The organism is Aeromicrobium sp. SP1 (genome assembly GCF_055663785.1).
Window position 1 is genome coordinate 1,183,723 of the sequence record NZ_JBQVVK010000001.1, and the last position, 57,671, is coordinate 1,241,393.

Annotated in this window: 51 protein-coding genes, 1 tRNA gene and 3 pseudogenes (2 of these 55 only partly in view); 30 read left to right on the forward strand and 25 right to left on the reverse strand. The window is 65.6% G+C overall.

Translation table 11 applies throughout. The features are described from left to right. Positions 1 to 3,282 carry the 3' portion of a methionine synthase gene (gene metH / locus ACT26F_RS05850; protein WP_471669562.1) on the forward strand. The gene continues 450 nt to the left of window position 1, outside the view, so 3,282 of the gene's 3,732 nt are visible here — the last part of the coding sequence; its start codon lies beyond the left edge, outside the window; it ends in the stop codon at positions 3,280 to 3,282. 9 nt (positions 3,283 to 3,291) lie between these two features. Further along, positions 3,292 to 4,140, forward strand: coding sequence for a PAC2 family protein (locus ACT26F_RS05855; protein WP_471669563.1), 849 nt, complete (start codon positions 3,292 to 3,294; stop codon positions 4,138 to 4,140). Between the two features lie 19 nt (positions 4,141 to 4,159). Here the strand turns inward: ACT26F_RS05855 and mshC are convergent, their stop codons facing one another. Continuing rightward, positions 4,160 to 5,383, reverse strand: a complete 1,224-nt coding sequence (gene mshC, locus ACT26F_RS05860) for a cysteine--1-D-myo-inosityl 2-amino-2-deoxy-alpha-D-glucopyranoside ligase (protein ID WP_471669564.1) — start codon at positions 5,381 to 5,383, stop codon at positions 4,160 to 4,162. Positions 5,384 to 5,424: 41 nt separating this feature from the next. Between mshC and ACT26F_RS05865 the strand changes: the two genes are divergently transcribed. Next, positions 5,425 to 6,384: a magnesium and cobalt transport protein CorA gene (locus ACT26F_RS05865; protein WP_471669565.1), complete on the forward strand. Its 960-nt coding sequence runs from the start codon at positions 5,425 to 5,427 to the stop codon at positions 6,382 to 6,384. 74 nt (positions 6,385 to 6,458) lie between these two features. Here ACT26F_RS05865 and ACT26F_RS05870 read toward each other — a convergent pair whose 3' ends face one another. After that, on the reverse strand, positions 6,459 to 7,340 hold the full coding sequence (locus ACT26F_RS05870; protein WP_471669566.1) for a DMT family transporter: 882 nt from the start codon (positions 7,338 to 7,340) through the stop codon (positions 6,459 to 6,461). Positions 7,341 to 7,370: 30 nt separating this feature from the next. On the opposite strand from ACT26F_RS05870, the gene ACT26F_RS05875 reads away from it, so the two are divergent. Next, positions 7,371 to 7,862, forward strand: a complete 492-nt coding sequence (locus tag ACT26F_RS05875; protein WP_471669567.1) for a MarR family winged helix-turn-helix transcriptional regulator — start codon at positions 7,371 to 7,373, stop codon at positions 7,860 to 7,862. A gap of 1 nt (position 7,863) precedes the next feature. On the opposite strand, the gene ACT26F_RS05880 is transcribed toward ACT26F_RS05875, so the two are convergent. Then, positions 7,864 to 8,697: an undecaprenyl-diphosphate phosphatase gene (locus ACT26F_RS05880; RefSeq protein ID WP_471669568.1), complete on the reverse strand. Its 834-nt coding sequence runs from the start codon at positions 8,695 to 8,697 to the stop codon at positions 7,864 to 7,866. 48 nt (positions 8,698 to 8,745) lie between these two features. On the opposite strand from ACT26F_RS05880, the gene ACT26F_RS05885 reads away from it, so the two are divergent. Together ACT26F_RS05885 and ACT26F_RS05890 are read left to right on the forward strand one after the other, a co-directional pair. Beyond that, entirely contained in the window at positions 8,746 to 9,699 is a 954-nt protein-coding gene (locus tag ACT26F_RS05885) for an aldo/keto reductase (protein WP_471669569.1), read from the forward strand. Continuing rightward, positions 9,696 to 9,881, forward strand: coding sequence for a DUF5703 family protein (locus ACT26F_RS05890; RefSeq protein ID WP_471669570.1), 186 nt, complete (start codon positions 9,696 to 9,698; stop codon positions 9,879 to 9,881). Before ACT26F_RS05885 ends, ACT26F_RS05890 begins: the two co-directional genes overlap by 4 nt. Positions 9,882 to 9,899: 18 nt before the next feature. On the opposite strand, the gene ACT26F_RS05895 is transcribed toward ACT26F_RS05890, so the two are convergent. The 4 genes from ACT26F_RS05895 to ACT26F_RS05910 form a co-directional block, all read right to left on the reverse strand. Beyond that, positions 9,900 to 10,304: a phage holin family protein gene (locus ACT26F_RS05895; RefSeq protein WP_471669572.1), complete on the reverse strand. Its 405-nt coding sequence runs from the start codon at positions 10,302 to 10,304 to the stop codon at positions 9,900 to 9,902. Next, positions 10,301 to 10,510: a hypothetical protein gene (locus ACT26F_RS05900; RefSeq protein ID WP_471669574.1), complete on the reverse strand. Its 210-nt coding sequence runs from the start codon at positions 10,508 to 10,510 to the stop codon at positions 10,301 to 10,303. Before ACT26F_RS05900 ends, ACT26F_RS05895 begins: the two co-directional genes overlap by 4 nt. Before the next feature lie 67 nt (positions 10,511 to 10,577). Then, positions 10,578 to 11,870, reverse strand: a complete 1,293-nt coding sequence (locus ACT26F_RS05905; protein ID WP_471669575.1) for a M20/M25/M40 family metallo-hydrolase — start codon at positions 11,868 to 11,870, stop codon at positions 10,578 to 10,580. A 9-nt stretch (positions 11,871 to 11,879) separates the two neighbouring features. After that, positions 11,880 to 12,269: an SRPBCC family protein gene (locus ACT26F_RS05910; RefSeq protein WP_471669576.1), complete on the reverse strand. Its 390-nt coding sequence runs from the start codon at positions 12,267 to 12,269 to the stop codon at positions 11,880 to 11,882. Between the two features lie 22 nt (positions 12,270 to 12,291). On the opposite strand from ACT26F_RS05910, the gene ACT26F_RS05915 reads away from it, so the two are divergent. The 4 genes from ACT26F_RS05915 (at position 12,292) to ACT26F_RS05930 (ending at position 15,359) form a co-directional block, all read left to right on the forward strand. Further along, positions 12,292 to 13,176 carry an AAA family ATPase gene (locus ACT26F_RS05915; RefSeq protein WP_471669577.1) on the forward strand — a complete coding sequence of 295 codons (885 nt, stop codon included), beginning with the start codon at positions 12,292 to 12,294 and terminating at the stop codon, positions 13,174 to 13,176. After that, on the forward strand, positions 13,173 to 14,573 hold the full coding sequence (locus ACT26F_RS05920; protein ID WP_471669579.1) for a VWA domain-containing protein: 1,401 nt from the start codon (positions 13,173 to 13,175) through the stop codon (positions 14,571 to 14,573). Before ACT26F_RS05915 ends, ACT26F_RS05920 begins: the two co-directional genes overlap by 4 nt. 50 nt (positions 14,574 to 14,623) lie before the next feature. Continuing rightward, on the forward strand, positions 14,624 to 15,082 hold the full coding sequence (locus ACT26F_RS05925; RefSeq protein ID WP_471669580.1) for a hypothetical protein: 459 nt from the start codon (positions 14,624 to 14,626) through the stop codon (positions 15,080 to 15,082). A 91-nt stretch (positions 15,083 to 15,173) separates the two neighbouring features. Further along, a complete protein-coding gene (locus tag ACT26F_RS05930) occupies positions 15,174 to 15,359 on the forward strand; it encodes a DUF6458 family protein (RefSeq protein WP_471669581.1) in 186 nt (61 codons plus the stop codon). A gap of 62 nt (positions 15,360 to 15,421) precedes the next feature. Here the strand turns inward: ACT26F_RS05930 and ACT26F_RS05935 are convergent, their stop codons facing one another. Continuing rightward, positions 15,422 to 16,234 carry an MBL fold metallo-hydrolase gene (locus tag ACT26F_RS05935; protein WP_471669582.1) on the reverse strand — a complete coding sequence of 271 codons (813 nt, stop codon included), beginning with the start codon at positions 16,232 to 16,234 and terminating at the stop codon, positions 15,422 to 15,424. A gap of 271 nt (positions 16,235 to 16,505) precedes the next feature. On the opposite strand from ACT26F_RS05935, the gene ACT26F_RS05940 reads away from it, so the two are divergent. Continuing rightward, positions 16,506 to 17,357 carry a hypothetical protein gene (locus tag ACT26F_RS05940; RefSeq protein WP_471669583.1) on the forward strand — a complete coding sequence of 284 codons (852 nt, stop codon included), beginning with the start codon at positions 16,506 to 16,508 and terminating at the stop codon, positions 17,355 to 17,357. Between the two features lie 8 nt (positions 17,358 to 17,365). Here ACT26F_RS05940 and ACT26F_RS05945 read toward each other — a convergent pair whose 3' ends face one another. The 3 genes from ACT26F_RS05945 to ACT26F_RS05955 form a co-directional block, all read right to left on the reverse strand. After that, entirely contained in the window at positions 17,366 to 19,498 is a 2,133-nt protein-coding gene (locus tag ACT26F_RS05945; protein WP_471669584.1) for a DEAD/DEAH box helicase, read from the reverse strand. A gap of 265 nt (positions 19,499 to 19,763) precedes the next feature. After that, entirely contained in the window at positions 19,764 to 21,113 is a 1,350-nt protein-coding gene (locus tag ACT26F_RS05950; protein WP_471669585.1) for a sensor histidine kinase, read from the reverse strand. After that, positions 21,110 to 21,796 carry a response regulator transcription factor gene (locus ACT26F_RS05955; protein ID WP_471669586.1) on the reverse strand — a complete coding sequence of 229 codons (687 nt, stop codon included), beginning with the start codon at positions 21,794 to 21,796 and terminating at the stop codon, positions 21,110 to 21,112. Before ACT26F_RS05955 ends, ACT26F_RS05950 begins: the two co-directional genes overlap by 4 nt. A 135-nt stretch (positions 21,797 to 21,931) precedes the next feature. Between ACT26F_RS05955 and ACT26F_RS05960 the strand changes: the two genes are divergently transcribed. Then, positions 21,932 to 22,246: a PepSY domain-containing protein gene (locus ACT26F_RS05960; protein ID WP_471669587.1), complete on the forward strand. Its 315-nt coding sequence runs from the start codon at positions 21,932 to 21,934 to the stop codon at positions 22,244 to 22,246. A gap of 183 nt (positions 22,247 to 22,429) precedes the next feature. Here the strand turns inward: ACT26F_RS05960 and ACT26F_RS05965 are convergent, their stop codons facing one another. Then, on the reverse strand, positions 22,430 to 22,948 hold the full coding sequence (locus ACT26F_RS05965) for a hypothetical protein (RefSeq protein ID WP_471669588.1): 519 nt from the start codon (positions 22,946 to 22,948) through the stop codon (positions 22,430 to 22,432). Positions 22,949 to 23,188: 240 nt separating this feature from the next. On the opposite strand from ACT26F_RS05965, the gene ACT26F_RS05970 reads away from it, so the two are divergent. The 3 genes from ACT26F_RS05970 to ACT26F_RS05980 are packed head-to-tail and all read left to right on the forward strand — an operon-like array spanning position 23,189 to position 24,994. Then, complete coding sequence (locus tag ACT26F_RS05970; RefSeq protein ID WP_471669589.1) at positions 23,189 to 23,815, forward strand: helix-turn-helix domain-containing protein; 627 nt, start codon at positions 23,189 to 23,191, stop codon at positions 23,813 to 23,815. After that, positions 23,808 to 24,554 carry a B3/B4 domain-containing protein gene (locus tag ACT26F_RS05975; protein WP_471669591.1) on the forward strand — a complete coding sequence of 249 codons (747 nt, stop codon included), beginning with the start codon at positions 23,808 to 23,810 and terminating at the stop codon, positions 24,552 to 24,554. Before ACT26F_RS05970 ends, ACT26F_RS05975 begins: the two co-directional genes overlap by 8 nt. 44 nt (positions 24,555 to 24,598) lie before the next feature. Beyond that, positions 24,599 to 24,994 (forward strand): hypothetical protein, encoded by a 396-nt coding sequence (locus ACT26F_RS05980; RefSeq protein WP_471669592.1) that lies wholly within the window; start codon positions 24,599 to 24,601, stop codon positions 24,992 to 24,994. A 435-nt stretch (positions 24,995 to 25,429) separates the two neighbouring features. On the opposite strand, the gene ACT26F_RS05985 is transcribed toward ACT26F_RS05980, so the two are convergent. Further along, positions 25,430 to 26,122, reverse strand: a complete 693-nt coding sequence (locus ACT26F_RS05985; protein ID WP_471669593.1) for a DUF6994 family protein — start codon at positions 26,120 to 26,122, stop codon at positions 25,430 to 25,432. Positions 26,123 to 26,584: 462 nt separating this feature from the next. Here ACT26F_RS05985 and ACT26F_RS05990 point away from each other — a divergent pair, with 462 nt between their 5' ends. Next, positions 26,585 to 27,082: a hypothetical protein gene (locus ACT26F_RS05990; RefSeq protein WP_471669594.1), complete on the forward strand. Its 498-nt coding sequence runs from the start codon at positions 26,585 to 26,587 to the stop codon at positions 27,080 to 27,082. 152 nt (positions 27,083 to 27,234) lie between these two features. Here the strand turns inward: ACT26F_RS05990 and ACT26F_RS05995 are convergent, their stop codons facing one another. Both ACT26F_RS05995 and ACT26F_RS06000 read right to left on the reverse strand, forming a co-directional pair. Then, positions 27,235 to 27,354, reverse strand: coding sequence for an IS3 family transposase (locus ACT26F_RS05995; protein WP_471671657.1), 120 nt, complete (start codon positions 27,352 to 27,354; stop codon positions 27,235 to 27,237). Between the two features lie 12 nt (positions 27,355 to 27,366). Further along, complete coding sequence (locus ACT26F_RS06000; protein ID WP_471669595.1) at positions 27,367 to 28,290, reverse strand: hypothetical protein; 924 nt, start codon at positions 28,288 to 28,290, stop codon at positions 27,367 to 27,369. A 389-nt stretch (positions 28,291 to 28,679) separates the two neighbouring features. Between ACT26F_RS06000 and ACT26F_RS06005 the strand changes: the two genes are divergently transcribed. From ACT26F_RS06005 to ACT26F_RS06020, 4 genes and pseudogenes are all read left to right on the forward strand, one after another. Next, complete coding sequence (locus ACT26F_RS06005; RefSeq protein ID WP_471669596.1) at positions 28,680 to 28,976, forward strand: IS3 family transposase; 297 nt, start codon at positions 28,680 to 28,682, stop codon at positions 28,974 to 28,976. A 23-nt stretch (positions 28,977 to 28,999) separates the two neighbouring features. Then, positions 29,000 to 29,494, forward strand: a pseudogene (locus tag ACT26F_RS06010) (DDE-type integrase/transposase/recombinase); the annotation flags it as partial. Between the two features lie 898 nt (positions 29,495 to 30,392). Next, positions 30,393 to 30,656, forward strand: a pseudogene (locus tag ACT26F_RS06015) (IS3-like element IS987 family transposase); the annotation flags it as partial. A 140-nt stretch (positions 30,657 to 30,796) separates the two neighbouring features. Further along, the gene (locus ACT26F_RS06020; RefSeq protein WP_471669598.1) at positions 30,797 to 31,240 is read left to right on the forward strand and encodes a hypothetical protein; all 444 of its coding nucleotides are present in this window, start codon (positions 30,797 to 30,799) and stop codon (positions 31,238 to 31,240) included. Between the two features lie 73 nt (positions 31,241 to 31,313). Here ACT26F_RS06020 and ACT26F_RS06025 read toward each other — a convergent pair whose 3' ends face one another. Beyond that, complete coding sequence (locus ACT26F_RS06025; RefSeq protein WP_471669599.1) at positions 31,314 to 31,484, reverse strand: hypothetical protein; 171 nt, start codon at positions 31,482 to 31,484, stop codon at positions 31,314 to 31,316. A gap of 54 nt (positions 31,485 to 31,538) precedes the next feature. Next, positions 31,539 to 31,865: a Mu transposase domain-containing protein gene (locus ACT26F_RS06030; protein ID WP_471669600.1), complete on the reverse strand. Its 327-nt coding sequence runs from the start codon at positions 31,863 to 31,865 to the stop codon at positions 31,539 to 31,541. Between the two features lie 51 nt (positions 31,866 to 31,916). On the opposite strand from ACT26F_RS06030, the gene ACT26F_RS06035 reads away from it, so the two are divergent. Next, complete coding sequence (locus ACT26F_RS06035; RefSeq protein WP_471671658.1) at positions 31,917 to 32,882, forward strand: MvdC/MvdD family ATP grasp protein; 966 nt, start codon at positions 31,917 to 31,919, stop codon at positions 32,880 to 32,882. Positions 32,883 to 33,517: 635 nt separating this feature from the next. Here ACT26F_RS06035 and ACT26F_RS06040 read toward each other — a convergent pair. Beyond that, positions 33,518 to 33,661 (reverse strand): annotated as a pseudogene (locus tag ACT26F_RS06040) (IS256 family transposase); the annotation flags it as partial. A 448-nt stretch (positions 33,662 to 34,109) separates the two neighbouring features. Here ACT26F_RS06040 and ACT26F_RS06045 point away from each other — a divergent pair. Together ACT26F_RS06045 and ACT26F_RS06050 are read left to right on the forward strand one after the other, a co-directional pair. Continuing rightward, the gene (locus ACT26F_RS06045) at positions 34,110 to 34,427 is read left to right on the forward strand and encodes a hypothetical protein (RefSeq protein WP_471669601.1); all 318 of its coding nucleotides are present in this window, start codon (positions 34,110 to 34,112) and stop codon (positions 34,425 to 34,427) included. 111 nt (positions 34,428 to 34,538) lie between these two features. Then, a complete protein-coding gene (locus tag ACT26F_RS06050; RefSeq protein ID WP_471669602.1) occupies positions 34,539 to 35,669 on the forward strand; it encodes a hypothetical protein in 1,131 nt (376 codons plus the stop codon). A 534-nt stretch (positions 35,670 to 36,203) separates the two neighbouring features. On the opposite strand, the gene ACT26F_RS06055 is transcribed toward ACT26F_RS06050, so the two are convergent. Beyond that, on the reverse strand, positions 36,204 to 36,716 hold the full coding sequence (locus ACT26F_RS06055; RefSeq protein WP_471669603.1) for a hypothetical protein: 513 nt from the start codon (positions 36,714 to 36,716) through the stop codon (positions 36,204 to 36,206). A 108-nt stretch (positions 36,717 to 36,824) separates the two neighbouring features. Then, a complete protein-coding gene (locus ACT26F_RS06060) occupies positions 36,825 to 37,346 on the reverse strand; it encodes a hypothetical protein (protein ID WP_471669604.1) in 522 nt (173 codons plus the stop codon). Positions 37,347 to 37,409: 63 nt separating this feature from the next. On the opposite strand from ACT26F_RS06060, the gene ACT26F_RS06065 reads away from it, so the two are divergent. From ACT26F_RS06065 to ACT26F_RS06080, 4 genes are all read left to right on the forward strand, one after another. Next, positions 37,410 to 37,607: a hypothetical protein gene (locus tag ACT26F_RS06065; RefSeq protein ID WP_471669605.1), complete on the forward strand. Its 198-nt coding sequence runs from the start codon at positions 37,410 to 37,412 to the stop codon at positions 37,605 to 37,607. A gap of 256 nt (positions 37,608 to 37,863) precedes the next feature. Beyond that, a complete protein-coding gene (locus ACT26F_RS06070) occupies positions 37,864 to 40,929 on the forward strand; it encodes a hypothetical protein (protein WP_471669606.1) in 3,066 nt (1,021 codons plus the stop codon). Positions 40,930 to 40,938: 9 nt separating this feature from the next. After that, positions 40,939 to 46,305 (forward strand): DEAD/DEAH box helicase, encoded by a 5,367-nt coding sequence (locus tag ACT26F_RS06075; protein ID WP_471669607.1) that lies wholly within the window; start codon positions 40,939 to 40,941, stop codon positions 46,303 to 46,305. Positions 46,306 to 46,385: 80 nt separating this feature from the next. Continuing rightward, positions 46,386 to 47,597, forward strand: a complete 1,212-nt coding sequence (locus tag ACT26F_RS06080) for a hypothetical protein (RefSeq protein ID WP_471669608.1) — start codon at positions 46,386 to 46,388, stop codon at positions 47,595 to 47,597. A gap of 31 nt (positions 47,598 to 47,628) precedes the next feature. On the opposite strand, the gene ACT26F_RS06085 is transcribed toward ACT26F_RS06080, so the two are convergent. Both ACT26F_RS06085 and ACT26F_RS06090 read right to left on the reverse strand, forming a co-directional pair. Next, complete coding sequence (locus tag ACT26F_RS06085; protein ID WP_471669609.1) at positions 47,629 to 49,017, reverse strand: DNA cytosine methyltransferase; 1,389 nt, start codon at positions 49,015 to 49,017, stop codon at positions 47,629 to 47,631. Positions 49,018 to 49,096: 79 nt separating this feature from the next. Then, on the reverse strand, positions 49,097 to 49,843 hold the full coding sequence (locus ACT26F_RS06090; RefSeq protein WP_471669610.1) for an HNH endonuclease: 747 nt from the start codon (positions 49,841 to 49,843) through the stop codon (positions 49,097 to 49,099). A gap of 132 nt (positions 49,844 to 49,975) precedes the next feature. On the opposite strand from ACT26F_RS06090, the gene ACT26F_RS06095 reads away from it, so the two are divergent. Then, positions 49,976 to 51,628 (forward strand): nuclease-related domain-containing DEAD/DEAH box helicase, encoded by a 1,653-nt coding sequence (locus tag ACT26F_RS06095; RefSeq protein ID WP_471669611.1) that lies wholly within the window; start codon positions 49,976 to 49,978, stop codon positions 51,626 to 51,628. 145 nt (positions 51,629 to 51,773) lie between these two features. Here ACT26F_RS06095 and ACT26F_RS06100 read toward each other — a convergent pair whose 3' ends face one another. After that, a complete protein-coding gene (locus ACT26F_RS06100) occupies positions 51,774 to 54,362 on the reverse strand; it encodes a UvrD-helicase domain-containing protein (protein ID WP_471669612.1) in 2,589 nt (862 codons plus the stop codon). A gap of 1,072 nt (positions 54,363 to 55,434) precedes the next feature. Then, a tRNA-Leu gene (locus ACT26F_RS06105) sits at positions 55,435 to 55,519 on the reverse strand. 99 nt (positions 55,520 to 55,618) lie between these two features. On the opposite strand from ACT26F_RS06105, the gene ACT26F_RS06110 reads away from it, so the two are divergent. Continuing rightward, on the forward strand, positions 55,619 to 55,843 hold the full coding sequence (locus ACT26F_RS06110; protein WP_471669613.1) for an RNA-binding S4 domain-containing protein: 225 nt from the start codon (positions 55,619 to 55,621) through the stop codon (positions 55,841 to 55,843). 327 nt (positions 55,844 to 56,170) lie between these two features. Here ACT26F_RS06110 and ACT26F_RS06115 read toward each other — a convergent pair whose 3' ends face one another. Then, the gene (locus tag ACT26F_RS06115; protein ID WP_471669614.1) at positions 56,171 to 57,433 is read right to left on the reverse strand and encodes a DUF445 domain-containing protein; all 1,263 of its coding nucleotides are present in this window, start codon (positions 57,431 to 57,433) and stop codon (positions 56,171 to 56,173) included. An 84-nt stretch (positions 57,434 to 57,517) separates the two neighbouring features. Between ACT26F_RS06115 and ypfJ the strand changes: the two genes are divergently transcribed. Beyond that, on the forward strand, positions 57,518 to 57,671 hold the 5' portion of the coding sequence (ypfJ, locus tag ACT26F_RS06120) for a KPN_02809 family neutral zinc metallopeptidase (RefSeq protein ID WP_471669615.1). The gene runs 752 nt beyond the window's last position; only the first 154 of its 906 coding nucleotides appear in the window; it begins with the start codon at positions 57,518 to 57,520; its stop codon lies beyond the right edge, outside the window.

Here is a 57,671-nt window from a genome sequence, read left to right on the forward strand (position 1 = left end):
GCCTCCATCTCGCCCGACGTCAACGACCCGGGTGCCCGCAACGTCTCGTGGGACGACCTCGTCGACGCCTACCTGACCGCCGCGCGCGGTCTCGTCGACGGCGGTGCCGACCTGCTGATGATCGAGACGATCTTCGACACGCTCAACGCCAAGGCGGCGATCTTCGCGGTCGAGACGCTCTTCGAGGAGACGGGCCGGCGCTGGCCCGTCGTCATCTCCGGCACGATCACCGACGCCTCGGGCCGCACGCTCTCGGGCCAGACGGTTGAGGCGTTCTGGCACTCGATCCGGCACGTCCGTCCCCTGCTGGTCGGACTCAACTGCGCGCTCGGCGCCGACGAGATGCGGCCCTACATCGCCGAGCTCTCGCGGATCGCCGACTGCCACATCTCCTGCTACCCCAACGCCGGTCTGCCGAATGCGTTCGGCGAGTACGACGAGGCGCCCGACCAGACCGCCGCGATCCTGCGCGAGTTCGGCGACAGCGGCTTCCTCAACCTCGTGGGCGGCTGCTGCGGCACGACGCCCGACCACATCGCGCACATCGCTCAGACGGTCGAGGGGCTCACGCCCCGGGCGCTGCCGACGATCGCCCCGGCCCTGCGGCTGTCCGGACTCGAGGCCCTCACGGTCACCGAGCAGTCCCTGTTCGTCAACGTCGGCGAGCGCACCAACATCACCGGATCGGCGCGGTTCCGCAACCTCATCAAGGCCGAGGACTACTCCGCGGCCCTCGCGGTCGCGTTGCAGCAGGTCGAGAACGGCGCGCAGGTCATCGACGTCAACATGGACGAGGGCATGATCGACGGCGTCGCCGCGATGGACCGCTTCACGAAGCTCATCGCCGCCGAGCCCGACATCAGCCGGGTCCCCGTCATGGTCGACTCGTCGAAGTTCCCCGTCATCGAGAAGGGGCTGCAGGCGATCCAGGGCAAGTCGATCGTCAACTCGATCTCCATGAAGGAGGGCGAGGAGAAGTTCGTCCGCGAGGCCCGGCTGTGCCGCAAGTACGGCGCGGCAGTCGTCGTCATGGCGTTCGACGAGGACGGCCAGGCCGACAACCTCGAGCGCCGCAAGCAGATCTGCGAGCGGGCCTACCGGATCCTCACCGAGGAGGTCGGCTTCCCGGCCGAGGACATCATCTTCGATCCGAACGTCTTCGCCGTCGCCACGGGCATCGAGGAGCACGCCGAGTACGGCGTCGACTTCATCGAGGCCACCCGGTGGATCAAGCAGAGCCTGCCTGGCGCGCTCGTCTCCGGCGGCGTCTCGAACGTCTCCTTCTCGTTCCGCGGCAACAACCCCGTGCGCGAGGCCATCCACGCCGTGTTCCTCTTCCACGCGATCGCCGCGGGGATGGACATGGGCATCGTCAACGCGGGCGCGCTCGTGCCCTACGACACGGTGCCGACCGAGCTGCGCGACCGGATCGAGGACGTGATCCTCAATCGCCGTGACGACGCCACCGAGCGGTTGCTCGAGATCGCCGGCAACTACGCGGGCACGGGCGAGCAGGTCGAGGAGTCGGTCCAGGAATGGCGTTCCATGCCGGTCTCGGAGCGGATCACGCACGCCCTCGTGAAGGGCATCGACGCGCACGTGGAGGACGACACCGAGGAGCTCCGCAAGGAGATCTCCGAGCGCGGTGGACGGCCCATCGAGGTCATCGAGGGTCCGCTCATGGACGGCATGAACGTCGTCGGCGACCTGTTCGGCGCCGGCAAGATGTTCCTGCCCCAGGTCGTGAAGTCGGCGCGCGTCATGAAGAAGGCCGTCGCGTACCTCATCCCGTTCATCGAGGCCGAGAAGCACCCCGACGACGCCAGCCGCAGCAACGGCACGGTGATCATGGCGACCGTCAAGGGCGACGTGCACGACATCGGCAAGAACATCGTCGGCGTCGTCCTGCAGTGCAACAACTACGACGTGATCGACCTCGGCGTCATGGTGCCCGCCCAGAAGATCCTCGACGCCGCCCGCGAGCACGACGCCGACGTGATCGGCCTGTCCGGGCTGATCACGCCGTCGCTCGACGAGATGGAGAACTTCGCGGCCGAGATGGCCCGCCAGGAGTTCGACATCCCGTTGCTGATCGGTGGCGCCACGACCTCGCGCGCGCACACCGCGGTCAAGGTCGACCGCAAGTACTCGGGCCCGGTCGTGTGGGTCAAGGACGCGTCGCGCTCGGTTCCCGTCGTCGCCTCGCTGCTGTCGGACGAGCGCCGACCGGTGCTGATGGCCGAGATCAAGGCCGACTACGACGCGCTGCGCGAGCGGCACGCGGCCCGCGGTGACGCCCGCACGATCCTGCCGCTGGACGCCGCCCGCGCGGACGCCAGCCCGATCGACTGGAGCGACTACACGCCGCCCAAGCCGAACCTCGTCGGCGTCGAGGTCCTCGAGGAGTACCCGCTCGGCGAGCTGCGCGACTACATCGACTGGCAGCCGTTCTTCAACGCCTGGGAGATGAAGGGCTCGTTCCCCGACATCCTCAACTCCCCCACCACGGGCGAGGCCGCGCGCCGGCTCTACGACGACGCGCAGGAGATGCTCGACAAGATCGTGGCGGAGGACTGGCTGACCGCGAGCGGCGTGTTCGGGATCTTCCCCGCCGACCGCGACGGCGACAGCACGATCGTCTGGTCCGACGAGTCGCGCACGCAGGAGCTGACCCGATTCCACCACCTGCGCCAGCAGACCGAGCACCGCGCCGGCGTTCCCCACCGTTCGCTGGCCGACTTCATCGCGCCCGAGGGCGACCACGTCGGCGCGTTCGCCGTCACGGCCGGTCTCGGCAGTGCCGAGCGCGTCAAGGCGTTCAAGGCCGAGCTCGACGACTACTCCGCGATCCTGCTCGAGGCGCTCGCGGACCGGCTGGCCGAGGCGTTCGCCGAGCGTCTGCACGAGCGCGTCCGCACCGAGTTCTGGGGCTACGCCCCCGACGAGTCGCTGTCGAACACCGATCTCATCAAGGAGAAGTACGCCGGCATCCGGCCCGCGCCGGGCTACCCGGCGTGCCCCGAGCACACCGAGAAGAGCACGATCTGGGATCTCCTCGACGTCGAGGAGCGCACCGGGATCGAGCTGACGGAGAGCATGGCGATGTGGCCCGGCGCCTCCGTCAGCGGTCTGTACTTCTCCCATCCGCAGTCCCAGTACTTCGTGCTCGGGCGCATCGGCCGCGACCAGGTCGAGGACTACGCCGGGCGCAAGGGCTGGACGATCGCGGAAGCCGAGCGCTGGTTGTCGCCGAACCTCGGGTATCGCACCGAGGATGAGTAGGCTGGCGGGGTGACCGAAGCCCAGATCCCCGCCTTGCGGAACCCGTGGATGGTCGCGGCCTTCGAGGGCTGGAACGACGCCGCCGACGCCGCCACCAGCACGGTGGACCACTTGCTCGAGGAGTGGGACGCGGAGGTGTTCGCCGAGCTCGATCCGGAGGACTTCTACGACTTCCAGGCCGTCCGTCCGGTCATCCAGCCGACCGAGACCGGCCTGCGCGAGATCGTGTGGCCGACGCCGATGCTCTACGTGGCCCACCCGCCGCGCCAGGACCGGGACGTCCTGCTGCTGCGCGCGATCGAGCCGAACTACCGGTGGGCGACCTTCTGCGGCACCGTCGTCGAGCTCGCGAAGACGGCGGGCGTCACCGAGCTCGTGACGCTCGGCGCCCTGCTGGCCGACACGCCGCACTCGCGTCCCGTGCCGCTGAGTGGCATGACGAACGACCCGATCATGCTGGAACGACTCTCGCTGGACCAGTCGCGCTACGCGGGTCCGATCGGGATCACCTCCGTGCTCAACGACGTGGCCTCACGCGAGGGGCTCGTCACGGCCAGCCTGTGGGCCGCCGTGCCGCACTACGTCGCGGAGCCGCCCTGCTACAAGGCGACCCTGGCGCTGCTGGGCGCGCTCGAGGACGCGATCGGGGTGGGTCTGCCGCAGGGCGTGCTGCGCGAGATGGCCGATGCGTGGCAGCGCGGCGCGGACGAGCTGATGGAACAGGACGAGGAGCTCGCCGAGTACGTCACCTCGCTGGAGACCGAGCGGGACGCCGGTGAACTGCCCGAGGCGTCCGGAGACGCGATCGCGCGCGAGTTCGAGCGCTACCTGCGGCGTCGTCCGACCGAGGAGGGCTAGGCCCCACCGCGCGAGCGGCTCAGACCCGGATGCCGAGCAGGGCGTCGATCGCCAGTGCCGCCATGCCGCTCGCGGCCTGGTCGGAGCCGTCGGCAGCACACCAGGCGTCGACGGCGGCGAGTGCGGCCGGGGCGTCGAGGTCGTTCGCGAGGGCTTCTCGCAGCGCCGCGACGAGCTCGGTGCCCGAGGGTGCTGCCGCCCGTGCGAGACCCGCCCGCCACCGCTCGAGGCGTGCCTCGGCGTCGCCGATCGCCTCGGGGAACCACTCCCAGTCCTCCCGGTAGTGGTGCGCGAGCAGCGCGAGCCGGATCGCCATCGGGTCGTGCCCTTCGGCGCGCAGCCGTGACACCAGGACGAGGTTGCCCTTGGACTTGCTCATCTTCTCGCCCTCGTAGCCGACCATGCCGGCGTGGACGTACGTGCGGGCGAGGGGCTCGCCGGTGGCGGCCTCGGCCTCGGCCGCCGACATCTCGTGGTGCGGGAAGACGAGGTCCGATCCGCCGCCCTGCACGTCGAAGGAGGTACCTAGGTGGTGCAGCGCGATCGCGGCGCACTCGATGTGCCAGCCCGGGCGGCCGCGCCCGAGGGCGGTGTCCCACGCCGGCTCGCCGGGGCGCTCGGCCTGCCACAGCAGGCAGTCGAGCGGATCGCGCTTGCCCGGTCGGTCGGGGTCGCCGCCGCGCTCGGGGAAGATCCGCGCCATCTCGGCGTCGTCCCAGCACGACACCTCGCCGAAGGATCGCGCCGCGCGGACCTCGAAGTAGAGGTCGTCTTCGACCCGGTACACCGCGCCGGTGGTCTCGAGTCGCTGCACGAGGTCGACGACGAGCGGGATCGACTCGACGGCGCCGACGTAGTGCTCGGGCGGCAGGATCGCCAGGGCCGTCATGTCGTCGCGGAACAGCTGCGTCTCGCGCTCGGCGAGGGCGACCCAGTCGATGCCCGTGGCGGTGGCCCGCTCGAGCAGCGGGTCGTCGACGTCGGTGACGTTCTGGGTGTAGTGGACGTCGAGTCCGTGGTCGAGCCACGCGCGCTGCAGAAGGTCGAACGTCAGATACGTGTTCGCGTGCCCGAGGTGGGTCGCGTCGTAGGGGGTGATGCCGCAGACGTAGAGCCGTGCGGCGCCCTCGGGGTCGGCCGGGACGAGTCGGCGGCGCGACGTGTCGTGGACGTGCACGACAGGTCCGGTGCCGAGTCCGGCGTCCGTGAGGCGAGGAACCCGTGGGCGCGGCCAACTCTGCATGTCGTCGAGCCTATCGGCTCGCCGAACGCCACAATGAGCAGGTGATCATCGACTGCGCCGTCTACCTCGACGGGGTGCGTGAGGAGACCGACCGCGACCCCGAGACGCTGGACGACACGCTCGCTTCGCTAACGGGCCGCGACTTCCTCTGGATCGGGCTGAACAATCCCACGCAGGCCGAGATGCAGGGCCTCGGCTCGGCGCTGGGGATGCACCCCCTGGCGATCGAGGACACGCTCGAGGCCCATCAGCGCCCCAAGGTCGAGCGCTACAGCAACCACCTGTTCATCTCGATGCGGATCGTCTCCTACAGCGACGACGACATCACCACGAACGAGGTCAACCTGTGTCTCGGCGAGAACTTCCTGCTGACCGTGCGTCACGGCGGCCCGAACCTGGCCGAAGCCCGGCACCGCGCCGAGGTCGACCCGTCACGACTGCGACAGGGTCCGATCGCGGCCGTGCATGCGGTGATCGACGCGATCGTCGACCGCTACGAGGACGTCGCGCGCGAGCTGGAGACGGACGTCGAGGAGGTCGAGTCGTCGGTCTTCTCCCCCGATCGCACCGAGGACTCGCGGCGCATCTACCGGCTCAAGCGTGAGACGCTCGAGTTCCGGCACGCCGTGGCGCCCCTGCGCGATCCCATCAACCGGTTCGCGCTGATGGCCGAGCCGGAGGCCGCCCGACCGTACTACCGCGACATCGCGGACCACCTGCAGCGCGCCATGGACTCGATCGACGCGATCGACTCCCTGCTGTCGAACGCCCTGAACGCCCACCTGGCGCAGCTGAGCGTCCGGCAGAACGAGGACATGCGCAAGCTGACCGCTGGCGCCACGCTCTTCGCGATCCCCACCGCGGTCGCCGGCATCTACGGCATGAACCTGCGGCTGCCGTTCTCCCCCACGGATGCGGTCTACTTCTGGATCGTCATGGCGCTGACCGGCGTCGCCTGCTTCTGGGTGTACCTCCGCTTCAAGCGGGCCGGCTGGCTGTAGGCGCTCGCGCGCCCGGGATATGTAGCGGTATCCACCGTTCTGAGGCCTGAAGCCGCCTCCAGTGGTGGACAGCGCTACACATCCTCGCGGAGGCGGACCCTGCGCGACGTCCGTGCGCCGAGCCGGATCGCGATCGCCACGAAGCCGATCCCCACGACCTGGCTCGGCGACAGGCTCTCGCCCGCGAGCACGACCCCGAGCAGCACTCCGGTCACCGGGTTGAGCAGTCCGACGATCCCGACGGTGCCGGCCGGAAGGTGCCGCAGCCCCGCGAACCAGCACAGGAAGGCCAGCGCCGTCGACACCACCGCGATCGCGGCGTAGGCGACGACGTTCACGGCGGTCACCGCCGGAGGAGGGCCCTCGAACACCACCGCGACCACAAGCAGCAGCCCGCCGCCGGCCACGAGCTGCCAGGACGTCGTCGCCACGAGCGGCGTCTCGTCGCGCCACCGCGTGGTCAGGATGGCGCCGAGCGAGGACAGGAGCAGGGCGGCCACCGACGCCGCGACACCGACCGGGTCGGCGCCGCCCGAGCCCAGTCCCACGAGGAGCGCGACACCCACGAGACCGAGCACTCCCCCGATCGCCACGTACGCGGTCGGTCGTTCGTGCAACAGCGGCCACGCCATCAGCGCGAGCGCAACCGGCGCCAGGGCCATGACCGACGCGGCGATCGAGGTCGGCAGCAGTTGGGCGGCGACGTAGACCAGGACGAAGAAGATGCCGAAGTTCAAGGTCCCGAGGACGAGAGACCGCCACCACCAGCCCCCGCGCGGCAGGCGACGCGACACGAGCAGCAGGATCAGTCCGGCAGGCAGCGCCCGGAGCGCCGCGCTCCACAAGGGTGCTCCGGCGGGAAGGAAGTGGCGCGTCACGTAGTACGTGGCGCCCCAGCTGATCGGTGCCACCGCCGCCACGGTCAGCCAACGCCATTTGTCTTCCACGGAAGCCATTATGCCTTCCGTGGAAGATAAGATGCGAGCATGCCCACCGATCACGTCGACCGGATCCAGCAGCAGTGGCGCGACGAGCGCCCCGACCTCGACGTCTCCCCCGTCGGGGTCATCGGCCGTCTCCACCGCGTGGCGGACGCACTGCGCGGAGAACTCGTCGAGCTCTACCGCACCTATGACCTCGGCGAGGGCGAGTTCGACGTCCTCGCGACGCTGCGACGCCAGGGCGAACCGTACGAGGTCGCGCCGGGGCAGCTCGCGCAGCACACGATGGTCACGTCCGGCGCTGTCTCCAAGCGGGTCGACCGGCTCGCGGCTGCGGGCCTCGTGACGCGCCGTGCGAGCGACGTCGACGGACGGGGACGCGTCGTGGCGCTGACGGACACCGGCCGCGCGCTCATCGACGAGGCCTACGCCGCGCACCTGCAGAACGAGGCCAGACTGCTGGGAATGCTGCCGGCGCGGGACCGCGAGGCCCTCGAGCGGATCCTGCGCGAGTGGGGCACCGCCCTCGGGCTGTGACTCAGGCGGCGACGGTGGCGTCGATGACGCCCGCGGCGAGCAGCACCAGGACCAGCGTGCCGAGCGCGACGCGGTAGATCACGAACGGCGCGTACGAGTGCTTGCTGACGTAGCCGAGCAGCCAGTGGATGACGGCGAGGCCGACGACGAACGCCACGACGGTGCCGACGATCGTGGGCACTGTGCCGTACGCGTTGTCGCCCCCGGGGATGTCCTTGAGCTTGTAGACACCGGCGCCGACGACGGCCGGGATGGCCAGCAGGAACGCGTAGCGCGTCGCGGCCTGGCGCTCGTAGCCGAGGAAGAGGCCCATCGAGATCGTGGCGCCGGACCGGGAGACCCCGGGGACGAGAGCACACGACTGGGCCAGACCGAACAGCACCGCGTCGCGCGTCGAGAGCTCGTCGATCGGCTTCGTCTTGCGCCCGACCCGCTCCGCCAGACCGAGCACGAGGCCCAGCACGATGAGCGTCGACCCGATGAACCACAGGTTCCGGAACTGGTTGTCGATGGCGTCCTCGAGCAGGATGCCGAGCACCACGATCGGCATCGAGCCGATGATGATGAACCAGCCCATGCGCCACTCCCGCTCACGGCGTGCCTCGGCACTGAACACACCGCGGACCCAGCCGGAGCCGATCGTCCAGATGTCGCGCCAGAAGTAGAGCACGACCGCGAGTTCGGTGCCGATCTGCACGACGGCGGTGTAGGCGGCGCCGGGATCCTCCCACCCGAGCAGTTGGGGCACGATCGCCAGGTGGGCGCTGCTCGAGATCGGCAGGAACTCGGTCAGGCCCTGGACGATCCCCAGGAACACGCTGCGCAGCAAATCCACCGTGCGAGCCTACACAGCATCCGTGGACGCATTGACTAGCCTGCTCGCATGCAGGTGCGCCGGCTCGGAGGTTCGGGACTCGAGGTGTCGCGGCTGGCTCTCGGGACGATGTCGTGGGGTGCAGCCGTCGACGAGTACGTCGCGGACGAGCAGTTGCTCGCCTTCCTCGACGCGGGCGGCACCTTGCTCGACACCGCTCCCATCTACGGCGACGGGCGCGCCGAGCGCGTGATCGGCGACCTGATCGGCAAGCACGACGTGCGCGACCGGCTCGTCCTGGCCGGCAAGGCGGGGGTCGTGCGCCGTGACGGGAAGGTCGTCACCGACGGCTCCCTGCGCTCCCTGCTGGCCCAGCTCGACCAGTCGCTCGCCGACCTCGGCACCGACCATCTCGACCTGTGGCAGATCCACCGCTGGGACGACACGGTGCCGGTCGACGAGACCATGGCGGCGCTCGACCAGGCCGTCCGCTCCGGTCGTGTGCGCTATGCGGGCATCAGCAACTTCTCCGGTTGGCAGACCGTCGCGGCACACACGGCCTACTCCCGACTCGGCGGCGGCGTGCCGCTCGTGAGCACGCAGGTCGAGTACTCGCTGGCTCACCGGGGTGCCGAGGCCGAGGTGCTCCCGGCCGTCGCCCACCTCGGGATGGGCGTGCTCGCGTGGTCGCCGCTGGGTCGCGGCGTCCTGACGGGCAAGTACCGCGGTGGCATCCCGGCGGACTCGCGGGCCGCCGACAGCCGCTGGGAGGCCTTCGTCGCGCCCTACCTCACGTCCGACCGGACCCGCGTCGTCGACGCGCTCGCCGCCGCCGCAGGCGGACTGGGCGTCCCGATCTCGCACGTCGCGCTGTCGTGGCTGCGCGACCGGCCGGGCGTCGCGTCGGCCGTCGTCGGGGCGCGCACGACGGGTCAACTCCTGGAGAGCCTGGGATCGGAGGCGCTGGAGCTTCCGGCCGAGATCCACGCAGCACTGTCCGACGTCTCGGAAGGGGCCCGATGATCGAGTACGAGTTCTGGCACGTGTCCATCCCGCGAACCCAGTCGCGGGGCGCCGTCTGTCAGTGGCTGACCCAGGCCGCGGAGGTGCAGGGCTGGGAGCTCGACCGGCTCCGCAAGGACCGCACGGGCCACCGCACGGTCCGGCTGCGGCGCAAGATCATCAGGATGCGCGCGACCGTCTGACGCTCGCTCCCCCGCCGATCACTCGTGAGCCGCTCCCCGGTGCCGCACGGCATCGACGTCGGCCTTGACGCTCTCGACGGTCCGCTCAGGGACGGGCGAGCCGGCCCGGCCGACGCGGTTCTTCCCGATCAACGCGACGACCCCGGCCACTGCCAGCAGCGCGGCGCCCACGATGAGTGCCGCCGCCCACGCGTCGAGCGCGAGCGCCAGGGCGAGTACGCATGCCGCGATCACGGCGCCGAGGCCGTACAGCGCGAGCAGTGCGGCGGCGCCCATCAACTCGGCGCCGACCCCCGCCTGCTTCGCCTTGCCCGCCATCTCCAGCTGCGCGAGCCGGAGCTCCTCTCGCACGAGGGTGGAGACCTCCGTCGAGAGTCGAGAGATCAGCTCACCCGTCGAAGCCGTCCCCTCCGCCTGGCTCACGAGGCGGCCTCCTGACCATGCGCACCGGTCCGGTCCGTCGCCTCCCGGGCAGCGTGGTGGACCTTGTCCGCAGCGTCCTGGACCCGCGGGTCCTGCCACAGCTGCTGGACCCGGTCGACGATCTGGTCGTACCGTTCGCGTCCGGACCGCGCACCCAGCACGTACCCGGCTCCCATTCCGACGAGGAACGACATCTTGCTGGCCATCGAGACCACCCCCACTCGTGTTGACTGTGGTGGGCGCGTACCCAGGTGTGGGCGTCGTATGCCTGCCTCAGGCCAGGTCGAGGAAGTCGTCCAGCACCCGCGTGCCGAACTCGAGGGCGTCGATCGGGACGCGCTCGTCGACACCGTGGAACAGGGCGGTGAAGTCGAGGTCGGCGGGCAGTCGCAGCGGGGTGAATCCGTAGGACGTGATGCCGAGCTTGTGCCACGCCTTCGCGTCGGTGCCGCCCGACATCAGGAACGGCGCCACGTGCGCCTCCGGATCGTTCTTGAGCAACGACACCGTCATCGCGTCGACGAGGTCTCCCTCGAAGGCGTACTCCAGGGGGATGTCCTCGTGGTGCGGCTCGACGCGCACCCCGTCGCCCACGATCTGCTGGATCCGGGCGACGAAGTCGTGCTCGTGACCGGGCAGCTGGCGTCCGTCGACGAACGCGACGGCCTCGCCCGGGACGACGTTGTGCTTGTAGCCGGCGCGCAGCATCGTCGCGTTTGTCGAGTTGCGCAGCCCCGCGCCGATCATGCGCACGGCGGGCCCGAAGTGCTCCAGCAGCTCGTCAGGGGTGCCGTCGGCACCGGTCAGCTCGCGGACCTTGTCCAGCAGCAGCTGCATCGACGGCCCGGGTTCCGCGGGCCACGTGTGCTCACCGAGCCGCACGAGGGCCTCGGCGAGATGCACCAGCGCGTTGTCGTCGTTGCGCATCGAACCGTGGCCGGCCGTCCCGGTGGCGGTCAGCCGCAGCCACGCGATCCCCTTCTCGCCCGACTCCAGGAGGTACAGCCGACGCCCGGCGACCTCGGTGGAGAAGCCGCCGACCTCGCCGATCGCCTCGGTGCAGCCGTCGAACCACTCGCGGTGCTGCTCGACGAGCCAGTGCGCGCCGAGCACGCCGCCGGCCTCCTCGTCAGCGGTGAACACGAGGGTGATCGGGCGGTCGGGGATCCGACCGGTCCGCTGACGCTCGCGGACGACGGCGAGCAGGATCGCATCGAAGTCCTTCATGTCCACGGCGCCACGACCCACGACGTAGCCGTCGACGATCTCGGCCGCGAACGGATCGACCGACCAGTCGTCCGCCTGGGCGGGCACGACGTCGAGGTGACCGTGGATCACGAGCCCGGGGCGATCGGAGTCCTGGTCGCCCCAACGGGCCAGGACGCTCGCGCGGCCGCGTTCGGACTCGACGATCGTCGACTCGATGCCGACCTCGGCCAGCGAGGCGGCGACGTACTCGGCGGCAGCGCGCTCGCCGGGACCTGAGCCGTCACCGAAGTTCGAGGTGTCGATCCGGATGAGGTCGCGGCACAGGTCGACGACTTCGGACACGGCGTGATCGGACATGGCCCCAGCCTAGGCGAGCAGGCGCTGCAGGATCCGCCGGAGCATGGCACTGGCCGCCCGGCGCACCACGGGATCGAACAGGCCGGGCACGCCGCGCACCCGGATCTGCTCGTGCCATGTGACGACGCAGCCGTCGTCGGTCGCCGCCACCTCGATCTCGGCGCGCCCGAGCACCACGCGTCCGAGCTTCTCGATCCTCACGCGGCGCGGTGGCTCCCAGGCCGTGATGCGCATCGGATCGTCGAACCCGACCGGTCCGATCGCCGTGCGCGCGACGAAGCCGTCCTCGGTCCGGCGGACGCGCGTGAAGGGCACGGCATGGTCCTCCCAGCGGGTGACCCGCGCGAAGGCGTCCTCGGCGCGAAGGCGGGACGACACCCGCACGTGTGACCACGGCATGGCACCAGCGTAGATTGAACCCATGTTCAACAAGGCCTCGATGCCCTTCTCCTCGGTCGCCGACGTCAAGGATCGCCTCGCGACCGCCGGATACCTGGCGTCCGACGCGATCGCCACGACCGTGTTCCTGGCCAGCGAGCTCGGCAAGCCGCTGCTCGTCGAGGGACCCGCGGGCGTCGGCAAGACCGAGCTCTCGCGGGCCGTTGCACATGCCTGCGGCGCCGAACTCGTACGGCTCCAGTGCTACGAGGGCGTCGACGAGGCGCGCGCGATCTACGAGTGGAACCACGCCAAGCAGCTGTTGCGGATCACCGCGGGCCAGGACGAGACGTGGGACGAGGCGAAGTCGGACATCTTCTCCGAGGAGTTCCTGCTCCCCCGCCCGCTGCTGACCGCGATCCGCAACGACGGCCCGACGGTCCTGCTCATCGACGAGACCGACAAGGCCGACGTCGAGATCGAGGGACTGCTGCTCGAGGTGCTCGGCGACTTCCAGATCACGATCCCCGAGCTCGGGACGGTCACCGCCACCCATCGGCCGTTCGTGGTCCTGACGTCCAACGCGACCCGCGAGCTGTCGGAGGCGCTGCGCCGCCGCTGCCTGTTCCTGCACATCGAGTTCCCGTCGCCCGAGCTCGAGCGCGACATCGTGGCCCTCAAGGTGCCCGATCTGGACGCGACGCTCACCGAGTCGGTCGTCCGGGTCGTCAACGCCCTGCGCGCCATGCCGCTGCGCAAGGCGCCGTCGGTCTCCGAGACGCTGGACTGGGCACGCACGCTGGTGGCACTGGGCGCCGACTCGCTCTCCGAGCAGGTCGTCTCGGAGAGCCTCGGCGTGATCCTCAAGCACACCGACGACATTGACAAGGCCCGCGCGAAGCTGGACCTGGACGCCGTCCTGTCATGACCGCCGAGTCCACCGTCGCGACCCGCCTCGTCGAGTTCGTCGAGGCCCTGCGCACGAAGGGCATCAACGCCGGCCCGAGCGAGTCGATCGACGCCGCCGACGTGATGCGCGTGCTCGGTCTCGACGACCGGGAGCTGCTGCGTGAGGGGCTCGCAGCGGCGCTCGTGCGCCGAGGCGGTCAGCGTGACGTGTTCGACCAGACCTTCGACCTCTACTTCCCGATGGGCGTGGGCGCGACCGAGGCCGCCCGCGCGGCCGAGGAGGACCTCGACGTCCAGCAATTGCGGGACCTGCTGCTGATGGCGCTGATGGAGCGCGACCCGCGCACCCTGGCGCAGATCGCCGAGATCGCGGTCGACGTGCTCGGTCAGGTGGGCCAGCCCGGCACCGACACGGCCGGCTGGTCGGCCTATCAGACGATCGACCGCCTGCAGCCGCAGACGCTCATCGCGGCGGCGATGGCGATGCGTCCCGGCGGTGGCTCGGGCCAGGGCGGTCAGGGACTCGGTACGCAGTTCACCGACCGGCTGGCCCGGGACGAGGTGCGCCAGGCCATCGACGCGTTCCGCGACATGGTCCAGAACGAGGCGAGGCGCCGCACCGCGGAACTGCGCGGTCGCGACGTCGTGACGCGGCACGCCGTGCGGACCGGCTCGGACCGCATCGACTTCCTCAGCGCGAATCGTCAGCAGCTCGAGGAGCTGCGGCGCTCGGTGCAGCCGCTCGCGCGGGTGCTGGCGACGCGGCTGTCCGCCCGTCGGCGCCGCCGCCGACGCGGACGGATCGACATGCGTCGGACGCTGCGACGCGCGATGGGCACGGGCGGGGTGCCGATGCGCCCGGTCTACGAGCGGCCGCGTCCCTCGCGTCCCGAGCTCGTCCTGCTGTGCGACGTGTCGGGGTCCGTGGCTGGCTTCTCGAGCTTCACGATGCTGCTCGTGCAGGCGCTGAGCTCGCAGTTCAGCAAGGTCCGCGTGTTCGCGTTCGTCAACGCGATGGCCGAGGTGACCGACATCGTCAAGGACGGTGCGCTGTCCGGCGGCGCCGACATCGAACCCCGCATCCGCGACGAGGCCCGGATCACGAAGTGGCACACGAGCAGCGACTACGGCGAGGCCTTCCTGGACTTCCGCGAGTTCTTCCTCGACGCCGTGGGGCCGCGGTCCGCCGTGTTGATCCTCGGTGACGCCCGCAACAACAACCAGAATCCGCGGCTCGACGCCCTGCACGAGATCGCCGCCCGGTCACGTCGCACGTTCTGGCTCAACCCCGAGCACCACTCCCGCTGGGGGTTGGGCGACTCGGAGGCCAAGACGTACGCCGAGGTCGTGCCGATGCACGAGTGCGCGAACGTCGACCAGCTGACCCACTTCGTCACGCGGTTGCTGCCGGTCTGATCCCTGGCCGCATGGCAGTCTTGCTGCCAGTGCCGATCCGAGGAGTCCTTGTGCGCCGCTTCGTCCAGCTGCTGGTCCTACCTCTCCTCCTGCTGACCGCGATGTCCGGCTGCGCGAGCCCGGACGACGACGATGCGGCCGCGCGACCGACGGCGACGCCAGCACCGGTGCGCGGCCTGCCCGAGGGATCCAGCGGCGGCGAGAACTCCCCGGCCGGAGTGGTCGCCGGCGACGAGCCCGGACTGATCTGGGTCGTGGCCTACGGCAGCAGCACCAATCCCGCGGTCGTCCGGAAGGTCTCGGCCGAGGGTCAGACGGTCACGGTCGATGTCGCCGCGCAGGAGGGCGTCCCCGCCACGATGGACTTCGTGCCGACGTCGTCGGCGCTCATCCTGCCGGCAGAGGTCGACCTGGACGAGCCGATCACCTTCGAGCTGGGCGAATGGGGCGCGGTGACCCTGGACTCGACCGACCCCGGCAGCGAGGCGTGGGTCGAGCAGGACGAGTGACCGCCTCCCGCGCCCTCGCAATGCGGAGTGCCCGATTCTGTGTCAGGTTCGTGCCCTAAGCGGTACACGACCGCAGTACGGAGGGATTGACATGTACATCGGCGGATCACTCTTCCTGCTGGCCATCGGCGCGATCCTCGCGTTCGCGGTGCAGGACGCCATCAACGGCGTCGACCTCGTCACGGCGGGGTACATCCTCATGGCCGTCGGCGTCCTGGGCCTCGTGCTCTCGCTCATGATGGGCAGCCGCGCTCGCGGCGAGGCACCGCCGCGCTGACCGCAACGACAGAAGGCCCCGACCGCTGCCGGTCGGGGCCGTCTGTCGTCTTCGAGCCGTGGTCAGAAGTCGAGGTGCCCGGGGATCACGGTGGGAGTGCCGCGCTCCAACCAGGTCAGCCGGCTCGAGACGTCGGCCGGTGCGGCGTCCAGTACCGCGTGAAGGGCTCGCTCCTGCTGGGAGAAGTGTGACCAGCCCTCGAAGTGGACCGGCACGGCGACCCGCGGTCGAAGCCGATCGATCAGCTCGATCGCGTCCTGCCCACTCATCGAGTAGCGCAGCGGTCCGGTGAGGGGGAAACTGACCGAGCCGAGGTGGATGAGGGCCGTGTCCACCTCCAACCGGTCTGCGGCGTCACGCAGGGCGCCGTGGAGGACGGTGTCGCCCGTCATCCAGAACGAGCCCGGCGTCTCCTTGCCCTCCCACGTGAAGTCGAACCCGATGACGTCACCGCTGACAGGACGGCTCAGCGGAGGACCGTGGCGGCACGGGGTGGCCGTGACCGTCAGCGCGGGCTTGCCCGGTGCCTCGACCGTCGTCGTCTGCCAGGCGGCGAGACCTCGGACCGCGGGCGATCCCAGCCGTCGCTCGCCGCTTCGTGTTGTCAGCGTCACCGGAACCTGCGCCAGCATCGCGCGCCCCGCGTCGTCCAGGTTGTCGGCATGGTGATCGTGGCTCAGCAGGACGAGATCGACGTCGCCGAGGTCGCCCGGCTCGACGGCTGGTCCGACGACCTTCTCCGAGGAGGTGCCCCACCCGAACGAGTAGGTGCGGCCCGGAGGATCGAACGTCGGGTCCGTGAGGATCCGCCAACCGGCCACCTCGATCAGAAGGGTGGGTCCGCCGATGTGGGTGAGACGCGCGCGGTCTGTCACGGGACTCCTAGGGACGTTCCAGGCTGGTTTCGACCTGGTTGGCGGGCACCGTGTGGGCCACCGCCACTCGAGTGCGTAGTCGGCGACATCCTCCCAGCCGGGCTCGGCGCAGGTCCAGTGCGATCTGGACGGGGCGCGACAGCGCTTCGGTGAGCCTCGCGACGAGCGTCTCGAACTGCAGGCCGGGGCCTCCTGTGGTGTACAGGCGGCTTCGGGGATCCGTGGTGGGCGCCTGAGCCGCTACCGTGATCCCAGGGGAAGGCGAGCCAAGATGGGAAGAGTCGATCGCGCTCACGGGAGGACGAGACCCGGCCTGCTGATCGCCGCGGCGGCGGTGATCCTGGTACTGGCCGTTGTCGCGCTGTTCCGCCCCGACCAGGACGATGCCGCTCCGGCTCCTACCGCGCCGATCACGGCATCCGAGCCGCCCACCGCCGGGGAACCTCCCCCGCTGCCGAGCGCGGCCCCGTCGAGTGAGGCGCCGAGCTCGCGCGAGCGGTACGAGCAGGTGGCCCAGCGCGAGCTCGAGGACGGTCTGATCGCCTACAACCCACCGACCCGGGCGCGCGTGGACGAGGCGTTCGAGGTCACCGCGCGGGTCCAACGCGGCACCGCGACGGTGACGCCGTCGCTGGAGGCGCTGCCGGGCCCGAATCCGGTGATCACCGAGGAACTCCCCGTCGGTACGTACATGCGCGGCGAGCTCCGGGGCGCGGGCTTCGAGACGCAGCCGTTGAGCGACCGGCTCCAACTGGTCGACGGCGTGACCGAATGGGTCTGGCGGGTGACTCCCCGGACCGGCGGCGTGCAGACGCTGCGGCTGACCTTGGTCGTCGAACTGGACGACCTCCCGCTGAGCAGCCGCACGTTCGACCGCTCGATCGAGGTGGCCGTCGAGAAGCAACCACCGTGGTACCGCCGCTCGTCCGAGCTGTTGGACGTCGGTGGCGTGGTCACCGCGATCTTCATCGCCGCCATCCTCGGATCGGCCAAGGCCGCGCAGGTGTGGTGGGTCCGCCGCAGGACGAAGAACCCGACGGCCGACCTGGATGCCGAGGCTCCCGCCGACGCGTCGGACGGCGCCTCGTCGAACCCCGACGGCACCAGCTCGACCCAGACGTGACCCTTGGGTCAGGAACCAGCGGCCGACAGCGCGTCGGTGAGCATCGCGACGAGCGTCTCGAGCTGCAGGTCGGCGGACTCGAGGACCTCCACGTCGGAGCCGTCGAGCGCGCGGGCGGCGAGGCCGGCCTTGCTGTCGATGAGCTCGACGATCTTGGTGTCGATCGTCCGTGAGGCGATGATCCGCCACGCGGTCACCGGCTCCGCCTGACCGATGCGGTGGACCCGGTCGATGGCCTGGGTCTGCTCCGCGTCGGTCCAGGAGAGCTCGGCGAGCACCATGTCGGACGCGACCTGCAGATTGACTCCCACGCCCGCAGCCGACAGCGAGCAGACCACGATCGACACGTCAGGATCGTTGACGAACGCGTCGATGCTCTTCTGCCGTGCCGACGGCGTCTGGTTGCCACGGATCGACGAGTACCGGATGCCCCGGTCCGCGAAGGTCTTCTCGGCCACGTCCATCACGTCGACGTGCTTGGCGAAGAAGACGACCTTGCCGACGCTGTGTGCCAGTTGCGCCGTGTAGTCGGCCGCGAGGCTTGCCTTCGCCTGGCCGATGCGGCGCATCATGGCGAACACGTTCTCCTCGGTCTTCGCGGACTCCTCCCGCTCCCAGGCGGCGATCCTGCGCACGAGGTCGTGGTCGATGCCCTCGTGCACCTCACCGGGCGCACGGGCCTCGAGGGCTCGCTCGTACCGCGACACCAACCGGCGGACGAGTTCGCGCTCGGCGGCCCGGATCGATCGTCCTGCCTCGTCGTCGAGCTCGACGCGAAGGTCGGCGATCCGACGGGCCGGGATGTCGGCAGCCACGTCGACCTTGCGGCGGCGCACGATGCCCATGTCGATGACGCGGGCGCGCGCGGCCGGGAAGAACCCGGGGTCGATCGGGGTCAGCCCGGTCTCCTCGAGGGAGTGGAGCAGCTCGGGGCGCGGCTTCTTCTCGTCGATCCAGCCGAGGTACTGCCAGATGGCCCGGAAGTCCTCGATGTCGTTGATCAGCGGGGTGCCGGTCAGCGCCATCAGCAGCGGGCGGGGCGTGCGAGAGCGAATGCGCTCAGACAACTGCAGGACGTGCTGCGAGCGCTGCGACGACTTGTTCTTGATGAAGTGCGCCTCGTCGAGGACCATGCCGCGGAATCCGAGGTCGCCGAGCCAGCCGACGTGCCGGTCGAGCACCTCGTAGTTGACGATGACGATGTCGGCGAAGCCGTCGATCGTGTCGCCGTCTCCGTGGATCACGGTGGACGCGTGCTGGGGGGTCCACATCTCGGCCTCACGGGCCCAGTTGGACTTGACGACATTCGGGACCACGACGAGCAGTGGGTACGCATTGGCGGCCTGCGCGGCGAGCAAGGCCTGCGCGGTCTTGCCCAGGCCGGGCTCATCGGCGAGCAGGAAGGTGCGGTGTCCGGCCGCGGCCGCGGAGACGAGCTCGGCCTGGTGGTGCATCAGCGTCAGACCGTCGGGCACCCGGATGGGCGTCGGTTCGGGCAGGTCCATGCAGGCGGCCGAGCCGCTGGCGGCCCGCTCGAAGGAGGATAGCAGCGGTCCGATCAGTTCCCACGTGGCCAGCCGCCGGGGCGCGGGCGTCCGGGGTTCGACGGTCTCGAACTGCGGCGCGAGGAAGGGATCGGACAGCCGCCGGGAGATGACCGACTGCGGAACCACCTGGCGGGAGGGGGCGGCCGGCGCGGGGGCCTCCTCGATCGACGGCTCCGGTTCGACGGGGACGTCGAGCCCTGCCGCCTTGAGCATGCTGCGCCTGAGCTCCTTGGACGCATCCGACACCTCGGCGTCCTCGGCGAGCAGCGTGAGCAGCGACGTGTCGAGGGCGGCCGACTTCGCCAGGATCGTCCCGATGCCGTCGAGGCGCTTGAGCTGTTCGGCGCGCTGGGACTCGGTCAAGGTCGTGGCGTTCTTGACCCGCGTGCGCTCCTCGCGCGCCAACTGGGCGACGGTCTGGAACTTCGTCCGGACCGACGCACTCGCGCGACCACGTTGGGCGCCCGCCTCGACCTCGCGCACGGCGCGCGCGAGGACCGGGATGATGCCGTCGTTCTCGCGGGGACGTCCACCGCGCTGGTTCCGGGAGCCCGCCCCGGGTGAACTCGACTGACGCCGGCCTCGACTGGCCAAACTTCTCTCCTCTGACTACGCGCTGTCCGCGCCGTGACGGCAGCACACTCGGCCCTGTCCGAGATCGCCGCTCGAAACCTCCGCGGCGGTGGGCTGATCGAGTGAACCACTCGAGCAGCCTCGAATCTGGTGACCAGATGAGGGGCCAAGGCCGCGTTGCGCGGCCTGCCGACACCCACTGATATTAGGGAGTTCGGCGGCAATCACAAAACCCCTCACCGGTGGGTCGTCTGCCGAATCCGATGGGTGGGGGTGGATCCACCGATCACGAGGGCCTGAGCGGACCGGGAAGGGTGCACCTGAAGTGTGCCCCGGCGTCTGCTCCCAACAGCTCGAGATTGCCCCCGTTGCCGAGCGCGAGCCCTCGCGCGATGGTCAGCCCGAGACCGCTGCCGCTGCCGGGCGTGCGGTGTTCGTTCGCGCGGTAGAAGCGCTCGAAGATCCTCGATGCGTCCTCGGGAGCCACACCGGGCCCGTCGTCGACCACATCGAACTCCGCTCCGGTCTCGGACGTTGCGGCGCTGACCCGGATGTGGACGCTCGTCGACGCATGGCGGGCTGCGTTGTCGATGAGGTTGCGGGCGATACGGCGCACGTCGTTGGCGTTCGCGTACGCCGGAGCGGGTTCCAGTGTCGCCTCGAGGCGGACGGAGGAGGTCGCTCGGGCGCGCGTGACCTCCTCGGCGACGATCTGGTCGAGGTCGATCGGCTGTGCCGCGCGGGGCGTGGTGGCGTCGAGCGCAGCGACCGTCAGGAGGTCGGCGATGAGGATCTCCATCTCGTTGGTCGCGCCGAGGACATCGCGGCGCAGCCCGACGGTGTCGACCCGGTCGGACTCCTGCAACGCGACCTCCAGCGCGGCACGTTGGACGGCCAGGGGACTTTGCAGGTCGTGGGAGACGTCTGCCACGAAGTCGAGCTGGCGTTGTTGCGACGTCTCGAGCCGATCGAGCATCGAGTTCATGGTCCGCGCGAGCTTGCCCACCTCGTCGTTCGCGCGACCGGCGGGGACGCGCTCGTCCAGGTTCTCGGCGGAGATCTGCTCGACCTGCGTCCGGATCGCGTCGATGCGCTTGAGCGCCTGCCCGAGCAGCCACCAGATCAGCAGGGCGAACGCACCCGTGGCGACGGGGACGGCCACCCAGAGCGACCTGCGCAGCGTGGCGGATGCCTCCTGGGCCGACTCCAGGCTGTCCCCGACGTAGGCGGTCACGCTGCCGGTGCCGAGTGGCGCCGTCCGGAACCAGACCCGGTACGTCTCGGTCTCCTCGTCGTCGGGTCCAAGGAGGGTCAGGTGAGTCATCGTGGAGCTTCGTTCGGTGGTGATCGGGGCGCGTCCACGAACATTCGGTGAGGCGGCGAGGACCGTGCCCGATGCGTCGACGACCTGGGCCATGCCGTTGTCGTCCACGTTGTCCAAGCGGGCGGGCACTCCCCCGTCGGTGGCCGTCGCCAGGAGGTCTCGCACGCGGGACTGGGACAGTTCGTCGCCGGACGAGATCAGGTGTTGTTCGAGGGTGCGCACGAGCAGCACCGCACCCAGCACGAGGACCGCGGCGGTGATGCAGGTGCCGAGGAGGGTGGCCTGCATCCTCAGGGTCAGCCGGCCCTTCATGGCAGGTCGTCTCGATCGTCGACGAGGCGGTACCCGACGAGTCGCACGGTCTGCAGCGACTGCCGGCCGAACGGCTCGTCGATCTGTTGACGGAGTTGCCGGACGTACACCTCGACGATGTTCGCGCTGCCCTCGAAGGCGAAGTCCCAGACGTGCTCCAGGATCGTCGACTTGGGGACGACGTCCCCGGCGCGGCGCATGAGGAATTCCAGGAGCGCGAACTGTCGCGGGGTCAGCGGAATCGCGACGCCGGACCTCGTGACGGTGTGGGAGGCGGGGTCGAGGCGCAGGTCCCCGACCTCGATGATCGTGGGGCGCTCCGGCCGTCCTCGACGCATCAAGGCCCTGATCCGCGCGGTGAGCACCGTGAACGAGAACGGCTTGGCCAGGAAGTCGTCGGCGCCGGCGTCGAGGGCGCGGGACTCCTGGTCCTCGCTGGCGCGTGCCGTCAGCATCAGGATGGGTGTCCAGTCGCCGACGTCGCGCAGCCGGGAGCACAGTGCGTCACCCGCCAGGCCGGGGAGCATGACGTCCAGGATCAGGAGGTCGTAACTGTTCTCGGCGGCGTACCACTCACCGTCGGTTCCCGTCAGGGCGACATCGACCGCGTACCCCTCGCCGGCGAGGCCGCGGCGCAACGTTGACGCGAGGTGTTTGTCATCCTCAACCACGAGGATCCGCATGTGACCGAGGGTCGCACAGGATCGCTGAACGTGCGCTGAACGTCGACTGAATCTCGATCCGGCGACAGGCCCTTCAGGGTGGCTTCAGTTGGGCTGGGGCACAGTGGGAACAGAGGATGAAAGCAGGTGAGTTGAATGCGAAGGAGACTCCTGATCGGAGGCGCGGCGACGGGCGCTGTGCTCGCCGTTTCCGCTGGCGGCGTCGCTGTGGCGACCGGCGGTGACGATGACGGCCCCGAGAGCCACCAGTACACGCCGGCCCAGGCCAAGGCTGCCAAGGAGGCCGCGCTGAAGGCGACCCACGGCGGCACGGTCAACAGCGTCGAGACCGACAACGAGGACGGCGCCACCTACGAGGTCGAAGTGACCAAGACCGACGGCTCGACCGTCGACGTCCGCCTCGACGACCAGTACGCGGTGGTCGTCATCGAGGGTGACTCAGGCGAGTGAAGGCAGGAACGCGCCCTCGGGCAACTGGGTGAACCCGGCCCGAGCCGCGTCTGCATCGTCCTTCGCCATCGACTTATTCGTCGCTCTCATCGCCAGACCTGGCTTCGTAGGCCCTGAACGCGTGCCAGCGACGAGGGAAGTCCGGCCTGACAGGCAACGGCCACCCCTGACAGCGGACGGCTATCAACTGCCGCTAGCGGCGGAGGCTGCAGCGATTCGCTGGATGTCCCAGATGTGGTGGTAGGCGTCGTGGCAATTGTTGCGCGCGACGTCCTCCGCACGCTGGAGTCCTCGCGTGGAGTGCTGCAACTCCACTCCCTCATCGAGTGCCGCTGTCAGCACATCCGCCCATCGCTCCGCGGCATTGCCCGCCGACCACATCCCGACGTCGAGCGGGATGGAGGCGTAGCCCCTCGCTTCGCACAACGCATCAGGGTCGTATCCGGCGACATCGAGTTGCCCGGCCAATCGCGCAGCTTGGATCCGCTCGGCCCATTGGCGGAGGTTGTCGCCCACATGGGAGACGTACTCGGCGGCCGACCAGCCGTCGAGGCGTTCCCCGCCGGTCAAGGAGCCGGTCGCTTGCCGAGCGTGTTCCTCGAAGCCGCGCACCCAGGCGACTGCATCGTGCGGTGTGATCGACCAACCGAAGCCGCATTCGCGGCATGGTTCGCCGAACAGATCCGCACCCCAGGGTTCCACGATGCCCACCCTATGGGCGGGAGCGGGGTGGGGTGAGCGGACGTTCACCGGTCCGCGCGACGATCTTCTCGAAGTCGTGAGGACCCGGCGGCTGAATGGTCTGCGGCGCATGGTCGATTGGCTGACGGGAACGCTCTCCTGGATCGTCGAGACCTACCCCCGGCTCGGGCAACCAGTAAACGGCTCCGCTCACGGGAAGGCCTCTCGCGATACTCACATGCGGCCCGTGTTGCACTAATAATGCATTATACTGCACTTGTGGACGACAGCAATGCGAGCGAACTTTCGGCGGCCATCGGCGGGAAGGTGCGGTCCGAGCGCCAGGCGCGTGAGTGGACTCTGGACCAGCTCGCCGAGAAGTCGGGCGTGAGTCGCCGCATGCTCATCAACGTCGAACAGGGCACCGCGAACCCGAGCATCACCACACTGCTGCGGCTCAGCGACGCCCTTGGCATTGGATTGCAGGCGTTGGTCGCTGTCCCGCAGACTAAGCCCGTCAGAGTCGTCCGCGCAGGCACCGCCCCCGCGTTGTGGACCGGCGAGGGCGGGGGCCGCGGGGTTCTGCTGGCAGGCACCACGCCGCCGGACATCCTCGAACTGTGGGACTGGACGCTCGCGCCGGGTGACCGGCACGACAGCGAGGCCCACGTGCCCGGCACGAAGGAGATCCTGCAGGTTCGAGAGGGCACCGTCACCATGACCGTCGGCGACCAGACCGAGGTCCTCGAGGTCGACGACGCCATTTCATTCGCCAGCGACGTCCCGCATTCCTACGCCAACGAGGGCACGCTGCCAGCCAGATTCTCCCTCACCGTGTTCGAGCCCGGGGTCGGTGCGAGCGCGAAGTCCGAGGCCCACCATGACTGATGCACCGACCGACCCCGTTGACCTCGAGGCGTTCCTTGCGGGCGCGACGATCGACGAAACCGTGAGCGCGCTGCGACCGGACTACCGGGCACTCCTCATCGCCGTCGACGGCTTGCCTGCTTCCCCCAGCCACGCCGACTACCCGACCGCGGAGAGTCTGCTGGCCCGCGCCGAGAAGACGGCCGCCGACCTTCTCGTCGAGACACCGGTCGAGGAGACGCCCCACGTGGCTGCGTGGAGGGACGCGTACCGGGCGTTCGGTGCGAAGCCGCAACGCACCCGCAACAGCCTCGAGGCGCTCTTGCGGCGGGCGGAGGCTGGTCTGCCGAGGGTGAATCAGCTCACTGACATCTACAACGCGGTCAGCGTCATCCACCAAGTTCCACTCGGCGGGGAGGATCTGACCGCCTACGTCGGACCTCCGCGTCTCGTGCGCGCCACCGGGGCGGAGGTGTTCGACACGTCCGCGAACGGCGAGCCCGTGGTCGAGCACTCCGAGGTCGGCGAGGTCGTGTGGGCCGATGACGCAGGCGTCACCTGCCGTCGCTGGAACTGGCGCCAGGGTCGCCGCACCCAGCTGACCGCCGACACCACGGCGGCGCTGTTCATACTCGACGCCCTCGCCCCGATGACCGACGCCCAACTGATCGCGGCCGGCAACGATCTGGTCGCCCACCTCCGCGGCCTCAGTCGCGACCTCCGGGTCTCTACCCGCCTTCTCGCAACCACACCTGCCTGAACCCGCACCGCTTCGATCCACTCAACGTTCCAGGAGTCCCGCCCGTGATCTGCTGCCAGTTCATCTTCAAGCCCGGTACGTACGACGACGAGTTCCACCGCCTCGACGGCCAGATCGACGACTACGCCCGGAGCCTTCCCGGCTTCGACCGCGTCGAGACGTGGCTCTCCCCCGAAGGTGACGTCGTCAACGCGATGTACTACTTCGCCGACCGCAAGTCCGTGGCGATGCTCGGACGTTTTCCCCAGCACCGCGAGGCGAAGGGCCAGGTGGAGCGCTGGTACGACGGCTACCGCATCGTCGTCTCGGACATCCGCGCCACCTACGGCGACGGCCGTCTCCCCGCGCTCGCCAGCGCATCTCAGGTCGCCGACGACACCCCCGACCGGGACGCTGGCCCCGCCGCGGGCAATGCGGCCACCAGTGAAGACCCCTCATAGCAGCTGAAAAAGGCGAAAGCCCCTCCAACTGGAGGGGCTTTCATCTGTGTCCGAGGGGGGACTTGAACCGGAAAACCGCCCCGCTCACGCGAGGCCTACGGCCTTCTTCGTTGCAATTGCAGCAACCGTTGCCTACCGTTACATCCGGTTCGACCCGAAATGTGCCCCCTGAGGGGGCACCGATCTTGGTACTTCCGCCTCCAGACTAGCCGCAGCCCCCAGGCTTGAAGAGATGGCGACGCGTCACGGATAAATAGCAAGAAGCCCTTGTCGACAGCCGAACCGTTGACATTGTTGATGCGCACCACGCCGGGAAAACCGGGCGAGCCGCCCCCATAGGACACAACGCAGGGGCCGGGATCGTGGTTTGGATCGTCACCAAGGCCGGGTGATACTCGGCCTGAGACGCGTGTCCGCCGATGTTGCCGGTCGGGCTTAGCGGGATAGTGCGGCGATGCGTTCATTCCTTGCGTGGATGAACTCGATGCTTCTTTGGCGGTACTCGAGGTACTCAGGGACCGTCGCCGGTACTGCCGAGGTGTTGAATTCGTCGAATCCGTCGGTGAAGTACCGTACGGTCCCGTCGCGTTCGACCGCATCCTGGAGCACGAAGAAGTCAATGAAGCCAGCGAAGTCACCGAACAGGGCAAAAAGGTCGCGGTACCTCGCCAAGACCTCAGCAAGCGGGCTCCGGTCACCCGCGTAGTGGCGCCTGATGCACTCGATTGTCAGATCGAACCTGTCGCAGATGCTGCGGTTGAATCCCCGTGCACCATTGATCGTCTGCTTGCCGTCGACGCGGTTCGACGGCCAGATCATCATCCCACCGATCGTGTAGCCGACCGCGTTGAAGTCTTCCACCGTGGCCTCCGGTAGTTGCGCGACGATCGTGCTGACACGTCCTCGGAGGGTGGCCATGACCGCATCGCTCGACAACCAAAACTCTCCGAGCTCGGACGCGTGGTGCAGATAGACGCCCGGAGTAGTCGTGAGCAGGTCGAAGGGCCTCCCGTTCGGCAGCGGCTTGCTCCAGAGGAACTGGTGATACTCGCGAAGTGTGGGGCTGTGGGAGTCAGGATCTCGCCCACCAGCGTCGGTCCTGAAGTCGTATGCGGTATCGATCCTCACGACCAGATCATCCAACGCTCACCGAGGAATCGCCATCTTCGCGACCTGTGGATCTTGCGGCCACAAGCAACCGCCACCGTTCCAAAGGCGCCTGCGGGCGCGACCCGGTGCTCAGGACGGCGAACCTGAGAGTCTTCAGCTTGAGGCAGCAAAAGGGTTGGATGCCCGATCTGCACGAGGCGTGGCGCTCACCAACACCCGTGGACGCCATCAACTCCGGCTGCTGGCCAATCGGCTTCCAAACCGTAGCCACCAGCGAAAGGGTCGGTCCAACAGCCCGCGATCCTCTGCGTCCTGTCCCCCGGACACCTCCGTCTGGCGATCGTGTGGCTGAATTTCAACGCGCGGTGGCAGACCACGTCGTCAGCGAGGGCCTCCGATCGAGGCCGTCGAATCCGTCGTTCAGGAGTTTCTGCCGCGATTTGGACCCCGGAGACACCAGGACCCTCCTAGGATCCTCGCGTGTCCGGGTTCAATCAGAAGAAGATGCTTAAGTTCCATCAGCGGGTTTACAAAGGGGTCGCTCGAACATTTGGAGAACAGGACGGTTCGGCAAGATCGTTCGGAACTTGCAACAACGTCGTATGGACGATGTATCGCCATGCACTCGCCCCTCTTTACGAAGATGGCTATTCAAAGCAGGTTGCCGACGCTTTGCTATCGGGAGTCCAGCCTGAGTATGTGCGAGGTCTGTCGCACCTTGCCGCGGACTATCGCGTGCCCTACCCGGCGGTAATCGCTTGGGTGGTCGCGGGTCAGCAGCCGGACAGTTTTATTCGGCATGTGTGGGACGACACTGGAGCAGACGTCGCCACATACGCCGCGGGCTTGTTTGCGAGGGAGTACCGCCAGATCGCCTCCGACGTATCGCTGTTCATGGAGCCACATGACACTTCTCAAGTCGCATCGCTGGCAGACCTTCTCCTGCTTGCCACCGCCGCAGAGTTCAGAATCACATAAGCGGGTTGGGCTGCTGAACGATCGGGGGGCAGCCTCACCTACCCGTGCAGCGGACCAGACGCGAGCCAGATGAGGCCATGAACTGCCTGGGTCTGCTGCACGAATAGGTGACATCTTGACCTGACCCACCATTTGGATTCCAGTCGCGGTAACTAACTGGCAGCGGTGATGGTGTCTTGTTCGGAGCGTAGTTCGTACCCGACGGGGGTCAGGTAGCCGAGCGCGGACTGGCGGCGGCGTCGGTTGTGGAAGATCTCGATGTAATCGAAGATCGCGTTGGCTTGTCATCCTTCTGAGAAGGGCGTTCCGTCGTCGACAATGGCGATTCCTCGATTCTGGAAGTACTCCGCCAAGTTGCCGGAATCCGAGCTCTTCACGGTGCTCTCGGCGGATTCGCTGTCCGCGTCCCGCCAGCCCGGCCAGTTGTCGAAATAGCGGAACTCCAATGGCGACAATTCTTGCGCTGCAGCCTGGGCCTTCTGCCCGCCTCGTTCCAGGAGGTCGAGCACGGAATCCACTCGATCTCTGTAGAGGGCGAGGATGCGGTCAACGCCCAACTCGTTTACGGTCACCCGCGCAGTTGACCAGATTGAAGTGAGGAACTGATGAGTGTAGAGCCCAAGAGGGATGACGGCATCCGGTCCGGCGAAGTGGAATAGGAGCGCGGGTTTCCCGCTCGAATCCTCGAAGGTCAAGTCACTGCTTCCAGTGACGAACCACAGTTCTGCGAGATCGAGCTCCGCCTCCCGCACGTACGCTCTCCGGACTCGGATTGCGAGTAGGCACTTGCTGATGTCGGCACTCAGATCCCTATAGAGCGACGGTCGATCGAGGCCGCCGGTAACGAAAGACGTCACGTCTGCAAAAGTGCCGAAATCATTAGGCCGAATCTTCCACTTTTCGTTAAGGAGCTCGAACAGTTGCCAAGCGCCACACAAGGTTGTGAGCCGAACGACGCGGCTGCGGTCAGGACCCAAGTCATACGCAGTGGTGCTGAGGTCGCCCGCGTCGACGAGTCTTCCCAAGGTGTCATATCGAAACATGGTGGGAAGTCGATCGTTGACGCTTGGTGCATACGGGTCCCACGGCGACAACCGCTGCCTCTCCTTGAGTTCGAGTGCCCAAGCAAGCGCAAAGGACACGGCGACTTCTGACGGCCTCTTCCACCCCGCTGGATGATCCGTGAACATTGGGGAGTCGAAGTCCACTTCTTGCATCTGCATTGTTGCTCCTGCCCGGTCTGGCGCATTTCAGAACGTCCACATGCGCTTTCACGAGGCGACAAGCCTCCGGCACGGAATCTATCGGTCCACGCCGCTCTCAACTTGGCTCTTCAAGACATAGTTCCCCCGGCGGACTTATGTACGCAGCGACAGCCATGCCTCCGAGTCCCGAACGCATGAGTCCTGCCGACCTGATCGTGCAGTGTTCCGCCCGAAACCTCCCGACACCCGGGCCTGAAGCGCGGGACTGTCGCTCCCCGGCCTAGTCAGGCATCGGACACGCTCACGCGAACGCCTATCGCGATAATCACTGCTATTCCAGCACTCGTTGCGTACCGTTTAGTCCCGTTCGACCCGAAGTGTGCCCCCTAGGGATGCCAATCTTGGTGTCTTCGGTAATCAGCCAAACTCGCATCCCGCTGGTCCTTCGCCGGTCGGACTGCAGACCCGTCTATGGCGCCCGGAAGGTCTGGCTGACCCTGAACCGTCAACGGCCCACCGGTGCGGCGCCGATCGCGCGGTGCACGGTCGAGCGGCTAGTGGGTGAACTCGGACTCACCGGTGCGGTCCGTGGGAAGGTCAAACGCACCGCTATCAGAGACCCGAAGGCCCCGAAGCCGGCCGACTTGGTCGACCGGAACTTCGCGCCCTTGGCGCCGGACCGGCTCTAGGTGGCCGACTCACCTACTGCTCGACCCGGTCGGGCTGGTGCTACACCGCTTTCGTGATCGACGCCTACGCCCGCCGGATACTCGGCCGGGCGGTCTCGACCACGATGACCAGCCAGTTCGTCGTCGTCGCGGTCGAGCAGGCGATCTGGACCCGGCACCGCGACGGCCGTGACCTGACCGGGCTGATCGCCCACCACGACCACGGCAGCCAATACCTGTCCGTGGCCAACTCCGAACATCTGGCAACAGCTGAGATCAAGCCCTCGACCGGCGCTGTCGGATCGTCGCACGACAACGCCCTGGCCGAATCGGGTGATCGGTCTCTACAAGGCCGAACTCGTCAAAGCCCGCCGATCCTGGAAGGGGTTCGACGACCTCGAGATCGCCACCGCCGAATGGGTCGACTGGTTCAACCACCGACGCCCGTCGAATACTGCGACGACCTCACCCCCATCGAAGCCGAGCAAGCTCACTACGCTCACCACCAGACCCCAGCACCCGCTGGAGTCTCAAACTAGAAACTCTCCGGACTCGCCGGGGCGGTTCAACCCGAATCGGAATGGGGAATCGGAAAATTGGGTCTGTGGAACTCGCTGTTCGGCAAAGGTTCGGCTGGTAGCGGTCCGTCGGAGAGCAGTCGTCTAATTCCTCCTGGGTGGATTCCGGGTTCTTCGGACACCCGACGGCTCGCCGCGTTCGGTGAACGTGTCGCGCGCGAGTTGTTAGGTGCAGGGCTGCCTCCTTCACGAGCGAGTTCCAACTACTGGGTTGTCTCCTACGACGTTTACGAAGCGATTTGGTACCCGGCGCGACCCGGAAGTTGGGCTGCGCGGAACGGGCGAATGCGCGACGGGTGGAGTCAGGGCAAGTGTCTGCTCCTCTTCCTGGACGGCCAACTCGGCGAAGGCGAATGGTTCGGTGAAGTCGACCCAACCGGGAGTTCAGTCCGTATCGATTCCGTCAGGGCGCCCTCGCTCATGGACTCACGTTGGAGTGGAGGCAACCTCGGGCGATGGCGAAATGGTGGGGGTGGCTTCGACGCCAAGGCGCGGGAGCACTTCAAAGGGTTCTGGCCCACGCCTCGTCGACCATTAGATCCTTGGGCGGGAACATCTATGCAACTCAAGCGCTTGCTCGAACAGCGAGTCAGTCAGATCCCCCGCTACTACAACTAGTCGTGATGCTTACCGACTTCTACATAGCGGGCACTCCCATTGCACGACGGACGGCCTAAGCGATGGAGCCAATACTGTGGCAAATCCTAGGTGTCCGCTGCAGTCGTAGGTGCCATTGACTTCTGGCGCGCGGCCTCAGAGGAGGAGAGGGGTCTGTATGCCTGCTCCCTATCCACAAGTGTTCCGCGATGATGAACCGCCCGGCGAGTCCGGAGACTTCGATCCTTGGGAAGGCTGAGTCATGTCAGGGAAAACGTCCATTATGTACCCGGTCGAGTTGCGTGAGCGGGCGGTCCGGATGGTCACCGTGATCCGCGCCGATCACCAGTCGGAGTGGGCGACGATGGACAAGGTCGCCGAGTTGTTGGGTGTCGGCATGCCGGAGACGGTGCGTAAGTGGTGCCGCCAGGCGGAGGTCGACGCGAGTCGGCGGCCGGAGTGACGTCCGATGAAGTCGGCGGAGTTGAAGCGGCTGAAGCGCGAGAACGCCGCGCTCAAGCGGGCCGGACACTAGATTCACACCATGCCAGGACCAATCGACATGAGTGCGTATGAAGTTGAACCTTTCGATGCGGTCCGCTTGAGACGGTTCGCGAAGCGGGTGGCAGCGGACAGCAACGGCAAACCGCCCTCGTTGCTCCCAACGTGGAGGGCGCTGACCGGACTGCGAGTTTCTGGATCCTCATCGTTGACCGCTACGAGGGGAACTGGTTTCTAAAGCTAGATCACACGTGGGGACGTGAAACTGGTCGTCTGCTCGCGTTGCAGTCAGACGGCGAGTTGATCCACGCGGACTACGACGTTGAGTACAGCTTCATAAAGCCGCAGTCTCGATCTGGTTCCGAGAAGCTGCTCGGCGCGAACCTTGACAAGTTGGCGGCATGTTCAGACGCTGACCTGCGCAGTTTCGACCGGATCAACCGATTCGGCTGGCGTGACCAACGGCCCGGCAAGGGCGAGTTGGCAAGGTCGCGTGTTGGAAGAAACTTTCAGGTTCGCTACCCACATCCGGGTATGGAAACGAGTCTGGCTTTGAAGCGATTCAGAGAGACAGGTGCATACGTGGCGCGTCTCGAACTTGGAATCTGAGTCTCACCGCCGCCGGATAGGTGATCTGCTTGAGGGCCTCGGACGAGCTGGGTGGTGTCTTCTTGGGCGTTCATCAGGCCACCTCGGGACTGGTGAGACCGCCGTCGATGAGCCCGAACGCGCGGTCGGAGTCGGCCAGATCCCGTATCGACGCCTCATCGGGTTCCGGCACAGGGCGGGGCAGCTGGAACTGTTCCCGCAGGGCCTTCGCCGCCACGACGCGTCCCGGGTCGATGAGGGTCATCTGGCGCGCCCAGACCCGGCCGTGGGCGGCGACGTGACGGCCCTCATGGCGGACCTAGAAGGTGCCCATGTCGGCGTCGACGTCGAGGAACCGACCGATCACGTTCGGGTCAACCGAGTATTCGCTGCTGCCGACCCGAACGACATAGCCACGTCCCAACCGGACCCGGGTCACCTCCCCGACAGTCGGTACGATCGGCGGCAACGGCAGCATCACCGCCCGATCAGCGTCCAACCTGAACAGTTCGACCTTGCACGCCTTGATCGTGCGGACCTTCCGGGCCTTGAGGGCCGTTAATTTGCGGACCAATCTTGCCGAAGTCGTCGCCTGACAAGGTACGCCACACGACAATAGGCTGAGGCCCTTCGGGTACGCCAGCACGTCTAGTAGTTAGATCCCAAGAGAGGTAATGAGCGGGAATTGTCAACCGTCTTGCTCTTCACGAATTCACTCGACGGATCACACACGCAGAGCGTTGTCGATCACCTACGTTCTCTTGGAGCGACTGTCATTCGGTTGGACTCCGACAAGCTCTCATCCGGAAGTCAAAGGCTGGTCTGGACATCGTTTGGAGCGCCGGTGCTGTCGATCGAAGGTGTCGATCATGACCTTCGCGCCGTCGATTCAGTTTGGTATCGCCGCCCGAACGTTTTCAGATTCGAAATCACGGACGACGCACAACGCGCACACGCCGAGGCCGAGCTAAAGGAGGTGCTGTCAGGCGTTGCGGGATTGCTCTCAAGTGAGAGATGGATCAATTCACCTTCGGCTATGGATCGTGCTGGCAGAAAGATCCTCCAACTCCGTCTCGCAAGAGAAGTTGGATTAAAGGTTCCAAGTACGCTCGTCACTTCTGACGCGACACTGGCCGCGGGCTTCGTCCGGCGAGCTCCAACGGTGTTCAAGACCCTGTCGACCCCGCAATTGTCGCGCGATGGACAGGTGCTCTTCGTCCCCACCACAAGGATCGAACCCGAACACCTCGAACGCTTCGGTCTTCTCGCACACCAGCCAGTTCTTCTCCAGCGCCACATCAACAAGCGGAGCGAGATCCGCGTGACCTGCATCGGCGATCAGGTGTTTGCGGCTGAACAGGTACCAAGGAATGAGGAGGTTGGCCGCAGCGAAACTGACTGGCGCCTGCTCCAACGCCCAGAGCACTCGACCTACAAACCCATCGCCCTCGGCGACAGCCTTTGCCAGCAGTTGATCTCATTGATGCGCCTGCTCGATCTGCGATTCGCTGCCATGGATCTGGCGGTCGACCAGGATGGCGACATCTGGTTCTTGGAACTCAACCCGAACGGCCAATGGTACGGATACACTGACGCGATCGGATTGCCCGCGTCGCGTGCAATAGCAAGACTTCTCTGCAATGAACCGGCAGGAGACACCTGATGGCGCACACCGTTGAGACATTTTCTGCTTTGTTTGCGAGAGATCTTCGCGCTGCGGCCCCGACAGAAGCCTCAGCGCGAGAGGACCGGACTACGTGCCTCTCAGAGCACAACAACTTGGTCTGGGACGACACGAAGTAGGAGTTCCAAGCCCAAGCGTGGCCACGGTAACCCAGGGTCTCCGGAAGCCCGCGTGCCGTCAACGTACCCCTCGGACCCAGACGGCCGCGTTGCCGTTCTCGGTGAGCAGGAAGGCTGCCATACCGGCTTCGATTCGAGGGGCGGCGGAGCCATCACACTGCTCGTTTTCGCGTAGTGCTCAAGATCAACACCTACGGGTAGGTCTGCACATACCAAGGTAGCTCGGGCACCGGTTGCCAACTCGACGTCGAGCCACACGCGACCACGCCCCACTCCTACCACGGAGAAATGCCCGCCGTCGTGGGAGATGACAATCTCCTGACCAATGACAACCGAGTCGTACTTGATCATTTGTGCTCACTCCTCGGCTTGAACCTTGGGGCGCGATTCAGTCTCGAACTGCAAAGCGATTGAGTCGACTGTATCGAGATCACGGCCGAGACCACTCGTACTTCAGTAACGGGACTGTCTTGATTTCTGTGTAAGTGGTCATGGCTAGTTTGCTTCGAGCCGTTCCCCGTAGGTCATGGCGAGGGTGTTCAAGACGGCTTTCCAGCCGTTGATCTGTCCGGTCAGATTCGGCCGGTTGTGCTCGCGTTGGATGCAGGCCAGGTAGAGCACTTTGAGGGCTGACTGCTCAGCCAGATCCGTCATGTCCGGACCAGAGACCGCCGGCAACATCGCCGACCGATCCTCGCCGGCCTCATCGAACTCATTCATATGCGTGATTCTCAATCCGCCCCGAACCACCGCCGGGGACATCACGCCACTTCACTTACACAAAATTCCGAACAGACCCCGACCCGGAGCCCAGCCTCGGCCACGGGCGACCGAATGACTCCCGCTTCGGAGCACCGCGAACTGGGCAGAGAGCATGATCTGAACGCGGCGATGACCCGCCGGTCAAACCTGGGTACGCCTGGGCACGGCGGGCGATCGTTCCGCTCAGAGTTCCTCAACGAATTTGCTGACGAGTTCGCCACCGAGCCCCTAGCCTGCACTTCGGACTCGCCGCTGGTGACGTGTACCAAACCACATCTGTCGTCACCGCTCGTCAATCGTCAGAGTCCGGCCCAACCGAACTTGAGTGGAGCGCGAATCGATGCAGCTGATGGGTGATTTCGATGGGAGCACGGTCGGCGATTTGGTCGAGTGGCTGGGACAACTGCCGCCCGACACGCTCATCGGAATCGAACGACTCGATTTGGTGTGGGTCAACCGACTCCGGGTGCGAGGGCCATGGCGATTCTCCGAAGATGCGGATCCCTCCGGACCCGATGGAGGCGACCTGTGGAACTCCTGGGGTCCGGACGACTACGAGGTCTATGCGGAGCATCGACGAGAACTTGGAAGGACCGACAAGTGGAATGACCTGCCGTTCGGGGTAGTCGTCAGCGGCGACTGAACGTCAGGCTCACCGGCTCGAAGCGAGTAGGTCAGCCCGCAGCTCGCGCTGATCGGGGAATCGAAGGACCTGAACGTTTGGTCCGTTCGCTGTCGCTCATACGATCAGGTTGTGGCCAACGAGATCGTCCCTCCTGATCTGTCCTTCGTGGTTCCCGCGGCCAACGAGAATCGGTGGTCCGACCTGCTCGCAACTCTGATTTCAACCGACCCGGTGCCCATGCAGGAACTCCTGGGAGTGGATTTTGACACTCTGCGCCGAGAAGTCAGCGTCCCGGCCGAGGTGGCGCGGCGGTCCGATCGGCTCGATCTCCTTCTTGAACGCGGTGGAGTTCCAGCCGCGGTGATCGAGGCGAAGTTGCTGTCCGACCTCGGCCCACGTCAACTCGATCGCTACCTTGCGGCGTTTCCCGGGGCTTCCGCATATCGCGTGCTTCACCTCGCTCGATTGCCCGTCAACCTCAGCGCATCCACGTGGTCGTCGCTCACGTGGGAGACGGTGCTCGGTGCGTATGCTCGAAGCCACCATTCATGGGTTCGCGCCACGGCTTCCGCTTGGCTCACATCGCTCGACGCGTTGATCCCGACGGTGGGCCCTGACACGATCTGGAACGACGTGCCCGACGATGCTCCGGGAATGGAGTTGGCTCTCCGCGCCCGAGTCGCCTGGCTCTCCAGTCAACTCGATCAATGGTGCGAACTCGAGCACGACATGATGCAGTCGTCCGGGGGTGGAAACTGGGCCATACGCATGTGGGGCGACTCCCCCACACCTCAGCACCTGGTGACGGTCGAACTGCAGGAAGGTCTCACGGCCTACGCGTGGAAGCCGAACCCAGAGCGGCCCTACCGCGATCGCCTGCCGGGCCCGGTGGTGCTCTTTGGCCTCCGCCAAGAGCACGTCACCACCTCGGAGGACTTCGACTGGCCACTGCTGCACCGGCTGTTCGCCGAACATCTCCTCGACGACGACGGGGCCCCACGTGACGGTCGGGGTTGGCAGACCACAACAGCACGACCGGCGCATCCGATCGACAAACAGAATTGGCAGGCGATGGTCGCTACTGGAGCGCCGCGCTGGCTCGGCAAGGGCTGGGGCATGAAGGTGGCCCAGGACACGGGAGCCTGCCTATTCGGGGCCCGCTACGGCCTGCCACCCACCAGCACCCTGGCCGAGGTCGACGACGAATTGCGGCAGATCGCAACCGTCGTCGCGACGATCACCGAGAGTTCACGGATATGACCCGTAAGGCGGTCTCAGTAGCGAACGCTAGGGCGTTCGCGCCGGCCTGGAGCCAACGGCGACTGTGATGCGTCTCGCGAAATGGTGCGGGCTATGACAGAGGATCGATTCCCATTCCGCCATAGTGGCTGGTGTGTCGAAGCGATCGGGTAGGTGAGATGACAGATTCAAACGAGGTTGGCGGAGAGGATGAACCGCTGGAGGCCTTCGGACCCATCACCGTCTATCGCCACCGACTCGTGTGCGAGGGGAAGACGTACCCACTTGACGAGTTCACGCACGCTGAACTGCACGCAGACGCGTGGATCGGATCCTCCGGCGGAGGGTTCGTCGACAGCGCCCTTTCGGTCGAGTTGATCGTTGCGCATCCTGAGTACTCGTGGTCGCTGACTGAACCGGGCGACCACGACCGGACACAGTTGCGTCGAGTGGCCGCGAGAATCAATGCGCTAGCGAGGGCGCACGTCACGACGAACGGCGTCGGGTAGGCGCGGCTCGCGGCTCGCGGCTCGCGGCTGCAACTCGACACGCTGCTCATTTCGTTTCGGACCGACGCCCGAGTTTGCGATTTGCGAAAGGCCGTGCGCCCCAGTCGTCGACGAACTCGCCGATCAGTTCTGACTCGAATTCTTCGGCGTCCTGATGCGGAGTCTCCCTCCACGCGACAAGCAGGTCGGCGCTGTCCTTCAACTGCCAGATGAAGCGGCCACCCCAATGTCCGATCGGCTCTCCCGCGCCGTATCGCTGATACTCCCTGATCCGCGTCCCGAGTCCGCGGCGACCGGAAGACCCCGCGGAGGCCTTGCCGATGTAGAGCACATTTGCGTCTTCGACCCAGGCATTCTCCAGCGTCGACCGGCTGACCGACGGATCCTTGCCCTTGAACCGCCCTGCGAGGCTCGCGTCGAGAAATTCGGGCAGGTCGCTGGATTCCCGAAGCACGACATAAACCCCCGGACCTCGCGGCACGGCCTCGTCGGTCAGTTCAGCGAATCGTACGAATCCCTCGAAACCTATTTTCGTGAGTCCGTCTCGCGTCCACTTCATGCTCAGAGTCTGTCTCAACACGGAGTCATTCGAACACCTGCGGTCGCAATGATGGCTGTCCGAACCGGCGGAACTGGGCTGAAGAGCGGGACGCCACCTCTTTTCCCATTAACAACCAGCCGCGCCACCAACGCGGTAGTTGGTCGTCCCTGTCCACGTCTGAGTCGCGTCGCCGATGCGGTAGGTGATGCGCATCGGTCCGGACTTTGCACCCGGCGTGGCGCTGACTCCAATCACGAACGACGGTTGCTCGCTCTTGGTGGGCGGTATGCGCGCGTCTTCCAGGTCGTCCGCCGCGTCGAACGAGGCTTTGAGTTCGGGGTCGTCGTCCAACGCGGGTGGCCAACCTTGGACTGTTCCCGGCAGATTGCCTGGCCCGTCGACCGACACGTACATCACCTTGGAGCCGACGAGATCCATGCCGGCGGCATCAACGAGTTCGACCTTCGTGACGTGAACTGGCTCGGGCAATGGGCAGACGTCATGCCTGAAACGGAAATGCTGGCTCTGCTCCCAGGCAGATTCTGGCACCGTATGACGCCCGGACTCGCGAACAACTTCACAGTGGCCGCGGTCGAACTCACGGGCAGAGAGTCGCGCGGGTGGAGCCCACCAGATTGCGTCGCTCATGAACTCGTCCTGAAGGGCCTTCTCGATGAAATGGAAGTCGTGGCGCAGTCATATGAGGTCCGAATGCCGGAGCAGTGGAGGGCGGCGCTCGAAGACTCCTTGTTCGAGGACCTCGACCACGACTACCTCTTCGCGCCCGAGTACGACGGCTTCGAGAACGACCCAAAGTTCGGTCCAGGCGGAATGACCCCAATGGACATTGACAACTGGTTTGCCCCTTTCAGGCCTGAGAGTCGCCTCACCCCGTTTCTCGAGGATTGAACCGCGCTCGGATGCATTTGGAGGGGCTCGCGCCTGCTCGTCGCCGAGTTCGAGATCGTCCAACCACCGGACGGCTCCAACTCGCTAGCACAGCTCAATAGCGATGCATCCGCCCCTCCAGAACTGCCGGGAGGTCGGTCACCTGCAGGGCTTGTCCGGCAGGTGAGACTTTCGGGAGCGTTTCTGGGAATCGCAAAACCTGTCGGTGATCTCGGTTAACTTCGCTCAAGACAGTCAGCGAGGGTAGGAGAAACGGATGGGCCGCGAGCCACGGTGGGCCGACTATGACCACTGGAACGATGTGCTGGCGGCTGAGTTCTTCGGGCTCGAATTTGCCGACATTCCAGTCTACTTGGATTCTGACGATTCGGTTCTCGCCACGTGCTGCAGCAAGGCTGGCTTCGACACCTCGGATCCTGCCAGCCATCTGGCGGAGACCGTGGCATCTACTCTCAACTTCGATGTCGACGGCAATCCATTCCGCGAACACGCCGAGCGTTTCCGGGAGTGGCGTGCTCGCAACATCGTCCGCAGTGCATCCCAGGCGGTTCAGAAGCGGAGTGGCATGGTGTCATCGCCACCGCCTTCGATCGCTCTGCTCACGGCTCTGGTGATGACGGCGGCACAGATGGGTCAAGAAGACGGCATGGCTGCGCATGCCTACTATCCCCGGCTGGCGAAACTCCTGAACGTACCGAGCGGAGGGATGAATCGGCTTCGGCACTACTTTCCCGCGACGGAAGCACTGTGGCGCGGGCTCAACGAGTTCCTCGAATCGAACGAAGGTCAGACGGGACTGCCGACGGCGTACGCGCTCGGCCATCGGTATGTCGGTCTCCCTCAGTCCCAGGCCCTCATCAGGGCCCATGACCGCGCCCGGCTCCCGTTGTTCTTCGCCCGGTACGGGCTGGCGGCCGGTTCGGAGATCGTCCCTGTCGACATCGAGCGGATGCTCGACGAGTGGATCTCTCAGACTCCTTCACCGGTGAGCAGCAACTTGCGTCGACTCTGGAACTCCAGCTCGGCTCGAGAGCGGATTTCGGGAGTCGTCGCGATTGAGCTTCAGCACTGGGACGGCGCACTGCCCGCCAGCGGCGAGACAGGCGCGCCTAGTGGGTCGCTGCGTCTTACCACTCTGGTGCGACAGCGGTGGGGTTCGCGATCCCTCGAACTATCCTTCGTCGCACAGTTCCGTGGTCAAAAACTCCCTTCGGAGGTTTGCATTTCGTCGGCCGAAGGTTCACCTCGGCTGGGTGTGAACCCAGTACCCGGATCGCGCGTGGCGCCGATCCCGGGAAGCCAACTCGATTCAACTTCCCTTGCAGGTTCTGTCATCCGCCTCGAGGATCCGACATCGGACACCTCGGTAACCCGGCGTCCGCGCGTCGTGGTCCCGTTCAGGAAGGACGATCTCCTCGGCTCGTTCGTCGAGACTGATCGTGCACAACTGGCTGAGGACCTGCTGGTGCTCGTGAAGGACGATCCAGTTTTGGTGAACGGAACCCTAGAGATCTTGGGCCGATACGGCCGACACGGTGACGTCCGTCGCTCTGATCCCGCGGATGCTGAGACCTACCTCGAAGGCCTTCCCATCGGCTGGATCCTCATCGAGAGCGCCCAACTGCTGTCCGTGCCGGTCGATGTCAAGCGAACCGATCTGCAGGTGCTGGTCCCCGCGACGACGGCGCAATTGACGCTCGCCGGCGGTTTGAAACTACCTGGACGGATCCGGAAGTGGTCGTCATTGCAGCCGCCTGAGATTCGCGCCGTGGTGGCCGACGCCAATGCCATCTCCGTGACTCTCGCCGAACTCACCGACAACCCAATCACCATCGGTGATTGGTCTTCGACGGACACCGCGCTGGTCGTGCCAACTGAGGGTCTGGGATTGGCCGACGGCGACTACGAGATCACACTCCTGGTGAACGGCGATGCCGTGACGTCAACGGTGCTACGACTGCGATCGGCAAACACACCCGACTTGGTCTCCTGGAACACCTGCGCGAGGCTCAACTACGAACTCGCGGACGCGTCCGCAGTCCTGAGCGCATCCGACGCTATCGACGAAAGCGCCCATGTCGTCGATGGCCTATACGCCACGGGAACGTCCGCAGTCCAACCGACAGTTGTCGACGCACCGGGCACGCCCACCTGGGCCACCACGCGATCCTCGGGACCTCGTACGTCAACGCCGCCTGTCGTGCTGGGACCTACAGATCCCAACTCCTGCGTCGTGACCGGCCGCCACGTCATGGACATCGCACAGGTCCACGACGGCAAACGAAAGTCCGGAAGCATCGACGCGACCTGCAGGACCTGTGGCATTCAGAAGAAGTACCCGGGCCGGCCTCGATGGAAGAAACTCGAATCGGAGCAGGTTCAGGTCGAGCACGACTTCTCTTCCCTGCCGGTGAGCAGCGACGCGCCCGTCGGTTGGAACGCTTGCCTGGACGCGCTGGTGCACGTGGGTGGAGGACGACTCGGGTCACTCGAACGCATCGCCTCCCAGGCCGAAGGCAGCAGCCTGTTCCTCGACGAGTTCGTTCGAACCCTCGAGGGACTCGGCCAAATCGACGTGCGCCGCGATATCTCCACGCTCCAACCGAAGGAGTGGGAAGCCAATCCCGCTTACCTCGCCGAGACCGCCAATCGCGGTTTCGTCTTGGCCGGAGTCTGGTCTGAACAAGCCCGACACCAGTTGTCCCGCGCGCTCGAGGCCTCAGGAGGTCGGCTCGACCAAGAGTCGGGCGAGCACGCGATGTCCGCCTGGTTCGCCCGAGGCGTACCTGCGGCCAGGTTGGAAGAGATCATTGTCGAACTCGACCTCGATGCTTACGTAGTGCCTGACGCGGTGAACCGCATGCTCGATGCGCTTCCCCCGCTCAGCGCCGTGGAAGCTAGGCTCCCTCGTTCCCCGCTGCCCCAGTACTCCAAGACCCAGTTGTTCGATCTTTCGACCGCCTCCTGGGTACCCGTGCCAGGCATCGGCATTTCCGGTGCCTATCAGATCGAGCAGACCTTCCGCCGTTCTACGTGGTGGGTCGATAACGAGGGAGCGCTCGATCGAAACGCCCGGCAGGCGTCGATCCAACTCGTGAAGCATTTCGCCGCCCGGGCAGCACGCCGTCCCCTGCTCGCACATCTGGCAGGGTCCGAGACGCTTCTAGTTCCACTGGGAGCCGACCTACCTGGCCTTTATGGTCGCGTCGCCATGTTGTGCTCGGGGCTTCCACCCAAGAAGTCACTTCGCACTCGCTCGATGGGCTATCCGAACGTGCCCAAGCACGTTGCCGATCGCCTCCACTCCCTGCTCGCCAACTGAGGATCGACCGTGACGACCACTCCACTTACCCTGCGCGATGATCTGGCCGCGGCGTACTTGCGCTACATCGACACGGCCTATTGGCTCCGCAATCCGCAACTGATGACCGAGCGACGTCGTGTTCTGGAGGCAGGCGGCGATCTCGTTGGCGAGAGTCTCCTCGAGCCGGTTCTTCCCTATCCCGCATCGGACGGTCTCCTCGAGACGACAGGCGAGGCGGGCGTGAGCGACAGCGCCGCCAATGCGGTCGGCGATGGGCTCTTCGGGAGTTTCGTTGAGCCCGGTGACGAGATCCGGTTGCGACGGCACCAGGCAGAGTCGGTCCTGCACCACTTCCGCCCCGGGGACTCTCCCGGCCGCAACGTGGTCGTGACCTCCGGCACCGGTTCGGGCAAGACTGAGAGTTTCCTCCTGCCAGTGCTGCTGCGCATCGCTGATGAAGCGCTCACATGGCCGGAGCAGGCGGCACCCGACTACTGGTGGACCCGCCGCAATGCCAGTTGGTCTCCGGTGCGAGCCGATGAGTCGCGACCGGCGGCCGTCCGCGCCCTCGTGCTCTACCCCACAAACGCCCTCGTCGAGGACCAGATGACGCGATTGCGGCGCGCTATCCGGCGGATTGGCACCAGCGTGCCCGGTCGACCGCTGTGGTTCGGCCGATACACGGGCGTGACGTTGGGGTCAACGAATCGTCCCGCCGCCAAATCAGAGACTGAACGCGAGGTCGCCAAGGAACTGCGGCACATGGCCCGCGACTTCTCCAAACTGGTGAAGGCCGGCAAGGGAGAAGACGACCTCGCTCAGTTCTGCGAGCCGTCCATGCACGAACTCGCCGTACGATGGGACATCGTCGAGACACCGCCAGACATCCTGGTGACCAACTACTCAATGCTCAACGCCATGCTGATGCGGCATCAGGAGGACAACCTTTTCGCCTCCACGCGAGCCTGGCTGGACGAGTCGCCCGACCACGTCTTCACCCTGGTAGTCGATGAACTCCACCTCTACCGCGGCACGCAGGGTAGCGAAGTAGCCCTCGTGGTGAGGAACCTCATCAACCGACTCGGGCTCACGCCAAATTCGCCGCAACTGCGCATCATCGCGACCAGCGCATCGCTCTCGAACGACGAGGGAGGGCTGGGCTTCCTCCAGCAGTTCTTCGGCGCGGACGCGTCGAGCTTCCACGTCACCGCGGGAATCCCTCGCGACGTCGTCCGCAACTCCAGCGATGTCCTGACCGGCGAGACGCTCGCCGCCATGACGAACACTGCTGTGAGCGAGCGCCTCGCCGCAGCGTGCTTCTCAGACGAGTCGTCACGATTCAGGGCCACCTCCACGGGAGACATCGCTGCACGAGTTTTCGGCGACCATGAGTCGCCGCTCATCCGCTCGGCTCTGGAGCGACTCGCGTCCAGTCCGCCGGAACCAGATGCCATCCCACTCCGCGCGCACCAATTCGTGCGAACCATGCGCGGCATGTGGGCGTGCTGCAATCCGAAGTGCGACGACGTGGATGAGGCCCACCGCGAGCAGCGGTTTATCGGCAAACTGTTCGGCCGACCAGAACTGGCGTGCGACAGTTGCGGGTCGCGCGTACTCGAACTTCTCTACTGCTACTCCTGCGGTGACGTGAGCCTGGGTGGGTTCATCGTCGACACGACTCGTCCCGAGGACGGTGAGCCCCCCAACGGATCCGTCATCGGATCGGTCAATGTCGGTCAGGTCGCCAACGAGGTCGGACCAGTCTTTCGACGCGACGACAGCAGTTTCAAGTGGTTCTGGCCCGGAGACCGCCGACCGAGCGTCGAAAGCCTCGACTGGACGAAGTCGGCCGGCGGCGGAAAGAAGTCCGAAGTCGGCTTCGCGTTCGTTCCGGCCAACCTCGACTACTCCACCGGCCTGCTGATCGAGAATGACGACAGTCAGAACGGTTGGACCCTCCGCTCGGCCGTGCCAGAGGCCTTGACCAACGTCAGAATTCCTGCGATTCCCGATCGCTGCCCGCGCTGCGACAAGGTGGCATACAACCACGGCGACAAGTTCTTTGCCAGCAACGTCCGCTCCCCCATTCGTGCGCACACAGCCGGCGCCGCTCAAGCCACCCAGCTCTACCTGTCGCAACTCGTGCGCAGCATGGGCGACAAGCCTTCGGATAGCCGCACGATCGTTTTCACCGATTCGCGAGACGACGCAGCGCGGACAGCCGCCGGGATCGCGCTGAACCACTACCGCGACGTGATTCGCCAGGTGTCTCAACAGATCATCGCCGCGCCCGGGCCCGACCTCACCGAAATCCTTGGTCGGGGACTTCGCTTTGAGTCACTGTCGCCGGCTGAAAAGGGACTCTTCGACGCGTTCAAGGACGCCCACCCTGAGGAGTTCGGGCTCATGGCACGCGGCGTGCATCAGGGCCTCACCGACGACGAGGCCGCCGCAGTTGCCGCTGCGATCTCGGAGTCCGGAGCCGGCGATGCGATCGCTTACGCGGACCTGCGTGAAGAACTCGCGAAGGAACTCGTCGCGCTCGGCATCCCGCCGGCGGGGGTAGGACCGAGCAAGCTGACGCTCCAGGACGGTGAGCCATGGTGGCGTGCATTCGATCCTCCGAGCGGGAGCGAGTGGCAGCCGCTGAACCCCTCAGTACGGCACACGCAGAACTCGATGCAGATGGAAATGCTCAACGTCTCCCTCGCGGAGGCGCTGTTCGGACGAGCGGGACGCGACCTCGAGTCGATGGGCATCGCCTACTTCGCGCCCTCGTTCCTTCCCACCAAGGGACCAATTCCTGAGGATGGTGCACTCGATGTGATCTGCTCGGTGATTCGTATCCTTGGACTTCGGGAGCGCTGGACCAGCGGCGAGAAGCAGCCGTCAGTCCAGGCTCCTCGAGTCCTGCAGCCCTACCTCAAGGCGCTCGCGAGTAGGCATGGGTGCGACGTCGAGGACATCGACGAGTGGCTCGCCCTGAACATCACCGCGCATCATCCACTCGCGCGTGACTGGCTCCTGGAGTTGTCCAACCTGTCCGTTCCCCTCCAAGTCGTGCCGTGCGGCTCGACCGCGTGGGTGTGCGACAACTGCGGCTTCAGACACGCGCACACCTCCGGGGGCGTGTGCGCGAACACGGACTGTCACCGAGCGTCATTGACTGCACACTCAGGGCAACTGGATGAGGACGACTACTACTCCTGGCTAGCCCGCCGTCAACCGCGGCGGCTCGCTGTCGCAGAGTTGACCGGGCAGACGAAACCCCTCGAGGAACAGCGACGTCGCGCACGTGTCTTCAAGGAAGTCCTGCTCCCCGAGCCCGAGGAAAATCATCTGACAGTCCCGCTCGACGTGCTCAGCGTCACCACCACGATGGAGGTCGGCGTCGACATCGGATCCTTGAAGTCGACCCTGATGGCGAACATGCCGCCGCAACGGTTCAACTACCAGCAGCGCGTTGGCCGAGCTGGCCGATCAGGACAGTCCTTCTCCTACGCGGTCACCGTCTGTCGCGACCGCACCCACGACGACGAGCACTACCGCACTCCGTGGCGCATGACAGGCGACGTCCCGCCGCAACCATTCCTCGATCTGGGTCGGCCGCGCATCGTCCAGCGAGTCATCGCCGCTGAACTGTTGCGGCGAGCCTTCCGCGACCTGCCGAATCCACCCAAATGGAGCCCGTCGAGCCTTCACGGCTCGTTCGGCGCGACAGCGGAATGGGGCGACAGGCAACCCCTTGTTCACGCCTGGCTCAGGTCACCAGCGAACGTCGATCCTGTCATCGACGCATACGTGATCAACAGTGGTCTCACCGAAGCGCAGGTTAGTCGCATTCGCGGTGACGTGTTGTCGGGACGCCTCATCGAGAGCATCAACGACGCTATTGGCCGCGACGCGCTGGTCAGCGAGGATCAGCCGACTGCCGAACTAAGTGAACTCCTGGCCACCTACGGCGTTCTGCCGATGTTCGGGTTCCCGACCCGAGTCCGCAGACTCGTGCATAGGAAGCCGAAACGGTTCAGTGAGCTCGATGCTGCGACAGTGGCCGACCGCCCACTGAACCAGGCGGTGTCCATGTTCGCGCCCGGCGCTCGGATCGTCCGCGACGGCGCCGTGCATACTGTCGCCGGTTTCGCGAACTTCAAGCGAAACTACGACGGCAGCGTTAGCGCCACCGATCCACTCGGAAAGGCGATCAGGATTGGGACCTGCCAGGAGTGCGCGTCAACCGTGGTGGCACCGGAATCGGAAAGTTGTCCTTCTTGCGCAGAAGAACTGGCGATCTTCCCGATGCACCAACCACTCGGGTTCAGGACCACCTTCAAATCCGCGGACTACAACGACGTCAATGATGAGTCGCCCAACGCCGGCAGCCAGGCCGTTTCCACTGTCGGGCCACCCGACCGAGACGTCCAAGTCCACGCCGCGCGGATCAAGACCTTCGAACAGGCACAACTGGTCCAGGTCAACGACAACAACGGAAGCCTCTTCCCGGTCGCCAACGACTGGGGCACCGTGCTCGTGGACGACGTCTCGCTCTTCGGCGACGTGAAGAGCTGGCCGCCAGCGAACATGGTCTTGCTCGACAAGATCGCCATCGGTGAGCTGCGGATCACTGACGTTCTGACGGTCGGGCTTGAGTCCGACGCCCTCCCCGGGCGCACGATTCCGGCCTCCGCGAGGCTTCTCCCGGCGGGTCTCCCCGCGTACTGGTCACTCGCCGAAGTCCTCCGGCGCGGCGCCAAGCAACTCCTTGACATTGATCCCCAGGAACTGGTGCTCGGCCTTCACCACGGAGAAGCAGGTGGAAAGACCGTGTTCATCGCCGACGCCCTCGACAACGGAGCGGGCTACGCCGCAGAACTCGGTGCCGAAGCGAACTTTGCGACGCTGCTCACCGACACGCGCAAGCGTCTCATCGACGAATGGGAATCGGGTTCCCATGCCGAATGCTCAAGCTCCTGTTTGAACTGCCTGCGTTCATACGACAACCGACGTCTCCACGGCTCACTCGACTGGCGACTCGCACTCGACATGCTCGACCTGCTCTCCGGCGAGAACGTGAGATTCGACCGATGGGCCGAACCTGGACGACGGGTGGCACACGGCATCGAGACGTCCGCCATCGCGTCGAGTCTGACTGCTGCCGAAACCAGCGCGGGAGTCCCATACGTGCATCGGGCCTCATCGGGTCGAGCCGTCGTTCTCGGGCACCCACTGTGGGTGCGCGACGGCGCCGGACCCCATGAGGAGTTCGCGATTGACCACCAGGTGCAGGCGTTCAACGAAGTGGCGGCGACCCACGGCCAAGCCGGTGCCGCGCAGATCGACGTCTTCGAAGCCCTGCGGAATCCGCTTCGAGTCATCCGCTGGCTCCTGACGTGACCGCCGAGGAATGTGGGATCGAGGCATCGATCGCATCCGATGTCGTGCGACGCCAGCGTGCACGCCGCTAGGCTCCGCTGATGGGCTCCGTCGTTGTTGACCAAATCGGGCCGCATGGTCAGCTCGTCGAGGACGTCGACGCGACGCTCAGCAACGACGAGAAGAACAGGCTGCTTCTCGGCGCACTGCCAGGCGCGAGCGTCGAGACCTACGCGGGCGAGCGAGTCGTCCGGTTCCACGATCGTGTGATTCTGAAGAAGCAGGTCACCCATCTCGGTCACCCGTGGCCCAGCTTCAAGAAGCGCATTCAGATCCCCAAGAAGTGGCTGGAGGTCGAGCGCCAGGCTCGAGCCGATGGGCTGGACCCGCGATTTGTCGGGATCTACCACTTCCGAGACGTCACGATCTTCGTGGACTTCGATCCCACCACCTACGTGCAACGCAAAGCCAACAACTCTGCTGCCCATGTCGCCACCAACGATCTGTTCCAAGCACAGACCTTGGGCCAGTTCTCGCGAGTCGACCGTAACGGCAACCGGCTCACTAGCGTCCGCGCCGATCAGTTTGCCGGCTACCTCACCGGCGTCGCACCGCCCACCCAACCCCGCGTCGATGTCTTCCGGCGCTTCAACGCCGAGTTCCTCCACGGAGCCCGCCTCAACTCGCTCGATGCGGTCAAGGACATGCACTCCGCGAGGTGGCCTGACACGTTCCAAGCGGAGTGGCCCGGCTTCTACGTCGAGTTCCGGCTCGATTCGTTCCTTCGGCGAGAACACCTCATCGGGAACATCGAGTACCAGAAAGTGAAGACCCAAGGGCTCTTCGACTACGACCTGGCCTTCAAGAATACTGGCATCATCGAGTTCTACGGAGATTTGAAGGCGTCTGACGTCACGAAGCACGAGTCTCCCGGCAACGATGCGGCCGACATCAAGCGGTGCCTGGAGCAGTACGGGCGCTTCTGGTACGTCATCTACGAGCACACGACCGAGCACGCCCGCAATCATGGCGACCTCGCGACCATCGCGTGGAACGAGTGGAAGCGCGCCGTCGGATTTCGGGGCCGGAAGGAATATGACCCGCTCTCATATTCCCAACGATTCAAGGCATCCGTTCAATTCGTGAAGATGAGCATCCTCGAACTCAACGCTGCGAACTTCCACGTCGTCCTCGGGGACTTCGCTCAGGGCCAACAGGTCGACGGGGCCGCACGCGCCCTCAAGGTGATGATCAACAAACGAAATATCGACAACTTCTTGATCTACTCCGAGGCCGCCCGCGCTACTCCCTGAGAGCAGAACTGGCTTCAACCGGTGCGTCGATTTAGTGTCTTTCAACCAGCGCATCGTCAGGTGACAGCGGCGCGTCGAGAACTGCCTTAAGAAGTCGTCGCCCAGGTGCCGACCGCTTGAGCAGGTCTTCATCACGGGCAACGTGCTCACGCAGGACATGCCACACCGCAGCAACATTCACGCCGTTGCCCATCTGCCGATAGGTGGCCGACGCCGGCTGATCACCGAAGTCGAACCACGCAGGAAGCCCTTGCATCCGAGCTGTCTCCCGCGGAGAAAGGCGCCGTTCCCGGGGTCCAATGATCGAGGTCTGCGTGATCGCTACAAGCGCCGGCAGGTAGGTAGGCCGCTTCGCCCGGATGCCTGACGGTCGAAGTTGCATCACGGTGTCCCACAACCGCGGCGTGTCCTGAGCCTGCCACTCAAGTTTCCGGCGCGATGCAGGGAACTTCTCGGTATAGATCCCCCATTTGCGTGTCCAAGGCTTGATCCACGACTCGTGCTCGACGAACAATGCATAGTTCTTGGCGAGGTGCCCGGCCTTCCACTGCGGAAGTGAAGGATCTGACTCCATCAACTCGCGGTAGTCCGGGGTACGCCCGAACGCTCGCCGCATCGCCGACTTCGTGTTCCAGACATCCAGCCAGGAGTCCGCCCAAATGGGCACGCCCGGTGGACGACGGCCGCCAGTCTCTTCAAACCATGTCTGGACGAATTCGTCCCAGGCGTCGATCCACAGACGCTCGGACTGCGTCAGGTCGCAACCGGCGCTGCTTTGACTGTCATCCAGTAGGTCCTCGAGGTGCCAGGTTCCCGGCACCCATCCGTCGACCGGGCGTCCCGTCGCGACCGGCGGTTCGACGTCCAGACTGCCCGTGAGCCCGTCCGGATCGTATGTGGCGGTGATGAAGACTCGCTCACGGACCTGTGGCCTTCCTCCGCGCTCTGGCGGGAGGAGGTGTGGCGAGAATACGGCTGGAACTTCCGATACTCGGTAGCCCTCGTCGCGAAGCGTCTCGATGATCACCTGCCACTCGTGCAAGTGACGCGGACCAGCTAGGTTTCGAACGTTCTCGAGAAGCACGACCTTGGGCCGTCGCTCTTGGATGATGCGGAGGATGTTCCAGTAGAGAGTCCCGCGAGTTTCCTCCATACCCTTCTGCGCACCCGACTTCGAGAACGGCTGGCAAGGAAAGCCCGCCGCCAAGACCTCGTGCGCCGGAACGTTCATCACGTGCTCGTTCGCGTCCTTTGTGACATCCCCGAGAGGGTTCATGCCCCAATTGCGCTCGTAGACCGCGGCTGCCTTCTCATCGACCTCAACGGCGTAGACGCACTCTCCGCCCAGCGCCGAGAGCGCAGCGTGAAACCCGCCGATTCCAGCGAACAGGTCAATGAATCGGAACGCCGGCACACTCATGCCTTAAGACTAGGCGCCGCTTGAGACAGACCATTGGCGGCGCGCCGTCGAACATGCGTTCGCTCTCGTTTGCGGCGCGCTACGAGCCTGAGCGGATTCGTGCGGCTCGGTGGATCTGGAAACTAAGTTGGCCCGGATTGAGCCACGGCTGTCGGCGGTGAATCATCCTGTGGCAATTGCTGCACAGTAGGGCCAAGTCCTCCAGACGCGTCGTGGTGACACCCGTTGAATGAAGCGGGATGACGTGATGGACTTCGATGTACCCCTCGCCGTGCTCTCCATAGAAGGCGCCGAAGTCAAAGCCGCACGTCTGGCAGGCGATCGGCTGGCCCGCCCGGACGACACTTGCGAGTTTGAGCGCCCGCAACTTCGGATCACGCTCATATCGCCTTTGAAACGCCTGGATCGCCCGACCTTCAACGGATGAGGCCGGCTCCTCCTGATCGGCTTCGTCCTCTGGACCTAGCCAGGGATCCTCACAAGCCAGAATTGCCGCCTCAATCGCGACAGCCCGAGCGAGCATGGCATCAGGGTCCGTGAGAAACTCCTCGAGTACCTCGCGGTCTACGCGGCTTCCGTTCGTCGGCGTTCCCGTGTATCCAGGGTGGCGCGTCGCGATGTCGTACGACTTCCGAGCGACACCGTTCGCGTTTCTGAATCTCGGGCCGCGATCCTCCACCGGATGAAACGGCGCTGCCCGAAGAAGTTGGGAGATCCGTTCCGCGTGCTCCGACGAGCCTTCGAAGCCACGCCAGCCGTTCTCCATGACCACAGCCGCAACGAGGATCACCTCGTCCGCAGACCAGTTGATCCGCTTCTCAGCCACAACGCCTCCGATCGCCGGCTCACGAGCCTATCGGGCACCGCTCGCAACCCTCGTGGCGAGTGGCCATGAGCCTGAACGGATGGCTAACGCCAAAGCCAACCAGTCTCCCCGTGCCGCGACTAAGGTGACTCCGTGCTGATCCCTGAATCGCCTGCGTTCACCACGGATTCTGAGCGCGTGGTGTGGGAGAGGCTACGAGATGCCCTTGGTCCCGACGATGTCCTCATCACGAACTTCCGGCTGACTGACTCGACCAAGGATCACGAAGCCGACCTCATCCTGCTCCTACCCGGGGTGGGCGTGGCGGTGCTCGAGGTCAAGGGCGGCAGCGTATGGCACGACGAGGAAGGATGGCGGATCAGACGGAGCGGTGAGCCGACCCGCATTCAACCGGTCGACCAGGCCCGGGATGCCAAGTACGCAGTCCGTGCCTACGTCGAAGGCGATCCACGTTGGAGTTCCGGTCGGCTTGCTTGGGCACATGGTGTTGTCACCCCGTTTTCCCAGTTTCCACAGTCGTTCGACGTTCCAGAACTCCCGCGCTATGCGCTTCACGATCGCGACGACCTCAAGGACCTGCGCGGTCGGATGGTCGACAACATCTTTCAGATGGCCCACGGCCGGCGGAGTCCAACTTCCGACGACATCGACCTCATTCGGGAGATCCTGACCGGTCGACTCGTCACGACCTTCGACGTCGAGGCCGAGGCACTTGGCCGGGAAGCTGCCGCTGACCGACTGACCCAGGAACAGGCGACGATCTTGCAGGTCACTCGCCTACTTCCCCGTATTGAGGTGCGGGGCGGCGCAGGCAGCGGAAAGACCGTCCTGGCGCTGCAGCAGGCGAAACAACTCACCAAGGGACGGAACGATCGCAAGCCACAGCGCGTCGCGTTGATCTGCTACTCACTCGGATTGGCGGCGTATCTCAAACGCGAGGTTGATACCTGGGGCCGGAAGGAACGCCCCGCCTTTGTTGGGACGTTCCATGAATTCGGTATCCAATGGGGAGCCCCACCCGCGGGCAACCGCTCCGACAACGATTTCTGGGAGGAGGGCCTCCCCCGCCAGATGGACGATCTCGCGGCCGCGCTGGACGACAAAGACAAGTACGACGCGATCATCGTCGACGAGGCGCAAGACTTCGCAGACCTCTGGTGGCAGCCTGTGCTCAAGTCGTTGCGCGACGAAGGCGAAGGAGGCCTGTACGTCTACTCGGACGAAAACCAGCGCCTCTTCGCCCGATTCGGCCGACCACCTGTTCACCTCGTGCCCCTCGTCTTGGATCACAACCTCCGCAACACGAAGCAGATCCACGAGACGTTCAGCACTCTGGCACCGAGCCGGATGTACTCCCGTGGCGGTGACGGTGTGGACGTGCGATTCGTGCCGACGACAGCAACAAACGCAATCGACGCCGCGGATGACGAGATCGACCGTCTGCTCGACCGCGGTTGGCGACCTGAACACGTCTGCCTCCTCACGACGGGCAGGCGTCACCCTGTCCAGATCGAACGCACGGAGGCATACGGCCAGGAGGGCTACTGGCAGAACTTCTGGGACAACGACGACGTGTTCTACGGACACGTGCTGGGCTGCAAGGGCCTCGAACGCCGAGCCATCGTCCTTTGCATCAATGAGGACAAGGTCCGCGAGCGAGCTCGCGAACGCCTCTACGTCGGTCTGTCACGCGCCACCGATCAACTTGTGGTCGTAGGCGACCCCGACTACATCCTCAATGTCGGTGGGCCGGCCGTTGCTCGCAAATTGGGCATCGACGGGTAGCCCTTCAACTACGGAATTGGGAAAACTCTCGGCCAGTACGCGTGATCCCGCGCGGCCTCCTGCCAGACAAACCCTTCGCAGGTGCCCCGAGGCTCACCGTTGGATCAGTTCAAGGTCGAACCCTCGTCGATGCCAGATTCCTGGCTTACCCGTCTCTCGCCTCAGGGTTCGATGGCCAGGTCGATGCCTCGCCCGGGTGCGCGTGGTCCCACCCGCGTTTCGAAACATTGTGAATCCCCGTCCAAAAGGGCGAGGCGTCTCGGCTGTCGACGATCACGTCAAGGTATTCGCGTGCCCTTGTCACGCCCACGTAGAACAGCCGCCGTTCGGCCTCAATGATTTGGTCTAGGCTGTCTCCGAAAACCTGGCCCAGAGCCCAGGTGGGGTGAATGAAAGGGAAGTTTTGTCCACTAACGTCGGCAAGAAGGATGGCGTCAGTTTCCCGGCCCTTAAAACTGTGGACGGTCGAGAATTGAAGTTCCAACGGGTCACGGATTCCCAGCCGCTTCCTCAGCCGCTGAGCGTAGTCGTCAAGGGTTCCCGGCCTTTCACCACCCAGTTGTCGCTCACCGTTCTTCCTCCTCGACAGCACGGCGATACTTCTCCCGTGACCACGGTGGTGCTTGATGAGCCGGACCAAGGCCGCGGTGCGCCAGTTTCGATCATCCCCGTACTCCCTCTTCTCCAACTCTGTCGGTTGGAAGTTGACGAGATCGAACTCACGTATACCTCCTGAGCCTTCCCTGAATGACTCGGCCGGGATGCCGCGCTCCTTCATCACGGCATTGCCAGCCTCGACAATCGTCCGAACCGACCGTCGGTTACGCGAGAGGTCGAGTTTGATGGCGTCGTGAAAGTATCGGTCGAAGTGCGTGAAGTAGTCCGTGGTCGAACCGGAGAAGCCATTGATTGCCTGCCAGTCGTCGCCAACCGCCATGACGCGGGCATCCGGGTTAATCCGAAGTATTGATCGAATCAACTCGTAGAACACCGGCGAGAAGTCCTGAAATTCATCAACGATGACGTGCTGAAGCTCTCTCACATCGCCATCGTCTCGACCTTCGCTCCCGAAGACCGTCTTGTTCGATTGCACCTCATCGACCGCGCGCCACATCAGCCCGGCAAAGTCCTCTGCGACGTCTTGGCCGAGGCGTTGCTCGTAAAGGTCGAGAATGTCAGCGGTCAGATCCGCGAAGTGTGCGAGCGGGCCTTCGTTGACGCGAACCCCAGCGCGACGCCAAGCCGCCCTGAGGTCCGCACCCGACCATCGGCGTTGACGTGCCCGACCGATTGTCATCGTGACGGCCTTGGTGAACTGTGTGATTCCTCCCCGTTTGATGACGCGCTGCCACGCTTCGGCATCGCCTAGTTCGCGTAGCGGCGCTCCGTGCCGGCGTAGGTCGCGGCACAGACCTTCACCGAAGCCCGAACGGCGGATGTCGTTGGGCTCGTACTCGAGGTATGCGACGGCGGCGCTTTCCCAATACAGACGTTTTTCCTCAGTCTTCTCGTCATAGCCGCGATTGCCTTTCATTCCCAGATACTCGATCACAATCCGACGCTCACCATCCCGATCAAAGATCGTGAAGTCTGGCCGATACCAACGGTCGTCGCCTGATCTAGTCCGCCACTTCGTGGCGTGTTCGTACTCGTAGTACGGCTCCCCCGACCCCTTGGATCCTGCGAGACCGTTCATGAACATCGTGTTGGCAATGAGCTTCTCGCCGTATGACTTGATGTACTCGCCCTTGATGGACTCGTGGTTCAAATCAGATCGGTAGGCGATCTCGTCGCTCTCGGAAGCGGTGGGGGTCGGTGCAAGCAGTCGTTCCCAGTCCGACCGAAAGTAGTTCATCATGAAGGTTCGAACACGGGCTTCTTGGCGCGGCTCGCGCAGCAGAGTATCGATGATGTGTTGAATGAGGTCACTCAAAGGTGTCATCGAGTCCGAGTAGTCGGCCACGAGCCGCTCTCGCGGGTGTACCAAGCGATGCGCGAGGGCGTGGAAAGTCATGACGTGTGGCAGGGGCTGTTCGGGAAGGAGCCGCTGGAGTCGCTCCCGCAGTTCGTCTGCAGCGGCCCGGTTAAATGCCAAGAGCAATATCTGCCCAGGATCGATCCGTTCCGAGTTCATGAGCCAAATCGTCCGGGCAACCATAGTGGCCGTCTTGCCACTCCCCGCTCGCGCCCTCACAAGCGCGTGGTTCCGCTTGACTGCCACCACCATCGATTGCGGTCCGTCCGGTTGGAAGACACTCCCGTTCGAGTCGCGGGGAAGCTTGACGAACGATGGCTCAACGCGTTGCTGTACCGCATCTTCGACCTCAGACTCGGAGAGTAGTCCCGTCGGGTCGTGTCGGTCTCGCCATTTGATTGCGGACTCCAGGTCCGCGTCGAGATCCTCGCTGAGGCGGAGACGCAATTCCTCACGTGTTCTTTCATCGGACAGTCTTGGGGATTCCTTCTCAGCGCGGAGAATCCGATTCCTGTCAAGCTCCTTCCGCTTCTGGCGGATCGAGAGCGGCTTCTCCCGCTGAGACTTGCTGAGGAGATTGGCGAGCGCTTCCCACTCGTCGCTCTCGAGCGCAGCCCGCAGGTCTGAGAGCAGCGAGCGTTCCTCGGCGGTTCTTCCTGTCGACGGGCCGTCTCTCACCACTCGCGGAACGAACTCGCGCAAATACCAATCACGGTTGGGCTCCCAATCTCGCCAGACTGCGAGAATGGCGATGAGCAACTCTGAAGCGTTGGCCTTGATGACAGCTCCTCGAACGATTTCTTTGAGCGGCGACGCGATTGACGCCGAACAAAACTCTCGAGTTACCGACGTCTTGTCTGGATTATTCCGCGACTAGGGCCGTGGCGTGGAGCGATTCGAACTCTGTGGCTACCCGGAGGAGGACTCTTGTCAGGCTCGCCGGATGCCGACGCGAACGACCTTCGTGCGTTGAAGCCACGCCTTGATGGAAAGACTAGGCGCAGCTACAGGTAGGTCATCGGAGTTCTCTTCCTGTCACCTCACCAGTACGCGACCTTACGAGTCGAAGTCACTCGCACGCAGCCGCTCCGTGGACAAGTAAGAAGGAGTCTGTACCTGCGGCAAGCGTGCGATGCCCTGCGTGTGACTCTGCCGCGACGCGCCCGTCTGGCCGCGGTCGGGGCGTTGGCGGCGATCCTGGCGGCTCTATGCATGGCGCGAGCGGCGCATGCTGCGTCCAACCGCTGCCTGTCCGTGTTCACGCGCCCAAGCGTCGCCGTCCCAGCGATCTTTTATCAGTCGCGGTAAGCCGGAACGATGGCAACCTCGCGGAGCCACTGCGTCCGCCACTTCCCCGCTGCCGGAGGCGTACCGAGCCTGCGGAGCCACGGTTCACGTCGATCTGCTGCACCTCAGGCAAGTGCGGCGGCACGTGTCTCGATGGCGTCGCGACGCTCGTCGCGTGAGGCCGCCATATCCGCAGGCATGGCGCCCGTCACGGGCGGGAGGAACCCTGCGACGAGTGGGGGTCTCGACGAAGTCGCCCGGCGGGGCTTCGAGTGGCGTGTCGGAGCCGGCTGACCAGCACTGCTCCGACCTCATCGGCGTCGTCGAGCGACCGGCGACGGACGGCCCGCGGAAGCAGCGCCTCCGGGTATCCGTCACCTCGCCGACGCTTCTGAATCCATGCCATCTGGGTGCTCCTCTGACCCTCGTTCGGTGTCATCGGGGCGCCCCGCGCGGCCACATGTGCCCCCATGGTGCCCCCATGGCGACAAATGCAATGTGGCCCCGCCAGCGTTTCCGCTGGTCAGGGCCACATTGTCGAGTGTGTCCGAGGGGGGACTTGAACCCCCACGCCCGTAACCGGGCACTAGCACCTCAAGCTAGCGCGTCTACCATTCCGCCACCCGGACAGTGGTGCAACTGGTGCAGCAATGAACTCTACCAAACGCCTGGAGCGACTGAGATCGGGCCCCGGCCCTGAGGAGTCCGACCTGCGGCAGACTGGACACATGGACATCGAGGACGTCCCCATCCGCGGCGACATGATCCGGCTGGGCCAGCTGCTCAAGTACGTCGGCATCGCCGAGTCCGGAGCCGATGCCGCCGCGATGATCGCCGACGGCGGGGTCACGGTGGACGGTAGCCCCGAACTGCGACGCGGCGCCCAGTTGGGTCACGGGGCCGTCGTCGAGGTCTCCACCCCGCAGGGCACGGTCTCGTACCGGGTCGTCTGATCGACGCTGCACGACGAAGAAGACCCCGGGAAGTATGAGTTCCCGGGGCCTTCCGTCGAGAGAACGTGATGCTCTCTCCCGTTTTCCGGTCGCCCGTGGTGATCCTTTCGGCCGTTGCATCACCAACCGCCTCGCTTCGGGCTTGCGCCGTCCACATGAAGGGAATCTGGGTTTCCTTCCCGCTCTCCCGGAGGAGTGCGTGAGACATTTCTACTGCACCGTGACCCACGTCACAAGTGCTTTTCGACAAGTCTTTTCAGGGAATTTCGCCATCCACAGGTTGTCCACACTGCCGTGCGCTCACGTCCACAGGCGGCCGCAATTCATTCACAGCAGTTGTCCACAGATGTGGATGACGAGACCCGCCAGACCGCCCACGACGGTGCCGTTGATCCGGATGAACTGCAGGTCGCGGCCGACGTGCAGCTCGATCCGCTCGGCGGTCTCCTTGCCGTCCCAGCGCTCAACCGTGGCCGAGATGACGGTCGCCACCTCGGTCCCGTAGTGGTTGACCGCGTACGCCGCCGCGTCGCCGACCCAGCCGTCGACCCGGGCTGCCAACTCGGGATCGGTCTTCAGCCGCTCCCCCAGGCTCTCGATCTCCTCGAGCACCCGCCGGCGCAGCAGTCCGTCGCGCTGACCGAGCGCCTCGACCAGGCCGCGACGGAACGAGTCCCAGAGCCGCACCGTCGTCGTGGCGGCCTTCGGTTGCGTGAGCAGGCGCCGCTTGAGCCGCTCGGCGCGCTCCATCGTGTCGGGGTCGTGCTGCAGGTCGTCGGCCAGTTGGACGAGCCAGTGGTCCAGGGCGATCCGGGCGTCGTGCTGCGGGTCGCTACGGATGTCGTCGACCCACTCGAGCGCCTCGCGGAACAGCCGATCCGCGATCATGGTGTTCGCCCACTTCGGCGCCCAGTCCGGAGCGCGCTGCTTGATCAGGCCCGTGATCCGCTCCGGATGGCGCTCGAGCCAGCCGTACAGCTCGTCGAGGCCGAGGTCGACGAGGCCCGTGTGCGCGCCCTCGTCGAGCACCTCGGCCAGCAGCTGACCCGCCGCAGGGCTGAGCGGTTCCTCGATCATGCGCGGCACGATCATCTCGGTGATGACCGCCTGCACGTCCTCCCGCTTGACCCGGCCCAGCAGGTCGGCCGCCACCCGCGAGGCCTCGTCGACGATCCGATGGGCCCGGCCCGGCGCCGTGACCCACGCACCGATGCGCTGTGCCGGCTCGGCCGCGGCGATCCGCTCGCGGATCACGTCCTCGCGCAGGAAGTTCTCGGAGACGAAGTCCTGCAGGCTCGCCGCGAGCTGGTCCTTCTTGCGCGGGATGAGCGCCGTGTGCGGGATCGGCAGGCCCATCGGGTGGCGGAACAGCGCCGTCACCGCGAACCAGTCGGCGAGCGCACCGACCATCGCCGCCTCCGCGGCAGAGTTCACGTACTCCCAGCCACCGTCCAGTCCGTGGGTCACCACGAAGACGATCGCGGCGAGCACGAGCAGGGACGTCGCCACGGTGCGCATCCGGCGCAGGCCTCGCCGTCGTTCCAGGTCGTCACCGCCGAGAGCGAGCGTGGGCACGGTCGTCGTGGTCATGGCCGAAAGCCTAGGTGCGGACGCCGTCCCCCACCGGTCGGCAGCGAGCGGGCCAACGGCGCGTGGCCGCCCTAGACTCACGCCATGACGTTCAACGAGGGAGCGAACCTCGACACGAGCCAGGTGACCGGCGGCGGCGGGGGCAAGACCGGGGCGATCGCCGGAGGCGGCATCGGCGGACTGCTGCTCATGCTGCTCGTCGTCTTCCTCGGCGGCAATCCGCTCAGTGGCGGTTCCT

Bases quoted from the DNA above. Each gene is read 5' to 3' on its own strand.
- mshC (WP_471669564.1), bottom strand. From the start codon at position 5,383: ATGCAGAGTTGGCCGCGCCCACGGGTTCCTCGCCTCACGGACGCCGGA.
- ACT26F_RS05870 (WP_471669566.1), bottom strand. From the start codon at position 7,340: ATGGCTTCCGTGGAAGACAAATGGCGTTGGCTGACCGTGGCGGCGGTG.
- ACT26F_RS05875 (WP_471669567.1), top strand. From the start codon at position 7,371: ATGCCCACCGATCACGTCGACCGGATCCAGCAGCAGTGGCGCGACGAG.
- ACT26F_RS05885 (WP_471669569.1), top strand. From the start codon at position 8,746: ATGCAGGTGCGCCGGCTCGGAGGTTCGGGACTCGAGGTGTCGCGGCTG.
- ACT26F_RS05890 (WP_471669570.1), top strand. From the start codon at position 9,696: ATGATCGAGTACGAGTTCTGGCACGTGTCCATCCCGCGAACCCAGTCG.
- ACT26F_RS05900 (WP_471669574.1), bottom strand. From the start codon at position 10,510: ATGGCCAGCAAGATGTCGTTCCTCGTCGGAATGGGAGCCGGGTACGTG.
- ACT26F_RS05905 (WP_471669575.1), bottom strand. From the start codon at position 11,870: ATGTCCGATCACGCCGTGTCCGAAGTCGTCGACCTGTGCCGCGACCTC.
- ACT26F_RS05910 (WP_471669576.1), bottom strand. From the start codon at position 12,269: ATGCCGTGGTCACACGTGCGGGTGTCGTCCCGCCTTCGCGCCGAGGAC.
- ACT26F_RS05915 (WP_471669577.1), top strand. From the start codon at position 12,292: ATGTTCAACAAGGCCTCGATGCCCTTCTCCTCGGTCGCCGACGTCAAG.
- ACT26F_RS05920 (WP_471669579.1), top strand. From the start codon at position 13,173: ATGACCGCCGAGTCCACCGTCGCGACCCGCCTCGTCGAGTTCGTCGAG.
- ACT26F_RS05930 (WP_471669581.1), top strand. From the start codon at position 15,174: ATGTACATCGGCGGATCACTCTTCCTGCTGGCCATCGGCGCGATCCTC.
- ACT26F_RS05940 (WP_471669583.1), top strand. From the start codon at position 16,506: ATGGGAAGAGTCGATCGCGCTCACGGGAGGACGAGACCCGGCCTGCTG.
- ACT26F_RS05950 (WP_471669585.1), bottom strand. From the start codon at position 21,113: ATGAAGGGCCGGCTGACCCTGAGGATGCAGGCCACCCTCCTCGGCACC.
- ACT26F_RS05955 (WP_471669586.1), bottom strand. From the start codon at position 21,796: ATGCGGATCCTCGTGGTTGAGGATGACAAACACCTCGCGTCAACGTTG.
- ACT26F_RS05960 (WP_471669587.1), top strand. From the start codon at position 21,932: ATGCGAAGGAGACTCCTGATCGGAGGCGCGGCGACGGGCGCTGTGCTC.
- ACT26F_RS05970 (WP_471669589.1), top strand. From the start codon at position 23,189: ATGCATTATACTGCACTTGTGGACGACAGCAATGCGAGCGAACTTTCG.
- ACT26F_RS05975 (WP_471669591.1), top strand. From the start codon at position 23,808: ATGACTGATGCACCGACCGACCCCGTTGACCTCGAGGCGTTCCTTGCG.
- ACT26F_RS06005 (WP_471669596.1), top strand. From the start codon at position 28,680: ATGCCAATCTTGGTGTCTTCGGTAATCAGCCAAACTCGCATCCCGCTG.
- ACT26F_RS06025 (WP_471669599.1), bottom strand. From the start codon at position 31,484: ATGACCCTCATCGACCCGGGACGCGTCGTGGCGGCGAAGGCCCTGCGG.
- ACT26F_RS06055 (WP_471669603.1), bottom strand. From the start codon at position 36,716: ATGAAGTGGACGCGAGACGGACTCACGAAAATAGGTTTCGAGGGATTC.
- ACT26F_RS06060 (WP_471669604.1), bottom strand. From the start codon at position 37,346: ATGAGCGACGCAATCTGGTGGGCTCCACCCGCGCGACTCTCTGCCCGT.
- ACT26F_RS06065 (WP_471669605.1), top strand. From the start codon at position 37,410: ATGCCGGAGCAGTGGAGGGCGGCGCTCGAAGACTCCTTGTTCGAGGAC.
- ACT26F_RS06070 (WP_471669606.1), top strand. From the start codon at position 37,864: ATGGGCCGCGAGCCACGGTGGGCCGACTATGACCACTGGAACGATGTG.
- ACT26F_RS06080 (WP_471669608.1), top strand. From the start codon at position 46,386: ATGGGCTCCGTCGTTGTTGACCAAATCGGGCCGCATGGTCAGCTCGTC.
- ACT26F_RS06085 (WP_471669609.1), bottom strand. From the start codon at position 49,017: ATGAGTGTGCCGGCGTTCCGATTCATTGACCTGTTCGCTGGAATCGGC.
- ACT26F_RS06110 (WP_471669613.1), top strand. From the start codon at position 55,619: ATGGACATCGAGGACGTCCCCATCCGCGGCGACATGATCCGGCTGGGC.
- ACT26F_RS06115 (WP_471669614.1), bottom strand. From the start codon at position 57,433: ATGACCACGACGACCGTGCCCACGCTCGCTCTCGGCGGTGACGACCTG.